At 41.0% G+C, this 57,671-nt stretch carries 55 protein-coding genes and 1 other annotated feature (2 of these 56 only partly in view); of the genes, 13 read left to right on the top strand and 42 right to left on the bottom strand.

The window, feature by feature from the left end:
- Positions 1 to 203 carry the start of a hypothetical protein gene (locus ACIQ0H_RS01020; protein ID WP_403409638.1) on the bottom strand. It extends 403 nt beyond the left edge of the window, so 203 of the gene's 606 nt are visible here — the first part of the coding sequence; it begins with the start codon at positions 201 to 203; its stop codon lies off the left edge, out of view.
- A gap of 778 nt (positions 204 to 981) precedes the next feature.
- Here ACIQ0H_RS01020 and ACIQ0H_RS01015 point away from each other — a divergent pair.
- Entirely contained in the window at positions 982 to 1,608 is a 627-nt protein-coding gene (locus ACIQ0H_RS01015; protein WP_403409635.1) for a hypothetical protein, read from the top strand.
- A 636-nt stretch (positions 1,609 to 2,244) separates the two neighbouring features.
- Here ACIQ0H_RS01015 and ACIQ0H_RS01010 read toward each other — a convergent pair.
- The 6 genes from ACIQ0H_RS01010 to nikR form a co-directional block, all read right to left on the bottom strand.
- The gene (locus ACIQ0H_RS01010; RefSeq protein WP_403409632.1) at positions 2,245 to 2,856 is read right to left on the bottom strand and encodes an ABC transporter ATP-binding protein; all 612 of its coding nucleotides are present in this window, start codon (positions 2,854 to 2,856) and stop codon (positions 2,245 to 2,247) included.
- Positions 2,846 to 3,769, bottom strand: coding sequence for an ABC transporter ATP-binding protein (locus ACIQ0H_RS01005; RefSeq protein WP_403409629.1), 924 nt, complete (start codon positions 3,767 to 3,769; stop codon positions 2,846 to 2,848). The genes ACIQ0H_RS01010 and ACIQ0H_RS01005 overlap by 11 nt, the downstream gene beginning before the upstream one ends.
- A gap of 63 nt (positions 3,770 to 3,832) precedes the next feature.
- On the bottom strand, positions 3,833 to 4,705 hold the full coding sequence (locus ACIQ0H_RS01000) for an ABC transporter permease (RefSeq protein WP_403409626.1): 873 nt from the start codon (positions 4,703 to 4,705) through the stop codon (positions 3,833 to 3,835).
- On the bottom strand, positions 4,702 to 5,691 hold the full coding sequence (locus tag ACIQ0H_RS00995; RefSeq protein ID WP_403412288.1) for an ABC transporter permease: 990 nt from the start codon (positions 5,689 to 5,691) through the stop codon (positions 4,702 to 4,704). Before ACIQ0H_RS00995 ends, ACIQ0H_RS01000 begins: the two co-directional genes overlap by 4 nt.
- A 13-nt stretch (positions 5,692 to 5,704) precedes the next feature.
- On the bottom strand, positions 5,705 to 7,318 hold the full coding sequence (locus ACIQ0H_RS00990) for an ABC transporter substrate-binding protein (RefSeq protein ID WP_403409623.1): 1,614 nt from the start codon (positions 7,316 to 7,318) through the stop codon (positions 5,705 to 5,707).
- A 61-nt stretch (positions 7,319 to 7,379) separates the two neighbouring features.
- Positions 7,380 to 7,799 carry a nickel-responsive transcriptional regulator NikR gene (nikR, locus tag ACIQ0H_RS00985; RefSeq protein WP_403409620.1) on the bottom strand — a complete coding sequence of 140 codons (420 nt, stop codon included), beginning with the start codon at positions 7,797 to 7,799 and terminating at the stop codon, positions 7,380 to 7,382.
- A gap of 371 nt (positions 7,800 to 8,170) precedes the next feature.
- Here nikR and ACIQ0H_RS00980 point away from each other — a divergent pair, with 371 nt between their 5' ends.
- Both ACIQ0H_RS00980 and ACIQ0H_RS00975 read left to right on the top strand, forming a co-directional pair.
- Complete coding sequence (locus tag ACIQ0H_RS00980) at positions 8,171 to 8,305, top strand: hypothetical protein (protein ID WP_403409617.1); 135 nt, start codon at positions 8,171 to 8,173, stop codon at positions 8,303 to 8,305.
- 558 nt (positions 8,306 to 8,863) lie between these two features.
- Positions 8,864 to 9,241, top strand: a complete 378-nt coding sequence (locus ACIQ0H_RS00975) for a protease inhibitor I9 family protein (protein WP_403409614.1) — start codon at positions 8,864 to 8,866, stop codon at positions 9,239 to 9,241.
- Positions 9,242 to 9,447: 206 nt separating this feature from the next.
- Here ACIQ0H_RS00975 and ACIQ0H_RS00970 read toward each other — a convergent pair whose 3' ends face one another.
- The 13 genes from ACIQ0H_RS00970 to ACIQ0H_RS00910 form a co-directional block, all read right to left on the bottom strand.
- Entirely contained in the window at positions 9,448 to 11,025 is a 1,578-nt protein-coding gene (locus ACIQ0H_RS00970; RefSeq protein WP_403409612.1) for an FAD-dependent oxidoreductase, read from the bottom strand.
- 170 nt (positions 11,026 to 11,195) lie between these two features.
- Positions 11,196 to 14,996, bottom strand: coding sequence for a glycosyl hydrolase family 95 catalytic domain-containing protein (locus ACIQ0H_RS00965; protein WP_403409609.1), 3,801 nt, complete (start codon positions 14,994 to 14,996; stop codon positions 11,196 to 11,198).
- 765 nt (positions 14,997 to 15,761) lie between these two features.
- On the bottom strand, positions 15,762 to 19,544 hold the full coding sequence (locus tag ACIQ0H_RS00960) for a glycoside hydrolase family 84 protein (RefSeq protein WP_403409605.1): 3,783 nt from the start codon (positions 19,542 to 19,544) through the stop codon (positions 15,762 to 15,764).
- A 151-nt stretch (positions 19,545 to 19,695) separates the two neighbouring features.
- A complete protein-coding gene (locus tag ACIQ0H_RS00955; RefSeq protein WP_403409603.1) occupies positions 19,696 to 20,280 on the bottom strand; it encodes a TasA family protein in 585 nt (194 codons plus the stop codon).
- Positions 20,281 to 20,454: 174 nt separating this feature from the next.
- Positions 20,455 to 21,042, bottom strand: coding sequence for a signal peptidase I SipW (sipW, locus tag ACIQ0H_RS00950; RefSeq protein ID WP_403409600.1), 588 nt, complete (start codon positions 21,040 to 21,042; stop codon positions 20,455 to 20,457).
- Positions 21,039 to 21,920, bottom strand: coding sequence for an amyloid fiber anchoring/assembly protein TapA (gene tapA, locus ACIQ0H_RS00945; RefSeq protein WP_403409598.1), 882 nt, complete (start codon positions 21,918 to 21,920; stop codon positions 21,039 to 21,041). The genes sipW and tapA overlap by 4 nt, the downstream gene beginning before the upstream one ends.
- An 842-nt stretch (positions 21,921 to 22,762) precedes the next feature.
- Complete coding sequence (locus ACIQ0H_RS00940; RefSeq protein ID WP_403409595.1) at positions 22,763 to 23,449, bottom strand: peptidoglycan recognition protein family protein; 687 nt, start codon at positions 23,447 to 23,449, stop codon at positions 22,763 to 22,765.
- 320 nt (positions 23,450 to 23,769) lie between these two features.
- Complete coding sequence (locus ACIQ0H_RS00935; protein ID WP_403409593.1) at positions 23,770 to 25,902, bottom strand: family 10 glycosylhydrolase; 2,133 nt, start codon at positions 25,900 to 25,902, stop codon at positions 23,770 to 23,772.
- 665 nt (positions 25,903 to 26,567) lie between these two features.
- Positions 26,568 to 27,275, bottom strand: a complete 708-nt coding sequence (locus ACIQ0H_RS00930; RefSeq protein WP_403409590.1) for a LutC/YkgG family protein — start codon at positions 27,273 to 27,275, stop codon at positions 26,568 to 26,570.
- The gene (locus ACIQ0H_RS00925; RefSeq protein ID WP_403409587.1) at positions 27,272 to 28,699 is read right to left on the bottom strand and encodes a LutB/LldF family L-lactate oxidation iron-sulfur protein; all 1,428 of its coding nucleotides are present in this window, start codon (positions 28,697 to 28,699) and stop codon (positions 27,272 to 27,274) included. The genes ACIQ0H_RS00930 and ACIQ0H_RS00925 overlap by 4 nt, the downstream gene beginning before the upstream one ends.
- A gap of 18 nt (positions 28,700 to 28,717) precedes the next feature.
- On the bottom strand, positions 28,718 to 29,434 hold the full coding sequence (locus ACIQ0H_RS00920) for a (Fe-S)-binding protein (protein ID WP_403409584.1): 717 nt from the start codon (positions 29,432 to 29,434) through the stop codon (positions 28,718 to 28,720).
- A gap of 13 nt (positions 29,435 to 29,447) precedes the next feature.
- Positions 29,448 to 30,164: a FadR/GntR family transcriptional regulator gene (locus ACIQ0H_RS00915; protein WP_403412286.1), complete on the bottom strand. Its 717-nt coding sequence runs from the start codon at positions 30,162 to 30,164 to the stop codon at positions 29,448 to 29,450.
- A gap of 396 nt (positions 30,165 to 30,560) precedes the next feature.
- Positions 30,561 to 31,145: a phosphatidylglycerophosphatase A family protein gene (locus ACIQ0H_RS00910; protein ID WP_403409581.1), complete on the bottom strand. Its 585-nt coding sequence runs from the start codon at positions 31,143 to 31,145 to the stop codon at positions 30,561 to 30,563.
- A gap of 110 nt (positions 31,146 to 31,255) precedes the next feature.
- On the opposite strand from ACIQ0H_RS00910, the gene ACIQ0H_RS00905 reads away from it, so the two are divergent.
- From ACIQ0H_RS00905 to ACIQ0H_RS00895, 3 genes are all read left to right on the top strand, one after another.
- Positions 31,256 to 31,978: an esterase family protein gene (locus tag ACIQ0H_RS00905; protein WP_403409578.1), complete on the top strand. Its 723-nt coding sequence runs from the start codon at positions 31,256 to 31,258 to the stop codon at positions 31,976 to 31,978.
- 91 nt (positions 31,979 to 32,069) lie between these two features.
- On the top strand, positions 32,070 to 32,585 hold the full coding sequence (locus ACIQ0H_RS00900) for a YjcG family protein (RefSeq protein ID WP_403409576.1): 516 nt from the start codon (positions 32,070 to 32,072) through the stop codon (positions 32,583 to 32,585).
- Between the two features lie 3 nt (positions 32,586 to 32,588).
- Positions 32,589 to 33,023 (top strand): GNAT family N-acetyltransferase, encoded by a 435-nt coding sequence (locus tag ACIQ0H_RS00895; protein WP_403409573.1) that lies wholly within the window; start codon positions 32,589 to 32,591, stop codon positions 33,021 to 33,023.
- A 77-nt stretch (positions 33,024 to 33,100) separates the two neighbouring features.
- On the opposite strand, the gene ACIQ0H_RS00890 is transcribed toward ACIQ0H_RS00895, so the two are convergent.
- From ACIQ0H_RS00890 to ACIQ0H_RS00860, 7 genes are all read right to left on the bottom strand, one after another.
- Positions 33,101 to 33,409: a hypothetical protein gene (locus ACIQ0H_RS00890; RefSeq protein ID WP_403409570.1), complete on the bottom strand. Its 309-nt coding sequence runs from the start codon at positions 33,407 to 33,409 to the stop codon at positions 33,101 to 33,103.
- A gap of 88 nt (positions 33,410 to 33,497) precedes the next feature.
- Positions 33,498 to 33,752 carry a stage VI sporulation protein F gene (locus tag ACIQ0H_RS00885; RefSeq protein ID WP_403409567.1) on the bottom strand — a complete coding sequence of 85 codons (255 nt, stop codon included), beginning with the start codon at positions 33,750 to 33,752 and terminating at the stop codon, positions 33,498 to 33,500.
- A 16-nt stretch (positions 33,753 to 33,768) separates the two neighbouring features.
- Positions 33,769 to 33,918: a YjcZ family sporulation protein gene (locus tag ACIQ0H_RS00880; protein ID WP_403409564.1), complete on the bottom strand. Its 150-nt coding sequence runs from the start codon at positions 33,916 to 33,918 to the stop codon at positions 33,769 to 33,771.
- Between the two features lie 83 nt (positions 33,919 to 34,001).
- The gene (spoVAE, locus tag ACIQ0H_RS00875) at positions 34,002 to 34,364 is read right to left on the bottom strand and encodes a stage V sporulation protein AE (RefSeq protein WP_403409561.1); all 363 of its coding nucleotides are present in this window, start codon (positions 34,362 to 34,364) and stop codon (positions 34,002 to 34,004) included.
- A 9-nt stretch (positions 34,365 to 34,373) separates the two neighbouring features.
- The gene (locus tag ACIQ0H_RS00870) at positions 34,374 to 35,375 is read right to left on the bottom strand and encodes a stage V sporulation protein AD (protein WP_403409558.1); all 1,002 of its coding nucleotides are present in this window, start codon (positions 35,373 to 35,375) and stop codon (positions 34,374 to 34,376) included.
- Positions 35,369 to 35,824, bottom strand: coding sequence for a stage V sporulation protein AC (spoVAC, locus tag ACIQ0H_RS00865; RefSeq protein ID WP_403409555.1), 456 nt, complete (start codon positions 35,822 to 35,824; stop codon positions 35,369 to 35,371). The genes ACIQ0H_RS00870 and spoVAC overlap by 7 nt, the downstream gene beginning before the upstream one ends.
- Complete coding sequence (locus ACIQ0H_RS00860; RefSeq protein WP_403409552.1) at positions 35,825 to 36,241, bottom strand: hypothetical protein; 417 nt, start codon at positions 36,239 to 36,241, stop codon at positions 35,825 to 35,827.
- Positions 36,242 to 36,347: 106 nt separating this feature from the next.
- Between ACIQ0H_RS00860 and ACIQ0H_RS00855 the strand changes: the two genes are divergently transcribed.
- The gene (locus ACIQ0H_RS00855) at positions 36,348 to 36,911 is read left to right on the top strand and encodes a CotY/CotZ family spore coat protein (RefSeq protein ID WP_403409549.1); all 564 of its coding nucleotides are present in this window, start codon (positions 36,348 to 36,350) and stop codon (positions 36,909 to 36,911) included.
- A gap of 149 nt (positions 36,912 to 37,060) precedes the next feature.
- Here the strand turns inward: ACIQ0H_RS00855 and ACIQ0H_RS00850 are convergent, their stop codons facing one another.
- Positions 37,061 to 37,540, bottom strand: coding sequence for a hypothetical protein (locus ACIQ0H_RS00850; protein ID WP_403409546.1), 480 nt, complete (start codon positions 37,538 to 37,540; stop codon positions 37,061 to 37,063).
- Between the two features lie 51 nt (positions 37,541 to 37,591).
- The gene (gene mgtE, locus ACIQ0H_RS00845; RefSeq protein ID WP_403409543.1) at positions 37,592 to 38,965 is read right to left on the bottom strand and encodes a magnesium transporter; all 1,374 of its coding nucleotides are present in this window, start codon (positions 38,963 to 38,965) and stop codon (positions 37,592 to 37,594) included.
- 88 nt (positions 38,966 to 39,053) lie between these two features.
- On the opposite strand from mgtE, the gene prpE reads away from it, so the two are divergent.
- Complete coding sequence (gene prpE / locus ACIQ0H_RS00840; RefSeq protein WP_403409541.1) at positions 39,054 to 39,794, top strand: bis(5'-nucleosyl)-tetraphosphatase PrpE; 741 nt, start codon at positions 39,054 to 39,056, stop codon at positions 39,792 to 39,794.
- Here the strand turns inward: prpE and ACIQ0H_RS00835 are convergent.
- The 4 genes from ACIQ0H_RS00835 to ACIQ0H_RS00820 are packed head-to-tail and all read right to left on the bottom strand — an operon-like array spanning position 39,778 to position 42,572.
- Positions 39,778 to 40,689 (bottom strand): RluA family pseudouridine synthase, encoded by a 912-nt coding sequence (locus ACIQ0H_RS00835; protein ID WP_403409538.1) that lies wholly within the window; start codon positions 40,687 to 40,689, stop codon positions 39,778 to 39,780. The two genes, prpE and ACIQ0H_RS00835, sit on opposite strands and share 17 nt — an antisense overlap.
- Position 40,690: 1 nt before the next feature.
- A complete protein-coding gene (locus ACIQ0H_RS00830; protein WP_403409535.1) occupies positions 40,691 to 41,608 on the bottom strand; it encodes an NAD kinase in 918 nt (305 codons plus the stop codon).
- Positions 41,496 to 42,164, bottom strand: a complete 669-nt coding sequence (yjbM, locus tag ACIQ0H_RS00825) for a GTP diphosphokinase (protein ID WP_403409532.1) — start codon at positions 42,162 to 42,164, stop codon at positions 41,496 to 41,498. The genes ACIQ0H_RS00830 and yjbM overlap by 113 nt, the downstream gene beginning before the upstream one ends.
- Before the next feature lie 18 nt (positions 42,165 to 42,182).
- Entirely contained in the window at positions 42,183 to 42,572 is a 390-nt protein-coding gene (locus tag ACIQ0H_RS00820) for a UPF0738 family protein (protein ID WP_403409529.1), read from the bottom strand.
- A gap of 155 nt (positions 42,573 to 42,727) precedes the next feature.
- Between ACIQ0H_RS00820 and ACIQ0H_RS00815 the strand changes: the two genes are divergently transcribed.
- From ACIQ0H_RS00815 to ACIQ0H_RS00805, 3 genes are all read left to right on the top strand, one after another.
- Positions 42,728 to 43,417 (top strand): lytic transglycosylase domain-containing protein, encoded by a 690-nt coding sequence (locus tag ACIQ0H_RS00815; RefSeq protein ID WP_403409526.1) that lies wholly within the window; start codon positions 42,728 to 42,730, stop codon positions 43,415 to 43,417.
- A gap of 111 nt (positions 43,418 to 43,528) precedes the next feature.
- Complete coding sequence (locus ACIQ0H_RS00810) at positions 43,529 to 43,921, top strand: globin domain-containing protein (protein WP_403409523.1); 393 nt, start codon at positions 43,529 to 43,531, stop codon at positions 43,919 to 43,921.
- Complete coding sequence (locus tag ACIQ0H_RS00805) at positions 43,918 to 44,724, top strand: DsbA family protein (RefSeq protein ID WP_403409520.1); 807 nt, start codon at positions 43,918 to 43,920, stop codon at positions 44,722 to 44,724. Before ACIQ0H_RS00810 ends, ACIQ0H_RS00805 begins: the two co-directional genes overlap by 4 nt.
- Before the next feature lie 641 nt (positions 44,725 to 45,365).
- Here ACIQ0H_RS00805 and pepF read toward each other — a convergent pair.
- The 9 genes from pepF to ACIQ0H_RS00760 all read right to left on the bottom strand — a co-directional run bounded on the left by pepF (position 45,366) and on the right by ACIQ0H_RS00760 (position 56,476).
- Positions 45,366 to 47,186 carry an oligoendopeptidase F gene (gene pepF, locus ACIQ0H_RS00800; RefSeq protein ID WP_403409517.1) on the bottom strand — a complete coding sequence of 607 codons (1,821 nt, stop codon included), beginning with the start codon at positions 47,184 to 47,186 and terminating at the stop codon, positions 45,366 to 45,368.
- A 51-nt stretch (positions 47,187 to 47,237) separates the two neighbouring features.
- Positions 47,238 to 48,356, bottom strand: a complete 1,119-nt coding sequence (locus tag ACIQ0H_RS00795) for a competence protein CoiA (RefSeq protein ID WP_483882526.1) — start codon at positions 48,354 to 48,356, stop codon at positions 47,238 to 47,240.
- A 155-nt stretch (positions 48,357 to 48,511) separates the two neighbouring features.
- On the bottom strand, positions 48,512 to 49,174 hold the full coding sequence (gene mecA, locus ACIQ0H_RS00790; protein ID WP_403409514.1) for an adaptor protein MecA: 663 nt from the start codon (positions 49,172 to 49,174) through the stop codon (positions 48,512 to 48,514).
- A 255-nt stretch (positions 49,175 to 49,429) separates the two neighbouring features.
- Entirely contained in the window at positions 49,430 to 49,825 is a 396-nt protein-coding gene (spxA, locus tag ACIQ0H_RS00785) for a transcriptional regulator SpxA (protein ID WP_203246566.1), read from the bottom strand.
- 831 nt (positions 49,826 to 50,656) lie between these two features.
- A complete protein-coding gene (locus ACIQ0H_RS00780; RefSeq protein WP_403409511.1) occupies positions 50,657 to 51,580 on the bottom strand; it encodes an ABC transporter ATP-binding protein in 924 nt (307 codons plus the stop codon).
- A complete protein-coding gene (locus tag ACIQ0H_RS00775) occupies positions 51,580 to 52,644 on the bottom strand; it encodes an ABC transporter ATP-binding protein (protein ID WP_403409508.1) in 1,065 nt (354 codons plus the stop codon). The genes ACIQ0H_RS00780 and ACIQ0H_RS00775 overlap by 1 nt, the downstream gene beginning before the upstream one ends.
- A gap of 14 nt (positions 52,645 to 52,658) precedes the next feature.
- Positions 52,659 to 53,678 carry an oligopeptide ABC transporter permease gene (gene opp3C, locus ACIQ0H_RS00770; protein WP_403409505.1) on the bottom strand — a complete coding sequence of 340 codons (1,020 nt, stop codon included), beginning with the start codon at positions 53,676 to 53,678 and terminating at the stop codon, positions 52,659 to 52,661.
- Positions 53,678 to 54,607, bottom strand: a complete 930-nt coding sequence (opp3b, locus tag ACIQ0H_RS00765; RefSeq protein ID WP_403409502.1) for an oligopeptide ABC transporter permease — start codon at positions 54,605 to 54,607, stop codon at positions 53,678 to 53,680. Before opp3b ends, opp3C begins: the two co-directional genes overlap by 1 nt.
- Positions 54,608 to 54,769: 162 nt before the next feature.
- Positions 54,770 to 56,476 (bottom strand): peptide ABC transporter substrate-binding protein, encoded by a 1,707-nt coding sequence (locus ACIQ0H_RS00760; RefSeq protein ID WP_403409499.1) that lies wholly within the window; start codon positions 56,474 to 56,476, stop codon positions 54,770 to 54,772.
- 240 nt (positions 56,477 to 56,716) lie between these two features.
- Here ACIQ0H_RS00760 and ACIQ0H_RS00755 point away from each other — a divergent pair, with 240 nt between their 5' ends.
- Together ACIQ0H_RS00755 and trpS are read left to right on the top strand one after the other, a co-directional pair.
- Positions 56,717 to 57,061, top strand: coding sequence for a DUF3899 domain-containing protein (locus tag ACIQ0H_RS00755; protein ID WP_403409496.1), 345 nt, complete (start codon positions 56,717 to 56,719; stop codon positions 57,059 to 57,061).
- A gap of 193 nt (positions 57,062 to 57,254) precedes the next feature.
- Positions 57,255 to 57,467: a binding site (T-box leader), on the top strand.
- A 136-nt stretch (positions 57,468 to 57,603) separates the two neighbouring features.
- Positions 57,604 to 57,671: the beginning of a tryptophan--tRNA ligase gene (gene trpS, locus ACIQ0H_RS00750; RefSeq protein ID WP_403409493.1), read on the top strand. 919 nt of this gene lie beyond the right edge of the window; only the first 68 of its 987 coding nucleotides appear in the window; the start codon lies at positions 57,604 to 57,606; its stop codon lies beyond the right edge, outside the window.

Below are 57,671 nucleotides of genomic sequence, written 5' to 3'. Positions count from 1 at the left end.
GCTCCTACGAACTCTCCGTCATCGTTGATGAAAGGTTTTCCTGCTAAAACATCCCCAACAACGGCAGTTCCCGATGCTTTAGCTATTAAGAAAAAACGTCCACCACTTGCAGTATCATAGTACCAATCATAAATTTTTCCTACTTTGATGGCACCCGCTGCTAATTGAGTACCGTCAAACTTAAGCCCTGGCTTTACACCCAAACCATCTACATTTATGGTGATGTTGCCTGTACTGTTTGCGATTGCTTTAAATTTTTTGTTGTTTGAATTGAGCGTAGGAGTAGTTTCCTCCGGTATTAACCGTTATAGCATTGGCAGATCCCCCAGCTAGATGTATCGCATCTTCCGCCAAATGCGTCGTAAAATCCTGTTTTGTTGCAAATGGAGTTAAGTTGATGCACGCTATTTATTGATCAGTTTAACCCTTTTATGTTGATAATGAAGCATAGGCTATTTGCTGTTTATAAAAAGAGAAGTACAGACCACCTGTTCACTCTCTTGTCCGCAATTTGTCCGCATAATTAATTTCCTGTACCGAACTTATTTTACTGAATTGAATTTCCCGATCACTAAAACCTTATTAAATCAAACTTATTTAACCTCAACTTATTCAACTTAACCAGTTTATTTAGGGGATACAAAATCGACAAGGTAGGGGTCGGCGGTTCGAGTCCGTCTGGGAACATACGAAAGGCAAAGCGTTGATATATCAGCGCTTTGCCTTTTTTTGTTTTCGTTGACTTGTGCCGATGACTTGGTACAGGTAACCGCTCCTAAACGAAACAGATAACCGCACGTTATTTCACTACGATAATACTTCGTATTGAGAGGGCATGTTTTTTTATAAGCGAAATTCATTCAGCAAAACGAAAAGGTAAACGGGTTATAACCAAATATGGGCAGGGGATTTCCCGTTCTTTTGTATGTGTTATTACATTTTATTGATATACTTCATATAAATTAGAAGAGAGGGAATTAAATGAAATCAAAACTATTAATCGGTTCGATTGTTCTTGCGGTTGGCGTTGCAATTGCGGGGGTGCGTGAAGTCACGGGAATTGCGAAGGCCAGCGGCAGCAAAGTAAAGAACGAAACGGTTGTCGAAGTTACGAAGGTATTGTCCTCACCCGAAACCATAAAGTACGACAAGGAATTCAGTGAATGGGCTTCGGCAATGGTCACAATGCTTTCCGAACCGTTGGACGACCCTCGATTGAAGGAAGCGAATCATGACGAGGGTTTCGAATATTATTTGAAGGCGCAACAAGTCATTTGGACATTCCCGACACATTTGATTGTTGAGGATAAGGAAATCGAAAAAGAACATTCGAATTTGTTCCTTCTTTCAAGTTACATCGGACACAACCAATTTGTCCGCACGGCACATTTAGACCCGAACGGGCAAGCGAAGGAAGATACGACATTTTCCGACCAATGGAAACCAACCGACGATGATACGCGACAAGCGTTTGAATATATGAAGCAGATTGTGAACGACATTGACATTGAAGTCAATCATGGCGGCGAAGGTGAAACGTTTGGCGTGACCCATCTATTGAACGGCGACAAGGTTTCCGAAGTGGAACGGTTTATCAACGGGTGGTAACGAAGAAGGCGGCGGAAAGTAATCGTCGTCTTTTCTTATTGTTGACTTACCCGTTTACTTACTTCATGGTATATTAATGAAAATAAGGACATGAAAGGATTGAATGATATGAAAGCATTACTTAATAAAGTTCCCATGATGTTTATAATCACATCGGTAATACTTGGAGGTGCGGCGAAATCTAATTTCTCCATGTTCGAATATTACGGTGACCCGTATATGTCATACGGCGACCCACTTTGGACATATATAGTGTCGTTCTTATATGAAACGTTAAAAACCACGATATACTATTCACTTTACTTTGTTATTGTATATTATCTTTTAAAACTGATTTTCTGTTCCTTGTATGGATTTATACGAAATTTGCTTTCCAAATTCACCCCAACCGCTTAACGAACCAAACAAGGCTCTTCTGAATCGGAAGACGTCTTTTTTATTGCATTTCAACCTAATATTCGAAATTTGTCCGTAGTTTTTATTCTTAATCGGCAGGAGAATGTTTATATTCGATAACAAGCATAAAAAAGCCTAATTTCACCTCATGATTCAAGGTGAAACTAGGCTTTTGCAACTACACACAGTAGAACGTTGTATTATTTATCCCTGCCATTCATTAATATTAACCTCGAGGCTTCAGTACGCTTGTAAAGTGTCTAGCTCAACAACTCGATGGCAAAGTCTTTGCATCAGCTTCTCTTCATGGCTGACAATGATAATTCCCATTTCTCTTTTTTGGGCGATTTCAAGAACCGCGTGCCAAATCTGAGCTTGTGTGATCGCGTCGAGCATGGTTGTCATTTCATCCGCTATTAGAAAACGCGTGTTAGAACCCAATGCCCTGGCTACACAAAAGCGTTGTAATTCTCCTCCGGATAGCTCATTAGGCCAACGAGACAGCCATTCCTGCTCAATTCCTAATAACTCTAGCAGTTCAGGATCCGGCTTACCTCCTTCGTTCAACGCCTTTTCCATCTTCCAACGTGGATTTACTGCTTTTTCAGGATGCTGAAAGACCAATTGTACAGGATGAAAACCTCTTGCGGACACCGGCGAACCATCGACGGTGATACTTCCTTCCATAGGCTTTTCAAATCCCGCTAATATACGACATAAAGTTGTTTTACCACGTCCACTAGGTGCGGTGAGCCCAACAATTTCCCCTGGATTTACAGTGAAATTAACACCTTGAAACAACCAAGGTCCATTGCCATACCGGAATCCGATATTTTTTGCTTCAAGTTGCATGGATACACCTTACCTTTCCATTCCGAAGGTCACGCATCTCCGGTTGCGCTTGTTCACATTCAGAGGTTGCCATTGGGCAACGTGGAGCAAATAAGCAACCCGGTGGCAAAGCACTTGAATGGGGTTGTGAACCCGGGATTGGTATAAAATCATTTTGCGGCAACGCTCTCCATAACGCTTTAGTATAGGGATGTCGCAATGCTTCACCATTACCAGTGAAGTTCTCTACAGGGGCTACCTCTACGGTCGTACCTGCATAAAACACAGCAATTTTATCGGCAATCGTTAAAGCGGATTCAATATCATGTGTGATAAGCATAACCGCACATCCATTTTCTGCGAATTCCCTGAAGTTTTCTAACGCTTCTTTGATAACAACTGGGTCGAGTCCTGGCGTAGGTTCATCCGCAATAATTACCTTTGCGCCACTGACAATCGCAGTGGATAAAAGGGTTCTCCGTGCCATACCTCCAGAAAGTTGAAATGGATACATATTCTCAACAATCGGTTTTAAGTGAAGCCGTTCAAAAACCTTGCGCTGTGCTGCAATTGCATCTCCAACTTTTGCAGAAGTACGAACCTGATTCCCTACACGCATAAGTGGATCTAAATAGTTTACTGATTGCGGAATAAGTGCAATTTCCGTACCACGTAACGAAGCTTGCCGTGCAGCTGTAAGTACTTCTCCACCATATCTAATCGTTCCACTGATGTTTGCATTGTCTGGCAGTATCCCTAAAATAGCATGGGCTAACAAACTCTTCCCTGAACCACTCGCTCCCACAACCGCCAGTATTTCACCTTCTTCAAGCGTGACATTCAAACTTGAAATGACATTCACATTTTCCTGCTTTAAACCACCTGTATATTGGTTAAAAGATATCGATAAATTTTCTACTTCAAGGATTGACATTCGTTACCTCCTTACTAGCGGAATAGGACGACTTGCAATTCATCATCCTACCCTCTTTATATCTCACTTCTCGTTAGCTTTAATTGGATCTATCAGTACACGAAGATTTTCCCCAATCGTCTCAAATGTCCGGACGATTATTAGTAAGCAAAGCCCTGGGAAAAAGGCGAGCCACCACATTCCTGAAGACAAATACTTCATGGATTCTGATAGAATAATACCAATCGCTGGCTCATGAGGCGATAGCCCTAATCCTAAAAATGTGACTGCGGCTTCATGTATGATCACATGAGGGAACATCAACATGAATCCAATCAAGAGTTGCGGTATCATATGAGGAAAAATATGATGAAAAGCAATCCACCAACGAGATTTTCCCATCTGCTGAGAAATTTGAACGTATTCGGCTGAACGAATTTGCATGACTTCTGCTCTTATAACCCGCGCAAGGGTTGGCCAGTGGGTTAGCATAAGACCTATAACTATACCTTTGAATCCTCCACCCAACGTAAAGGCAATCAAAATAAGTGTTACAAGGTGTGGCACACTTAGAAACAGGTCGATGAGCCATGTAATCAGACGATCTGCCATTTTCCCCATGGTAGCTGCTGCCATACCAAGGATAAGAGCAATTGACGTACTGCCTATTGCTCCAATCAACCCTACGCCCATACTTAAGGAAAGCCCCATCATCGTTCGGGTAAACATATCTCTCCCCAACCAATCTGTACCAAATAAATGCTCTAGAGAGGGTGCTAAATTTCGTTCAGTAAGATTTGTAGCAATTCTTTCTTGATCGAGCAATGTACCACCTATTACAACACTTAATAAAATAACCGTTGCAATCACGATTGTAAAAAGCGTCTTCTGTCTTCTATTCAAATAAAACCGTTTCACCTTTTTTTCTTTAGTTTCTACTTTGAGGCTTGGAATCATAATTTTCGACTCTCCCTCGTTCTCGGATCTACTACATAGTAAATTAGATCAGCAATTAAATTTCCCGCAAAAACAAAAATCGTACTAAAAAGGACTAATCCTAATAATAAAGGAACGTCTCCCCTTAAACCTGCCTCTACTGTCGCTTGTCCAAGACCCGGATACGAAAATACCTGCTCGGCAAGAACCGCTCCACTAAACAATCCACTGAAAGCAGCAAATTGTAAAGTGATTGCAGGCATAGCGATATTACGCAAGCCATGTCTCCAAAACAAGAGAAAACCACGTTCACCTCTCGCTCTCGCAAACAACACATAATCACTCGCAAGGACATCGATTAGCTTCTGTCGCGTATGTAAGGCGACATTTGCAACGCCAAGAATACTTAGTGTCATTGCAGGGAGTATAAGATGCTGTAATCGATCCGCTAATGTGACATCTTCCGTAAGCACCCCTGCCGGAACCCCCAACCCAATTGGGAACCAACCTAGCCACACAGCGAAAACTATCAGCACGAGGAGCCCCATCCAAAAGGTCGGCGTCGATGCCAATGTATAACAATACCATTTTATGATTCGATCAATCCAAGTGCCCTTTTTCATGGCCGACACAACGCCCATGATAAAACCGATAACTCCCGACAATACCCATGCGACCAGCATCAAGACCAGTGAGTTTAGGAAACGTTCCCCGATGATTTCAGACACCGGACGGCGAAAAATCATCGAAGTTCCTAAATCACCTGCAAGTAAAGCAGAAAGCCAACTAAAAAACTGCACCATCACAGGTTGATCGAGTCCCCAATACTCAATGATTTTCTCTCGCTGTTCAGGGCCGACTTTTAACATATCAGCGCCCACATAAGCTTGAATCGGATCAATCGGGGAGTTCTTTATTAATAAGAATGATATTAAACAAATCGCAAACAATAATGTAAGCATTCTTAAACCCTTCATCAAGAGAAAGGTTCCTATCTTTACACTCATACTATTTCGCACGTCAATTACTCCATTTCCAATCGGCAATGTTATCTGTAGCTGGCCAACCATGTCCATGTACATGGATTCTTTGCTCTCCGATATCAAGACCATCTTTCACCAAATACAAATGATCGATGTTAACCAGCCACGCCCATGCAGAATCCCCTTTGCCACTTAAACCAGTCGTGCCATCCCATTGTGCTTTTTTCCAAAACTCGATTGCTTCTGCTTCACTTTTCGCATGAAGGGCCTTCTTAAAGTATTCATCTACTGTGTCATTTTTATAGAAACCTGTATTAAAGTACTCAACCCCAGCGTTATCACTACCATAGATGTTGTACAGTTCATGTGGATCGTGACTTCCCCAGCCCATAAGTACAGCCTCGGAATACATTTTCTTGCCAATGACATCCCAGCTTCCACCCTCTATTTTAATGTTAATGCCGAGTGGTTTCATCATATCTGCAACTGTAATAGCAAGAGACTGTCTGATCGTGTCATTCGCTAAGTAGTACAGACTGAATTCAGCTTTCAAAGAGCCTTTCTCAAGAATTCCATCACCATCTGTATCTTTCCAACCCGCTTCTTCCAATACTTTACGCGCTCCGTCCAAATCACCATCTTCAATGACCGTCTCTGGATTCCACCAAGGAAGCCCATCAACAGATGTATAGGCCGGTGTGCCGTATCCTTCTAACACACCGTCAATTAACGCTTGTCGGTCAACCGCAATATCAATGGCATGTCGGATGGCTGGATCGGCTGTTACGTCATTACCGATCGGTAAACCATCTTCAGTAAAATCACCTGACTTCACGTATGGAAATGCGATTCCACGATTGTCCACCGTTTTAACGGCTTCAAGTTTCATACCTGGTACTTTCTTATTACTAAATGCAGCTGGTATATAAGCAAGATCGACTGTGCCCGCTTGAGCAGCCGCAAATGCAGCATCCTCATTCAAGAATACAAAGGTTACTTTTTTGAAATACGGCTTCTTACCATAATACTCAGGATTTTCCTTTACAATCACCTGTTGTCCCCTGTCCCATTGCATCAACTGATAAGGACCTGAACCGATAGGGTTTTCAGCATAATCTTCGCTATATGCATGTTGTGGGACAATTCCCGTTGCCACTAGATTATTTACAAACGTGGATTGTACTTCTTTTAATGTGAATTTCACAGTCGTGTCGTTTACCGCTTCAACTTTCTCCAATACGTTTAAATCGACAACCGAACCACTGTTAGCTGCTGTTTCAAATGTAAATACCACATCTTTTGCTGTTAATGGTTGACCATCCGAAAACTTTACATCATCACGCAAATGAACAGTCCAAACCTTGCCCTCTTCATTTACTTCATAACTTGTTGCAAGATCGTTTACAATATTAAGTTTGTCATCTCTTTTCAACAATGTACTTTGGAATAACGGTGAGCCATAACGTCCCCAACCAGTTGTTGGATCGAATCCTGTTGCCGGCTCAGAATCAAATGCCAACACAATCTCGTCCTTCGGCTTCTCCTCATTTTTTTTGTTTTTATCACCAGATTTAGATGATGAACAGCCTGCTAACATAAGGGAAATAGATACCGCAGCTATAACGATGAGTCCTAACAATTTCTTTGTCATGTATTACACTCCTTCTAAAATAATAGCCTCCCCTTCAGAAAGGGGGATTTTACAATCAAAATTAGATTTTTTCTACCGGTGCCGCTGTGAAATTTCCATACGTTACACCTTTCAAACTTGTCAACTTATGACTGAGTTCCCGAACATCTTTTACTTTTCCTTTTACGACAATAAGTTCCAGACAACTGTCATGTGTCACATGGAAATGTGTTGTGGCAAGGATTACATCGTGCACACTATGCTGAATCTTAGTCATTTCTTCAAGTAAATTACGTTGATGATGGTCATAAAATAATAGGATACTACCTGCAATCATTTGCTCTTGATCTTCCCATGATTGTTGAACAATTGCCTCCCGAACAAGATCCCGAACGGCCTCCGAGCGATTTTCATACCCTCTTTGTTGAACTAAATCATCAAATTTCCTAAGTAAACTCCCTTCCATTGAGATTCCAAATCTCTTTAACGTTGAATCCCGCATACTTCAACCACCTTAATTTTACTAATATTTTTAATTCAGTGACACGTTTACAAGAAATCGTAACACGGCTATGCGTGACGGATGACAAATCAGAAGGTTACAGCCCTCCTGAAAAACCAATTTCATATCTTTTCGAGAAATCGATTCCAATTCACTTTATACCAAATCAGTATCGACATACCCGCCAATCATTGTCGATGTGCAGCACACAAAATTCAGTGTCGCACTAAACAATTACCGGCCAAATAGTTTCTCTTCTTCGTGCTACTAATTCGTCAAATCGTAGCACCGACAAACCTAATAATCTACTCGTTAAACACTTTTTTATATCCTGATGAATGATAATCAATGGTGAATAAGCAGAAGACTTCTTGGTTCGTACAGCGGAAAGCCATGCAGGGATTGACTTGAAATTTGTTTGCGGGGAAAACGGTAAGTTCCCAGAGCGTGGAAAACAAAAAACGAACGGATTTTTCATCAAAACGGATCCAATCAAAACCAGTTAACTTAAAAATCAAGTTTCCAGTTTTTTTGAATCAGCTCCAATAAAACCATTCAAATATAAATTATAAGGTTATTTGCCCAAAGTATCAATAAAAAAATGATATGAAAGTCATTAATCTTCATGAAGGTTAGACTATTACCCTCAACATTCGAAAAAGGTCGGTGCCTCTCTTAAGTCCAACTGTCGGTTGTAGGTTCAGAAATAAGTAATCCACTTCTTATCATTCGAACAAAGACAAGTTACTATACAGATAATTAAATTCATAGCAGGAAAATTATTCTTAATTATTTATTAATTACGTAATACAAGACTAATCGAATAACTAATCAAACAAGGCGTCTTACTTCGGGAATGCGTCTTTTCAGGGGAGCTATAATATAAAAGGTCGCCACTTTGACATTCACCGTACACTAAACAAAAGGTGCTATCGCTATCCTTTTATTACGTAACCTTCTTCACAATAAAAAATTCACAATATTCATATACATTCATTTCGAATTACCATATGATTAAGATAGAAATGGATTCAAAGACAAAGTTTGAATTGGAGGTGATAACAGTGAGTACACCCATATATGTTGATCCGCTAATCGATTTAACCAGCCAAAAGACAGTGTCCATCATTATCCAATTTAAAACTAAATTAGCAAGGTTAGCCGTTCTAGATGCACAAGCAAATGGACAGACATTATCGTTAGAACAGGCTCAAAAAGCTGTAGATGACGCCCATATACGTTTTTATAATGAAATGGAAACATTGTTAGATGCAGTCCCTTACACGATAACCCGATCATTTAAAATCGCCTACAATGGCGTGGCCATGGAGCTTCCCGCTAACGAAATTAACCGGTTGTTAAAGTCAACAGAAATTTCTTCAATACACGCTGACAAAGAAATTCGACTTAATCCCCCTACAATGCCGTTCGGACAGATGTAAGGAACAAACGTGCAAGCGCCTAGATGCTAAATCTCGACGTGATAACTTATCAACCGTTCGGTATTGTATAATTTCCTAGGCAATAAAATAGGCGCATGAACAAATTCATGCGCCCCTCACTAAACTATCCCCAACAACTCCTTTAGTCATTACTTGTTCGGTTTAAGACCTACCGATTTGTAAGAATTCGTTCAATCCCTTACCTGTCAATAACCGGAATCTTCCGACGTCAAGTTATCCATCATTTTATAATCATATTTTTGTAATGGTTTTTCTGCAGGACCTTCAATCACTTCCCCTGTATATGCAAATCTAGAGCCGTGACACGGGCAATCCCAGGTTCGATCTCCGCTGTTCCACTCCACTTCGCATCCAATATGCGTACAGGTTGTATCAACGATATGCAGTTCACCCTTATCATCTTTGTAAGCACCTTTTCGATGCCCATCCAGCGTAATAACGGCACCTTCCCCGTTCGATAAATCTTCGGGTGTTGTTTTTGGTGAATCAAGCTTTCCTTTAATTAATTGACCCACGACGTTTGCGTTCTCCACTAGGAAGTTTTTCAAACTTGGGTGTGCATAAAAACGGGAGGGAGTAAATAACTTTTGAAAGGCATTCTGATTACCTACAATCATATCTCGAAACAGCAGCGCAGCTGCGGTTCCATTTGTCATTCCCCATTTTCGATAACCTGTTGCAATGAGAATATTCGGTTGTCCGGACGTTAATTCACCGATGTAGGGCAGTTTATCCAACGTGGTAAGGTCCTGTGCTGACCAACGATAGATAATATCATCCAGTCCAAAAACCTCTTCCCCGAAAGCCTCCAATGCTTTGTAATGCTCCATCGTATCGATCCCTTGACCCGTCTTATGATTTTCACCCACGATTAGTACAACTTCCTCCCCGTTTATCGTTACAGATCGAAGGGAACGCGTTGGTTCATCGGCACTAATATAGATGCCGCCCGGATACTTTTTCTTTGTTTTGACAGCTAACGCGTACGAACGGTCCGCATACATTCTTGTAGAATATAGCCCCAATCCTTCATAGAACGGGAAGTGAGAGCAAGCTAATACGTGTTTGCCGGTAACACGAGCCCCGTCCCGGGTCAGAACAACCGGTTGTTCTCCTGTCTCGATATTCACTGCCGTTGTATTCTCAAAGATCAATCCTCCTTTTTCCACAATTAGCTGGATTAAGTGAGTAAGATATTTCGTAGGGTGAAATTGCGCTTGATTTTTCATGACAAGTGCATTTTGGATAGCTATATCAAACGGAATACGATCAACTAACTCCCCTTCAATCCCAATCTTTTTATAGGCTTCTGCTTCCTTGTCAATCTTGCGTGCAAATTTCTCGGTAGTGGCGTATATGTACGCGTCTTGCATGCTAAACTCACAATCGATATTATGTTGCTCGACCGTTTCTTTGATAAACTTCAGTGCTTCCATATTTGCTTCATAATACAAACGTGCATTACTTCTTCCAATGTTATGAATAAATTCATCGTAGATTAAATCATGTTGTGCGGTGATTTTTGCGGTTGTGTGCCCTGTTGTTCCATTTAACACTTTCCCCGCTTCAATGATGGCCACTTTCAAGCCTTCATTGATTAACAGATAAGCAGATGTAATTCCCGAAATACCAGCCCCCACAATCACAACGTCTACCTCTACATCCTCTTTTAAACTTGGAAATTCCGGAAAGTCAATATTCGTTCGCCAATAGGACTCTGGATCCCGCGGCAACTTGCCATTCTCGTGATTTTGATGAGTCAATATAATTCCTCCATGTGCTTCTATGATATCCACAGGATTCCCATTCACCACCGGACAATATACATTTGATTGTCGAAATACAGGAACTCATCCTCACATCGCAATTTAAAAATCCCCCATGACAAAATAAAATTTGCCACAGGGGATCTTACGCACCTTATTTAACTATTTCATTCCCAGCTTTTAATCAATGCATCAGCACTCGCTAGTAATGCTTTATAAGCTTTGTCAGAAATCAGTTTACTCTCTTTCTGATGATCGATTAACACTTTAAAGCTCTTCATGTGTTTGACTAATTTGTCAGCAGCTTCTTGTTTTTCGTACTGAGCGACTGCAGTCAAATGCGTTTTCAAAGCACGTGCTGTTTGCGCGTTCTTGAATTCGCCGTCTTTTTCGAAGCTCTCCACAAGTGCTTGTATCGAAGCAACATTTACGTCTAGTGCATTTTCTACTAATCCAGCAATCGCTGCTTCTAATGCCGCAATCGCCGTTGCCAGCTGTTCTTCTGTTTTAATAGATTCCAACGCTAATTCTGCTGCAGTAATAGCTTCCTGCAATGCTTGGTAAGAATCTGCTGTGTACGCTCCGTCTTCATTATTGATTGCTTTTGCTTGTGCGATTAATTGTTCCAATTCAGTTACATCAACGCCTGGTTCAGTCTCGTTATATGGAAGATACTCAAATGCATCTACCATAATAATAGAATGGCTTGCACTAGGGTTTTTCGTACCTTTTGAAACAATCTTAATCGTATGCGTACCTTTCGATAAACCTGTGTTCTCATATAGAACTTGTTGTTTCATCGTTGAAGGGGCATACCCATCAATATCTGCCTCAACCAATTCACCATCGATATAGACATCTAGTTTACCGTGATTTTTTTGCTTCGCACTGATGAACTTGATAGCTGTACCTTTAAATGTGAATTCTGCTGTAGCACCTTGTTGCTCACTGAATGTTTCCGTAGTTTTATAGTTACCAGAATCACTATATGGTGCCCAAGTGCCTGTGTAAACAACTTGTGCGTCACGATCGTCGACCTTAATCGGCTCTAACGGAATTTCAACGCTTGAAGTAATTTTATATTGCTGTCCAGCTACCGTTTCAAATGTGATGACATCTCCATCTACTTTATAAGAAACAGGTTTCTTGCTATCTACATGAATTACTTTAATAGCATCTTGTTGTGTAAAATCTTCATATTTCACTTTCGCGGTATTCCCTTGTTTAGAGGTGATAATCGCTTCCCGTAGCATTGTAGCCTCCCAAGTCATTTCTACATCGAAACCTCCCCTAGCTACAAGTCCTTTCACATTTCCGTTAGCCCAAGCGTCCGATAAAGCAGGTAGTAAATCAATGCTTCCTGTGTGACTTTGCAAGAGCATTTCTGCAATTCCTGACGTTGCACCAAAGTTACCATCAATTTGGAATGGTGGATGCGTATCAAATAAGTTATCTAGTGTACTACCTTTTAATTGCTCGCCTAATAATTTATGTGCGCGATTGCCATCCAGCATACGTGCCCATAGGTTAATTTTGTTTGCCTTACTCCAGCCTGTCCCACCGTCTCCACGACTATTTAGCGTAACCCTAGCCGCATTAAACAACTCCGGTGTATCCACATTATTGATAAGTGTACCCGGGTATAAGCCGATTAAGTGAGAAATATGTCTATGCTGGTCATTCGGATTATCGATATCATCTTTCCATTCTTGCACTTGCCCCCAGCTTCCAACCTTTGGCATCATAAGCCTGTCTCTTGCCGCGCTAACCTCATTACGGAATTCTTCATCTACATCCAGCACTTCACTTGCTTTAATATATTGTGTGAATAATTCCCACACTAATTCTTGATCATAAGAAGCTCCGATTGCCACGTCCCCTTGCTCAGGTGAATACGATGGAGAAGAAACAAGCTCTCCTTTATATTCCACAAGGTACTTCATCCAGAACTGTGTCGTTTCTTTAATAATATCGTATACTTTGTCTTCTAATAACTCTTTATCGCCACTAAATGCATAATGATCCCACACTTGTTGAACCATGAATGCATTCGCTGCAGGTGACCAGCCCCAATAGAAATTCGAGCCTGGTGCTGTATAACCAAATGGATTGTTTACGGTGTGAATAGCCCAGCCATCCCCTTCGATTCCGTGATGTCTTTTAGCTGTTTCACGTCCTGGTTCTCTTAGTGAATCAATGTAATCAATATAAGGAGTATCTGTTTCAGCTAAGTTCACAACCTCAGAAGGCCAATAGTTCATCTGTACGTTAATATTTGTATGGTAATCACTATTCCATGGTGGGTTATTTACCTGATTCCACACACCTTGTAGATTGGCAGGAAGCGATCCTTCACGGGAAGAAGCTACCAGTAAATAGCGGCCATATTGGAAGAACAGTGATTCTAGACTTCTTTTTTCCATATCTGTTGCCGTTGTCTTATATTTGCTCAACAATTCATTGGTAGGGATTTGAGGCGTTTCACTGTCTAGATCCAGTGATACACGATCAAATAACTCCTTGTAATCTTCCAAATGAGAAGCACGTAGCTCTTCAAATGTCTTGTTAGCTGCTGCTGTCATGTTTTCTTCAACAATACTTTTCGGTGTTCTATCGCTCTTATAGGTTGGGTAGTTATTTTCGTAATCGGTAGCTGCTGTTAATAAGATTGTGACAGCATGAGCTCCTTTCACCGAAAGTTTGCCCGAGCTAGCAGTTACTTCGCCGCCCTCATTTTGTACTTTCAACTGAGCTTCGTATCCCATTTTGTTACTAGGGACTTGCCCACTTAACACTAATGTATTATTCCCTTCAGCAGTGACAGCATTCCCTGGCTGTGCACCCGTCACGCGGACATCAAAGTTTAACGGCTGATTGCCATCCTTTGTTGTCAAACGCATAACCATCACTTTATCTGGGTAACTGATAAAATACTCACGGTTATATTGAACATCATCTGACATGTAAGTTACTCTTGCCATCGCATCCTCTAAATCCAACTCACGGCGATAATTTGAAAAAGTTTTTTCTTCGATCTTTGCACCGATCATTTCAGCCTCAGCTAATTGAATCTTCTTACCATCACGGCTTTCGAGGTCGAATTTATAAAAATTATACGCTGTATCGTTTGTGAATTTATAAGATTTCGTTAATTTACGAGATGCAAATGCTTCATTTGATCTTGTATCTAACACAGTCCATTCCTTACCATCATTGGATCCTTTTAATGTCCAATTTTTAGGATCGCGATCTGGCGCATCGTTACCCGATGTGAAGGTATATTCGCTAATCACTTGCGCCTCACTATATTCCCATTGAACCCAAAAAGGTGCAGCATAGTCCCCTGAGTACCATTTCGTATCTTTCGACCCATCTGTAAGTTTTTCAATTCCTTCACCGTAAGCCGCATTTCCAACATTTGACGTTACTTTGACAGTTGACAGTTCATCAAAGTCTAGAAAAACATCACCAAATGCCTGGAAAGCACCGAAAGAACTATCCCCAGCTCCCATATTTCCCGTAATGCGGCCCAATAATTGTTTTGCCTCATTCGTTTTATCTGCTAGCAATAATGCTCTGATTTGGTCAACATATTGCTGTGCACCCTCTTGAATCCCGGAATCATAATTCTTATCTGCTCCTGGTCCACCACTCCATAATGTCTTTTCGTTAAATTGAATATGTTCTTGCCCTACACCACCAAACACCATACCACCCATATGGCCGTTCCCTATAGGCAATGCTTGTCTTTCCCAATTCGTTGCAGGCTCACGATACCACAGTGACAGATCATGGTCAGGCGCAGGGGCAAGACCATCTTTGTTAGATTTATCCGCTGCCTGAACTTGCATACCTTTCCCTCCAAATAAAGGCGATGCGAAACTTAAAAACATTGAGAAAACCAGCATAATGGATAATAAGACCGAAGTTCCTGTCGTTAATTCCTTCTTCCAACTTTTCGTACTCATGTTGCCAGACCCCTTTCAAATCATGATTTTCTTTGCATTAGTTTCGTAAAAAAATCCCCACTTACGACAAGTTATATTTTTCACAAGGGGTTCCTAGATGTCCATATTGTCGTTTTTCCCTTCTTATTCATTTGTTTCACCTCCCTTAAATGTTTGTTTGTCGTAGCACTTTCTAACAGTTATTAAAGGATATAGCATCTTGCTGATTGATTATCATTTTAATGGAGGAAGCGCTTTCATTCATACGCTCTCAAAAGGTATTTAGTAGTGTCGAAACAGGCTGTTAAATCACATCTCTGCGCGGAAAATCTAGTAGTAAATGTAATATAACATAAATCAACCAGATTTATCTGTTATTTTGTTGATTTATTTCTGAATAATACAAATTGATAGTTAAGTATCAACTCTTCACTTTAAAGCAGGAGAATTATACTAGTAAATTTATGTACTATTACACTATCATTAAGAGATAATCAGATACTAAAAGAGATTAGAAGCACAATAGGGTACCATATCGTAAAACAACTCGGTATTAAAGGAATTCCTATCCCCTTACCTGAAGCAAATCATACAATCTAATCTGTTGTTTTGTTGATTTATTTCTGAATTGACGAATCCTAGTGTCTTCCTTGTTATCCCGAAGCCACATTTCAGGACTTTCTTTTGTCTATCGTACAGAGTCCGGCAGACATATATAAACACCCCCTTGCAAAATGCCTGATTACGGCGCAAGAGGGTGTTTGAAGTAGATTACCTATTAAATTGTTACGACCACTTTTGGATCACTGCAGCTGCGCTTTCCACTAAAGCGTTATAAGCTTTGTCAGAAATCAGTTTACTCGCCTTCTGATTATCTAATAACACTTTAAAGCTCTTCATGTGTTTAACAACTTTGTCAGCTGTTTCTTGCTTTTCGTACTGCGCTACCGCAGTCAAATGCGTCTTTAAAGAACGGGCAGTTTGTGCATTCTCAAACTCTCCGTCTTTCTCAAAGCTTTCAACAAGTATCTTCATATCCCCTGCATTATTTACTGGAGGTGTCCCCTCACCATCACCGTCTCCATCTTTCTTAACAGCAATGATTTCGTAGATTTGAGGTTTCACTGCGCCCCCCCACTCGATTTTAACTTCTAGTACATGTTCGTACGCTGACGTGTCAATCGCGTTAAATGATTGGGATAACTTCCCGACATTGTGCCAACCCTTTTGATCTCTCACAGAAACCTCTGCGTTTGAGATTACTGCAGGACTTTGCAACACAAGTACTTCGCTTAGTTTCGTAGTAGTTGATAGCTTATAGTTCATGTAACCTGGACTTGGATCCCCTTTTGGCATGTAAAATGTCGATAATTTATGGTCAATTGCTTGAATCGCCTCATTGCCAAGATCTCCGATTGGATTTGCCTTTAGAGCTGGGTTCTCTGTGCCTGGTTTTTCTAAGCCTTCGTTCACGATGATTTCGTTAAGCGCCATCCACACATTGTTCGTTTTAGTGGAAATCAGTCGCACATATCTTGCTTGCTGATTATCTACTTGGACGCGCTTATAACGATATGGAACTTCATGGTCTGGGAAGTTTAGTGCTCTATCGCCTGGATTCGCAAACGTGTGAATCGTCTCCCACACTTTTCCGTCTTTTGATAGTTGTAAATCCCCTTCTCTGAAATAATCTCCTTCTCCATCGCCAATGACTACAGCTACATTTTCAACATTGATAAGACCACCCATGTCAACTTGTACATACTTTCCAGCATCTTGCATGCCGCCAAACCATACTTTGTTTGTTAGTTTTCCATCATATACTTCTTCCAGTTTCCCTTGATAGACACTTCCGTAGTTGTGACTAACCACTGGATCAAGAAACTTGCTTGTCTGGATGGATAGTTCAGTCAAATCAAATGTCACTGATTGCTTTGTTTTATTGATCAACCTAACATAAGCGGCATTTGGAAAAGCACCTCCAATTGCGACTTCTTGCCATTCCACTCCATTTTCCGAAGACTCCAACGTAAGACCTGTAGCAGTACTATCCAATTCAATTCCAACGATTTGTTCAATAGAGGACAGTTGAATCCCAATATACTGTGAAGGTTGTAATGTTACGTTAGTCAGGTTTGTAATAGATGCTGTAACTTCTTGAGTCGTTACAGGCGTTTCCTTCAACTTCGCTACATTTGTATAGATCCCTGTTTTCCCGCTATTCGCGTTAATCGTAAACTCTCTAATTGCTGTCCATAGGTCTGGTTTTCCACCAGGAACCCCAGCATGTGTCAAACGATATCGAACATAGCGTGCTTCAATAGCCAACTCTTTCACATCAATCAGGTAACCAGATCGCTCATCACCAATCGCCGTCCAGTTTTCCATATCAGCGGAATACTCCAACACACCTTTTTGGAAAATATCATGGTCAGTATTATTTCGACCTTGTAGGATACGAATATCATTAACCTTGATCGATTTCCCTAGGTCAATGCCATACCAATCTCCGTTTTTTTGATTTGTCTGTATATAGACAAGCGTACTGTCATCTCCATCGATGATGTTGCCCCAATCTGCCTGTAAACCATATGATGTGATTGGACTTGGTACAATCGCTTCCGGGTCTATGGATGTATAGATTTGTGCATCCAATTTAGTAATTAATTCATTTGCAAAAGGTACTAATCTCTTTGCTCCAGCTTCCACTGTGACATCAGGGTATGCTAGCTTTTTAATGGTATGTGTTTTTGATTCCGCCATTTCACTTGTCGCAATGGCCAGATTCTCCCACGCTGCATCTACATTCCCACTTTGCAATGATTTTGCTGATAGAACGGCACGTTTACCTGCCTCAGCAACGTTCTTCAAACTTCTTAACCACGGTTCAATTTCCTTCACTAGTTCTTCATTTTGACTCTCTTCTCTAATAACGTTTATAGCATTTAATACATCATCAAATTCAGCGATTAATGTATTGCCGACTTCTTCAACTGACTCTCCCGCCGTAAATCGGTCCAAAAATAGTTTCAGCTCTTCTTTAATATTTTCAGACTCACCTACAACAAGTCCATGTCCACTTGGCGATGGATCGCTTAGGTGGTATGCAACCGTATTTAGTTCTGCAGCCACTTCAGGTTCGACATACTTAAATGAATCCAACCAGCTCTGATTATCATTAAAGTCATCGACATTCCATGTGAAATCGGCGACTGCGAATAATGCGATTTTAGATAACTGCGCTTGTACCATTGGATTGGAAACAATCCCTGAAATATTCTTTGTTCCAGGTTGTAATACTTCACCTTTTCCTAGCAATAATCGTGAGTCCTTGTAATCATTCACAGGCCAATTTAACCATACATAAGGATCCCTGCCATGAGCATCTTTTGGCCATTGCATATCTTGCGGATTAACAGTTCCAACAACGCTTCGACCAGTCCACATGATTTCTACATTTTCAGGTACATTAGCAAGCGCTTCCAAATATGGTCTACCCGTTGCTCCAGTCCATCCTTGATTGTAAAACGGAGGCGTGTAAACGAGTGACTTCACATCTCCCTTAGCTGCAATCCAATTTGCAATATCTGTTATTAACCGAACGTGCTTGTCTTTATCTGTTAATGATTGTGCCGTGCTGATATCATCCATGAATAATCCAAACTGACGAACACCAATACCGTACAGTTGATCTAGTTTAGCCAACAACGTATTTAACTCCGCATCATAGTTGTTCCAGTTGATCATATTAAATCCTGGATGAATGGCCCATACAAATTGTGTTTTTGACTCATGACCAACATCGACGAGTTCCTTAAGCTTCGCCAGCTCATCTTCTGGATATAATGTTCTCCACGCCGAGTTATGATACTTGTCATCCTTAGGTCCAAATATATAAGAATTCATCTTGAATTCTCCACCGAACTGCATGAGGCTTTTGCGATTTTCATGTGACCATGGGAATCCGTAGAATCCTTCAATGAATCCGCGCCACTTTGTATCCGCATAATCCTCATACATTACGGATTTTAACTCTTTACCAGCAGATTGGTCGAAAATCATCTTCAAGCTTGCCAATGCATAATAAGCCGAATCTGTGTCTCCACCAAGAATAGCAATCGTTCCTTTTTGCTCTAGTTCACTATCCATTCGCAGAACATATGGATCGATTTCATTGAAATTAGCCTCATCATACTCGATATGTTCTTTGAAATAGCTATCCACATACTCATTTGAATTCCTTGTACCTATGATGATATTTGTCTTATCCGCTACAACAGTCTCGGACTGCGTGATTTGGATTGATTTTGATTCAAGGATTTTAGTAAGAAAATTCATCGTCGATTCGTCAATCGTTCCTTCACGAACGACATTCACTTCATCGGTTAGTGAAAAGTCAGTCCCCAAATAATTTTCATTTTGCGGTAAAGGATAGATTTCATAATGCTTATTCTTCTCGGAATCTACTGATTGTGCACTGACCTTCTCAACAGTAAAGTTTGTCAAACCTAAAAAATTACTCACTGCTAACATGACCGCTAATGCCAAAATACTGATTTTTTTAACCATCATACTACCCCTTCACCCATTCGTATTTTTTAGTACCCCATATTCAGAATGAGCCGAGTAATTTTTCACAAAATTACTCGGCTCATTTATTCGTATGAAATTCATTCCTATAAGTTAATTAAGATAACTAACTTATGGGCGATGAAGAACCTTATCGCTCTTCACCCTCGCCTTGTGTTGCTGTAAATGTCCATTCTAGTTGTAGTGAATCCCCTTGGAATTGGTTTTGGTCCTTTTTGTTATCAACGAATTCGAAGATCACCATTAGGTCATCACTATCCCCCGCCTCGAGGCCGCTACCAAAAATAGGAATGTCACTATTCTCAGCTACCAAATCAGGTGTCATTGCTTGTAGCTCTGCTAATGTCGTTTCATAAACGACTTCATTGAGCTTATCCGCATTATAGATCATCTCTACTTTGATATGCTCAGCAAAGTCTTCCGTATTATCGCCATCTGCGTCAGTCACCTTAACAGCTGTCGTTAAAAGTACCTTATCAATGTCTAATGTTCCATTGTTTTCAAGTTCGAAAGTGCGAGTGATTGTGTCACCAGGTTTAAGATTATCTACATTAATAATTTCTGAAGGATTAAGTGCCAAATCAAGCGTACCTGCTGCGAAAGTATTGTTGCTTACCTCCGAGTCACTAAAATAAGCATATGTTCCCCCGCCAATTAAAGCTACTCCGAGTACTGCAGACATAAAGCCAAGTCCAACTTGTTTTTTAATATTCATTAGAAATTCCCCCTGTGTTATATGGTCTTCCCATATAGATTTGTGTATTTTTCCCCTTAGAACGGTACTTCCCTACAAACCCTGGTAAAGCTTCCCCTGACTCAATGGTTGTCACCTATCCACATTCCCCCTTCCAAAATATCACTCCTACACTTCTAACAACTCAGAATCCTATCATGAAGAAGTAGTCTTCCCTTCTTCATCCCCCTTACGAGTGATTTCAAAACCAGATAGCGCCTTCTTTACCGTAAATAGGGAGTAAAGGAGAAGTAAAAAACCTGCGCCGATGATGACCAGTGCTCCATTTTTGGACTGCATAAAGCTTAAAGCATAACCAACATAAGGAACTGTGAAGCCTGTATATTCAGCAGTAACATTTTTTGGTAGAACCGGACTCAAATCCGGCCCGTCATTGTTATCACCTTTTGTTTGATAAGATAGACTGTCCCCACTCTGAATCACTTCAGTAACTCTGTGTGTGATTAACCTTTTTTCTTCATCACGAAACGTAATGACGTCACCTTTGTTAAATCTACTCATATCGCCGCCTAACTTAACCGCAATGATTGAGCCTGTTTGAATATCAGGTTCCATCGATCCAGATAAAACGACTTTTAGCTGATAACCTAATAAACTCGGTTCACCGTTGGATGCTTTTGATGCAAAAACAAGAACCAATGCGCCTATCAATAAAGTAAATAGTATAAATGATGCAATATTATTCAGTCGTTTCATTGTTTTTCCTTCACGCTTTTCTTTCAATTTGTACGTCCCCCTTCAGTTGGTTGTTCTTCCATGTCCTTTTCGTCTGGACTTTGTGATTGGTCTATAGTGGGTTTAGTATCTTGCTCTCCAGTCGTAGGAGTGTCCCCCATCTCTTCCTCTTTGTTTTTTTCTGGGACTTTTTCAAAATCCTTGTTATCTTCGTCTTTATCCTGCTCTGGAATACAGTCGGATTGAACCGGACGCTTGTCTTTATTTTGCCCTTGAATGCCGTACTCTCCATCCTTATTTTGTTCCTTAAGACAAATTAACTTCCCGGGTTCCTCACCTTTGTCTGTTTCCGGCTCCGTTGGTGAAACACTTTCATTACTTACTTCTTCCTCTTCTTCTACACAAGTGACTGTTATTACCCCACTTGTTACACTTGGTTGCACAATTTCGTCGTTATCATATGTTGGTCTTTGGTGGGCTACAAAAACATAATCTCCTGGAGTATCGGCAGTATATAAAAGTGTAGCCGTTTCCCCTGCCCCAATAATCTCGATTTCCATTTCTTCATCGGAAACACGATTACCTTCAAGTAAGACATCTTCTTCTAAAAATACTTGATGCACTTCATATTTAGAGGGACCGTACATGGCGAATAGTGAATCGTTTTTAATTTCTACTGCCAGTTCCACTGGTTCACATTGATTGATCAGTTGATTTTCAGTACTGTTAAATACTAAGGAGCTCCCGTCCCACCACTCACCTGCCTGGATTACTTGCTCGTCCACACGTGCATTTGTAAATTGAGCTTCAGTATATGAGGTTAAATAAATAACTGCAAAGTAACTAAAATAACAGATGGCCAAAATCTTAACCATCAACACATGTTTCCTAATATTTTTCATCTTTTCTAATTTACTTTTTTGCATGCAGCACACTCCCGACATATAAATTTTAGAAAACCATTCGGACGTTATCTTGCTAGTTTAGGAAACTAGTGAAATAAGCGATATAGCAACAAATATATAGGAGTATCTATACTAAACAACAGATGTAATATAACATAAAAAACCAGTAAATAGTCTTCTGTTTACACAATATTAATCTAAATTGTTCAAATTGATAGAAAAGTTGCATTCCAATAAACTTCTATAGGTGAATAGATCCAGTTTCCGAACGCCAAATTTTCCACTCATCATTCAGTAATATAGCACTAAAGGAGACCCCCATCTTTGGATGAGTCTCCTCTAGTGTTTGGCCGTATAAGTTACGTGTATAGTTGCTATGACTTCTATACGATTACCGAGATATTTGGGTGTGTAGGGATGCAACAATGTCGCATCCCTACACACTTTTTTCGGTAATCATATGGTGGTCCTCATCCGTCACTCTCCTAAAGCACAGGTACTCGAAGTGCTGAAACTTTTTAGGATGAAAGAAAAGTAGGCTTCTTACCGGAAGAAAAGCCGCCAAAGATACAATTTTGGCGGCTGAAGCTTTATCTATGCTTTTTTTCTATTTATATTAAAGAAATATCACTTTCTATAAGACATCACAGGAGTAGGAATTGTAGTGCATTCCTCTTTTGATTAGATGCATACTCTTTTCTAAAAGTAAGAAAGGAAAGCATTGTACAGTAGACTAGAGTGCCCGAAATTGTATCTTCGGGCACTTACAAACTCTATAGAAAGTCATCTATTCTTTTCTTTCAAAGCAGTTGCATTTTTCATTCAAACATGCAAGTAAATGGTTAATCAACAGACCTGCTTATTTATTTTTTACCGTCTAAATATCGATTCAACCGTTCGAGCATGGACCAGACTTCTTGCCTGGTAATTTGTCGACGAGGATAAGTTCCATCTGAAATACCGCTTGCCTTCACAAAATCTTGTGCCGATTGGAATGACTTATCAGCACGCGCATTTTTTTCTTTGTCCTCCACGTTGTGCTCCTCCTTTGGGGGTGTATTTAATTCGTTCAGCCGTTTCTCAATTTGCTCTCTAACTGACTGCATGCGACCTTCATCAATGATCCGGTGGGGACAATTTTTCCCGCTCCAATCACGATGCCACTTTACTCGATCAATTGCCCAGCCTTGTTGTTTGAGTAAGTGAGCAATATAGTCAACAGCATTTGCTTCTGCCGCCTTATACTTCGCTCCGCCAGACTTTGAGTAGCAAATTTCAATGCCGATTGATTTGCGATTTCCATCGCCATTACCGTCCCCCGCATGCCAGCCATTACGGTTGAAAGGAATAGCTTGTACAGCGTACTGATCGTCGATGGCCACATGGTACGATGTAGCATCTTTGTTGCTTGTCATATAAGCTATCTCATTGAGAGCCGTTGCATCATTGAATGTATTGTGGAGAGTAACGTATTCTGGTGTCATCGGGTAGGTTGCTTTGAGGGGATAGAGGGATGTCGAAATATACTTGTTGATGATACTATATGTCATACGTTTCACCTACTTTCCAACTAAAGCCTTATTATCTCATTAGACAATAAGGCCTTGTTTTTTAGTATATGGCGTAACATAGACAACCCCTATGACAATGCCACAAAATAATGGGATATAATTGTACAGTAGTCATTCCATCCAAAGCGATCCAAACATACTATTCACGAAACATATTTTAAAAAGCCGGGCCAAAATATCGTAGTACACGATATTTTGACCCGGCTATCTTAAATTATCTATATAAATTGAACTAAAGAATCCTACCAACAACGCTCGGCGCTTGGGGATTAGGTGAAAATCATAAGTTCAACATATATTTAGTTCTTTGTTGGATTATTAATTCGCAGATTTTCATCATTAGCTCTGGCTAAAAATATGGCAAAATCTGCTCGAATAATGCTTAACTTCGTACCGAATGTACCATCCACCATGCCTTGGGCAATTCCTTTGGATATCAGCGCTTTTTCTGCACTAGCAGTTGTATTCCCATCGCTCAAGTCGAACGCCCTGCTAATCATCAGCGCCATTTCGCCTCGTGTTATTTTTTCATTGGGCTTAAATGTTCCATTTTTATAGCCCGATAAGATTTTGTTATCTACTGCAGATTGTATATAACCCGATGCAAACATATTCGCACTGACATCTTTAAATGAAGTGGTTCGTTTTGTTCCATCCAGGTGTAGAGCACGTCCAATCATAGCAGCAGCTTCGCCACGTGTAACGTGTTGATTGGGATTAAAATATCCTTTTAGATCGCCGGACGTAATCCCCTCTTGGGCCAAGTACGTAATTTCCTTAAACGCACGGTGTTGGGCGCTAATATCTTTGAATAAGATTGGCGCTTCTGGTTTAATTTCGATTTCAGGTTCTTTTTCGTCTTCTTCTACATTACCGTTTTCTGTGACAACATAGGCATCTTTACTTTCCACACCTGTCGCCGATACTGCTGTAATTCCGTACGTATAGGATTTACTTGAATTCGCTGTTTTATCTACAAATACCGTACTTCCTTTTGTATTATAGACAACATCTACTATGTTGCGCGGGTCTTGATATGAACCTACCTTATTTCCTTCAAAACGGTAAATAATATATTTTCTTGGTTGTTGACTAGATTCATCTTTGATGTCTAACCTTGTCCCCGCTGCCTCTTTGGTCGCTTGCACCGCTGTTGGTATTGAAGGTTGCACTGCGTTTTTCCAAGCAGTTGCTGGTGTTACAGCTGTATAATTATAAAGTTGTTGCTTTAGAATCGTTGCATAACCAAGCGTATTCTTTTGTATGCTTCTTAGGGAGAAGTGCATTTGACCTTGCACATTTCCATCAGCCCTATTGGTGATGACTTGATTGGGTAGCTCCATTTTATTATTCCATGCTTTATCCGAGTCGCTACCAACTTTATAATCAGCCATGCCAATATAAAGATTAATAGGATGAACGTTAGCGTACGTCGCTACCTCCCGGCTCCACCAATCTACTAACGTCGTATACTTGGCAACCGACAACGTTTTAGACCAGTAAATTTGAGGCGTAATATAATCGATGCTACCGTCCTTCATCCATTGTCTTGTATCAGCATATAAATCATCATAATTATTGACGCCTGCTTTTGTATCACTACCCGTTGGATCTAACGATTTATTGCGCCAAACACCGAAGGGCGAAATTCCAAATTGCACATGAGATTTAGTCTCTTTAATGGTTGAATAGATATTTTTCACCAGTTGATTGACATTATTGCGACGCCAATCGTCAATTTTTTTATAAGACGTTCCGTATTGTTTGAATGCCGCCTGATCTGGGAAAGCTTCATTTTTTATTTTATAAGGATAAAAATAATCATCCATATGAACGGCATCAATATCATAATTCGCGACTAATTCTTTGACCGTAGCTAGTAAATAGTCTTGTACTTCTGGTAAACCTGGATTTAAATAATATTGTTTCCCGTATTTAACAACCCACTCAGGGTTCGTACGTGCTACATTATCAGGAGCCAAACTGCTTAATGCTTGTCCAGGCATAGTCACGCGGTAAGGGTTGACCCATGCATGTAGCTCCATCCCACGGTTATGCGCCTCTTCCGTCATAATGAGTAGTGGATCATAGCCAGGGTCTGTTCCTTGTTTTTTCCCCGTAATATAAGATGACCACGGAGCCAATTTTGAAGGATAGAAAGCATCGTTCGTTGGTTTTACTTGATAAATAACTGCATTGAATTGATCAGCTTTCAATTGATCCAATGTTTGACGTACCCAAGTAGTATATTGAGCTTTCGTCATCCCAGCTTTCATATCAATATTGGTGACGGTTGCAATCCAAGCTGCGCGCATTTCATGCTTCGGCACGGCATCACTTGCTGCTTTAGTTGGTACTGGAAAGATGGACGTCAATAAAACTAGTGTCAACACTGCTGACATAATCCATCTACCTAACTCTTTTTTCTTCATTTCTTAAACATCCTCCCGCAACTCTCATTCAATCAATTTATCTAAAAGCATACCAAATTTTATTGAAAAACAAAAACGAATCCCTGACTTTTTTCAAAGTGTTTGAGATTCGTAGATTAAATATGTAAATATACAAAATTCCATTGCATCATTTCCGGCCCGCTTTCGGCGAACTATTCATGACAGATCTACCGAGGGGGCCCTGTTGCGATTAGTTGCCTGTCGCGTACCTACAATGTTCAAAAGAAAAAAGCGGTGACTTTGTAAGTAAAGAATAGATGACTTTCTATTGTGATGATAAGTGCCCGAAGATACAATTTCGGGCACTCTAGTACTTTGTACAATGCGTTTCTTTCGTACTTTGAGCAAAGATTGTGCATCTAACCAATTGACGCCTTATAGAAAGTGACACTTCTTTCATATAAGAAAGAAAAAACCTTTAAGTAAGCATCAGCCGCCAAAATTGTATCTTTGGCGGCTCCTCACCAGGTAAGAAACCAGCTATTCCTTCGTCCCCAAAAGCCTCAGCACTTCTTGTACCTGTGCTTTTGGAGAGCGGCGGATGAAGGACCACCATACACATCAAGACATCTCGGTAATTGTATAGAAGTCATTCAATCCATAGCACCTCAAAAGCAACTATACACCTAGCGCAAAATGTATGATTAATCATCTACAACAATATAAGTAGCTCGAATCGGTCCATGTACACCTACAATTAAATTCATTTCAATATCTGCGCTGTTACTCGGTCCGGAAATAAAACTGATACAAGAAGGCACTTCCCGCCCCTGTTCATGCGCTTCGTGAATTTGTTTAGTTGCCTGTGTCATACGAGGAACCAGCGTACTTTTAGGTATAATCGCAATATAAGATGTCGGCAATAAACTAATTGTCCTGCCATTATTTTTATCGTTAAATAACGTTACCGTAGCAGATTCTGCCAGTGTAATTTCACTAAACGTGATACCAATATCTGCTTGTTCCGCAAACACCTGGTTATCTTTTTCTTTCGCTGAATCCCAAAGGCGCACATCGACACCTTGCTGTTCTAGCTCCTCAAAAATTGTGGGTAACCCATAGTCCTCATTTCGACGATCATTTGACGCCAAAATTTTTTGCCCGTCATATGTCGCAATTACTTCTTTTAGCAACTTAGACAATCCAGTTTTGTTCGTTCGCTTGAAATCGGTATGAATTTTTTCACACTGCTTTTCTAACACGTCGACTAATTGATCTTGTGTATAACCTGCATAGACTCCCCACTGGGGATTAAAACCCCATTTCGGACGCTCCACACCTTCCGTAAGGCGCGGCCTTCCAAGACGGTTAGCCAATTTATCTAAAAAAGGATCTCGATTTTGAATGGTCATTTGGATTGATCTCCTTTCCTATTTTCTTTAAACCAGGAACGAAATGACTGCTGACTTGGGGCAGGAAAATCGCGCATCGCTGTCCAATCTTTTAAAGGACCAGGCCCTTTTGATAATTTTTCATCCTTCGTCCACGGTTTTAAGGCTGTACGCGCTAATTTGGTACTAAATATATAGGCTGCGGGACTCGTTGACCATTTGACAAATCCCGTCATCGCTAACTTTTCAGCCATTGGTGCCATCTGCTCTTGTTCGACAATGATTTGCCGATGACGAATTAATTGTTCATGCAATGGGATTTTAACAGGACAGACATCTGTACAAGCCGCACATAATGTCGACGCATAGGGCAATTCCTTATGTTTTTCATAACCGTCCAATAAAGGCGTCAATACTGCCCCGATTGGTCCCGGGTAAATCGAACCGTACGCATGCCCTCCTATATGTCGATAAACCGGACAAACGTTAATGCACGCTGCACAACGAATACAATGTAATGCCGACTGGAATTCAGAGCCTAAAATTTTTGATCGACCGTTATCCACAATGACTAAATGAAATTCTTCTGGTCCATCAATTTCTCCTGCCAACCTCGTTCCTGTAATGGCCGTGACATAGCTCGTTAGTTTTTGTCCAACCGCAGCTCTGGTCAATAAACTAACTAGCACGTCTAGCTCTTCCCATGTCGGAACAATGCGTTCCATTCCCATCACCGTAATTTGTGTATCAGGTAACGACGTCGACAAACGCGCATTTCCTTCATTCGTAACGAACGTAACAGCCCCTGATTCAGCTACCGCAAAGTTACAACCCGTAATTCCAATATCAGCCGACAAAAAGTCTTTACGCAATTGCTCTCGGGCAAATAACGCTAATTCCTCCGGTGTATTGGATTTGTCATATCCTCTTTTTTCTGCAAACGTTGAACGTATTTGATCACGATTTAAGTGCAAAGCGGGTGTCACGATATGGGAAGGTGCATCCCCATCTAACTGCAAAATCCATTCACCTAAATCCGTTTCAACGACTTCTGTACCGATGTCTTGTAACGCTTTGTTGAGACCAATTTCCTCCGTCACCATCGACTTTGACTTCACTACTTTTTTGCCATTTTTTCTTTTGACAACTGCTGTAATGTAATCATTCGCTTCTTGTGCCGTTTCAGCAAAAAACACTTGCCCTCCACGCTTCGACACTTGGTCACTCAATTGTTGCAAATAAAAATCCAAGTGTTGTAAGGTGTGTGTGCGTATTTCTTCCCCTAACGAACGCCAGTCTTCCCAATTGCCTAGCTCCTCGGCAGCATTCTCCCTACCATTTCTAAAACGCGTTTGGGCGGATGCAACAGAAGTCAACATGAAGTCATTTTCGATTCCTTTTTGAACGCGATTATCAAACGACCCCTTACCAATACGGATACTCATCTACATTCACGGCTCCTTTTAGCAGTGGTTTAATATTTCAGTAAGATGAACGACTTTGACATTGCGTCCTTCTCTCGATAATCGTCCACCAATATTCATCAAGCAAGCCATATCCCCACCGACTAAATACTCCGCCTCTGTTTCTAGGACATGATCCGCTTTTTCTTGTACCATTTGCCCCGAAATCACGGCGTTTTTCACAGCAAACGTTCCACCAAAGCCACAGCAGTCTTCTCCGTGTGGCAATTTCACAAGTTCCACACCCCTTACCTGTTCTAACAATTGTAAAGGGGCTTCCTTCACGCCTAATAGGCGCGTCATATGGCAAGAAGGATGATAGGTCACTTTCCCTTTAAACGTCGATCCCACATCTACCACACCTAACACATCCACCAGAAATTGAGTAATCTCAAAACACTTGGCGCCAAACTCTTTTGCCTGCTGTTCCCACACCGGGTCTCCATGAAAAACGTCTTGATAGCTCCGTAACATCGCTACACAAGAACCCGATGGACCCACGACATACTCAGATTCTCGAAAAACCGTCATCATATGCTTCATCGTTTCTTTTGTAGTCGTTAAATACCCACTATTGTAAGCAGGTTGGCCGCAACAAGTTTGTGCTTCTGGAAAATCTACCTCACAGCCAAGGCGTTCCAAAATCTCCACTGTGTCTTTCCCGACATTGGCTGAAAAAATATCACACATGCACGTTATGAATAAAGAGACTTTCATCCCCACACCTCCACTATTTTCTAAATACCATATACTTCTCTAGCGATTTTTCTACATTGTTTAAGTGTTCCAACATATACTGGCGCGCCAGCTCAGGTTGTCTTTCTTTAATCGCATCATAAATTCGTTCATGTTCTTCGATTAATGAAACAGACTTCTTCTCTGAGTAAATTAATACCTCGCGTGTTTCTCGTAATACGTTCGTCATGATCTCCGACACTGAGCGCATTAAGTGAATCAGGATTTGATTATGGCTTGCATTGGCAATCGCCATATGGAAACGTAAATCTGCCCCTTCGCCAATTTCGCCGTTCGCCCCCGCGTTCTTCATATCTTCAATGGCATCCCTGAGGGAATCCAAATCCTCAACTTCGTGATACGTTGCTGCTGAAGCTGCCGTTCCAGCCTCTAGTATTTTTCGTACCTCATACAATTCTTGAATATCTTCCTGTTTCATTAACAAGCCCGCCGTTACGGGTAGGGTAAAGTTTGCCGCATCGAACTTCGTTACAAATGTCCCTTCCCCCTGACGCATCACAACTAATCCCATCGCCCGCATACCACTAAGTGCTTCCCTAACAGCAGAGCGGCTGACATCAAACATTTCTGCAAGCTGCTCTACAGAATCCAATCGATCACCCGGCTTCAATTCACCTGTTTTTATCATATTAATAAGTGAATCTGCCACTTCTTCATAAATCTTCTTTGTTTGAATACGTCTACTTGCGATTGCTCTCTCCTCCAACCTACATTCTTAATCATCTGGTCATCTGATGACTAAAACGAAACTAATTGTTCCCATAGCATTATGTTAAGCCTCAGCGTGAAAAACGTGTACGTTCATCTCACACCAAGCGCCTAAAGATTTCAACATTCCTAATAGTCTTATAATATACATTTGAATCCGCGCTCGTCAAGTACTCCTGGGATTATCATTCAAACCTTACAAGCTACAATTGAAAGCCCTTCGGTACAAAATCACCTAGAGTTGGGGGCTTCTGCTGTACCAAGTTAAATCAAAACTCCCCAACAGGATGTATAGAAATCGCGTTGGGGAGTTTTAGTTTCTGTATATGGATTTAACCTGAAGCAAGTTTCAAGGGACGCCCTGTACCTCATGCAGCCATTATATTTGCGCACCATTTATTTTCGTTTCAGGCATGGTATCGTCAGGCGCTATGTCTTCAAATGTTTCGCCCGCTTCTGCCAAATCACGTGTTCTGTGCGCAATTCGGGAAGCTGCACAGGCCGCAATACTTGCAACAAGATCATCGAGGAACGTATGGATACCTCTTCCGACTTTCGTATCCAATTCGTTAATGATACCTGTTTTATTTTTATCCAAATGGCCGAATGTTGTCACAGCAATGGAACCATATGTAAATACAGCGCCGAGTGCAATCGTTTCATCCACACCAAATAATCCTTCATCAGACTCCACAATTTGTTGCAGTGGAGCTGACAGTTTCCCTTGCTCTGCAAGTTCGTCTAACTCAATGCCAACAAGAATCGCGTGCTGAAGTTCTCGTTTTCGTAGTACCCCTTCAACCGATTCAAGACAATGCGCCATTTCAAGCCCTTTATTGTACGGCTGCTGCAATTCGAAGACAATCTCCGCGATCGCATCAAGCGTCACCCCACGTCGCGCCAATGCTGCCTTTGTTGCTTCTGTGACCACTTTTGAATGAACGCTCTTTTTGTCGTTAAACATTTCTGCTCAGCCCCTTTTACATTTTCTATAAACACCGTGCAACCATTATACCTATACTTAACGATATGTTACACTTTCAGTACACATACTCTTTTAGGAGGTCTCTCATAATGAAATACGGAAAAATTGAAGATATTACAATCTACAGCAAAGAACTTGACGAGGAAATGCAACTACTCATTTATTTGCCACATAACTATTCTCCTTTATATAAGTACTCGGTGCTCATCGCATCCGACGGTAAAGATTATTTTCAATACGGGAGAATTGGACGCGTTGTCGATGAATTAATCGACGCGGAAGAAATTGAAAACGTCATTGTTGTCGGCGTCCCGTATAAAAGTGTGTTGGAACGCAGACGAATGTATCACCCACAAGGCGATCGTCGCGATGCCTATGTTCGTTTCCTTGCCCATGAACTGGTTCCCTACATCGACGATAATTACCCTACGTACCAGATTGGCGCAGGACGTGGGCTAATCGGAGATTCACTGGCAGCTACAGTTTCCCTTATCACTGCATTAAAATATCCGAATATCTTCGGACAGGTCATTTTGCATTCCCCGTTTGTCGATGAATCGGTGCTTGAGGCGGTAGAAGCTGCGAAGGATCCATCCCGCTTCTCAATCTATCATGTCATTGGGGAGGGTGAAACGGCTGTGAAAACAACCGTTGACGGTGCTTTAGATTTCCTTGAGCCGAATCGGAAATTAAAAGATTTAATCGAAAGAAAAGGGTTCCCATACTTCTATGAGGAATTTAAAGGGGACCACACATGGAAACACTGGCAACCCGATGTCCGACGTGCGATTCATAAGACTTATATCCTTTAATTCAGACAAAAGGGACATTTCCTCGCCTATTCTGGTATAATCAATACTAATAAAAGCCTTTACCAAATCATTCTCACTAGGAGGTAATATTATGAAATACGGCGTTGTTGCATTCCCATCTAAGAAACTTCAGGACCTAGCGAATGCTTATCGGAAAAGATATGACCCGCATTATGCACTGATTACACCGCATATGACTGTTAAAGGTGTGTTTGAAGCGGATGAGCAGGAAATTAAAGATGTTGCAAAAGCAATTAAAGCAATCACAAACAAACATAATCCTTTTGAATTGAACGTTTCAAAAGTAAACTCATTTGCACCCATTACAAATACAATTTACTTCAAGGCAGAATTAAATGATGCTTTAGCCGAATTACACAAAGACTTGAATTCGAATCTTCCTGGAAATGCACCCGAGTTTACATTCGTTCCGCACGTGACGATTGCACAAAAACTTACTTCTGGTGAACATGATGATATTATCGGTCAACTGAAAATGATCGGCGTGGACCATTCGGAAACGATTGATCGTCTTCACCTTCTCTATCAACTAGAGGACGGTTCTTGGACGGTTTATGAAACATTCCGCCTCGATGAGGATAACTGAGCATTGATCACAGTAAGAATTGTAACTTCTGACCTTGAGAGGGAAGATGCATTTTCCGTCAGAAGAAAAGTTTTTGTAGAAGAACAAGGCGTTCCGCTTAATCTTGAACTCGATGATTTCGATAAAACTGCTGTCCATTTCGTCGTCTATTCTGTCAATACGCCAATTGGGGCAGGTCGAATTCGAGAAACAGCGACCGGAATCGGTAAAGTCGAGCGGGTTTGTATATTAGAAGAATGTCGTGGGCAACATTTAGGGAACCTCATTATGGGGGCCCTTGAGGAACATGCAAAAGATACGGGCATGAACAAAATCATTCTGAATGCCCAAACCTACGCCATTCCTTTCTATGAAAAGTTAGGGTATATCACTACATCACCCGAGTTTATGGACGCAGACATTCCACATCGTGCTATGGAAAAAAGAATAATTCCTTAAAAAAAGGTTCGCCATGCTTTTTACAAGCAGTGCGAACCTTTTCTATTTGACTCAATTCTATCTATGTGGAATTAAAGTTAGACATATACATTGACTGTAAGGCCCTTCCCAACTGCTTGTGCGATTGTTGGCGATAGATTCGCAGGGTTTGGGTAGATAAACCCTTTGGATGCTAAAGAAGGTGTGGAAACAATAGATATCTCCATTACTTCTTCGTCCTTTATCTCTCGTTCATGATGAAATGAACTGTAATGACCATCGGAAAAATTGAAATCAAACTTAATCTTGCCTACACGATCAACGTGAGCGAAATTATATGACTCTCTATTCATCCGATTTGCATATTGTTGAGACTGAATTGGTTGAATCGGTAACAGATAACCCATTGTATACACCCCTTTCACTTTGTTTCTATCTACTATTACTAGTATACCACAATCACCTTTGCTCCAAACTAAATTTTCTGATAGTTTTTTATTGTCTACCCATCATATTTTGAATGTCTTGAATGTTAACCGCTTTACCGTTACTAACAATTGATCGAACAAGCTCATCCTCCGTATGTTGCGGAACTTCTTTTTTCGCTAGCTTACCAACCTTGCGGATGATCTTCCTTACTTGTCGCTCATCGCTGAAATCCGCGAATTGGATGGCATTTGCCAATGCGAACACTTCCTCCATCGGGACGCCCGTCTTTGATTCGATTTTCCGGAAAAATGAATCATTCATCAATTATCCCCCCTTCTTATAAGAAACTTTTGCCCACGATAATGAGCAAGATGAAGAGTACGACAATTAGAACGAATGTCGAACCGCCGTAGTTGTTACAGCCTCTTCCACCTTCGTATCCACCACATCCATAACCGCCAAAACAAGGATTGTAGCCTCCATACATGAAAAACCCCTCCTTCCCTTCCACATATCCTATGCGGAAAAGAAAAAGGGGATTGGGGAATGCGCCCTGGTCATCTAATAAGACTAAATCTTGCCCTTCGATTTAAAAATCAACGCGGCAATGAAACCAAACAATATTGCTGAACTAATCCCTGAACTCGTCACTTCAAACATCCCTGTCAAAACACCGATGAAACCGTGTTTTTCAGCTTCTGCCATTGCGCCATGTGTCAATGAATTACCAAAAGAAGTAATCGGAATCGTTGCCCCAGCACCCGCAAAATCGATAAAGGGTTCATAAAGACCGAAACCATCCAACACAGATCCCACGACAACTAACAGACATAATGTGTGTGCAGGTGTCATTTTTGCCACATCAAATAACAACTGTCCAATGACGCAGATCAATCCACCAACAATAAATGCCGTTATAAATATTGAAGTCATTGTGCCCACTCATTTCATCGTTAATTCGACTGCATGCGCGATGCATGGAATCGTATCGCCTTGCTGGAACGACATTGGTGACAGCAGTGCCCCTGTTGCAATGAGCAACACCCGCTTATAGTCACCCGCCTTCATTTTTTCGATAATCTCAGTAAAGTAAATAGACGCAGAACAGCCTGCACCACTTGCTCCAGATAAAAATGATGGGTCATCACCATAAAATTCTGCACCTGCATCACGGAACTTTTCCGTCACCTGAATCCCCTGGTTACCAGCCAATATTTTATATAATTCAAATCCTGTCTTTCCAAGATCCCCAGTCATGATGCAATCATAATCACTAGCCTTCGCTCCGTGACCAGATAGATGACGTGTTAACGTATCTGCAGCTGCAGGTGCCATTGCGGCCCCCATATTAAGCGGATCTGTCATTCCGAGATCCGTTGCAATTCCGATTGTGGCGCATTTAATAGAAGGAAACCCTTTTCTATAAGGAGTGACAACTGCAATCCCCGCCGCAGTGACGGTCCATTGAGCCGTTTCGCCCTTTTGAGCGCCATACTCGACAGGATAACGAAATTGCCGTTCGATTGCATTGTGTTGACTTGCCGCACCAGCAATTGTACATTTCGACAAAGACGCTTCTGTCAACAATGCCGCCATAAGAAGTGAAGACACGGATGTCGCACAAGCCGAAAACATACCAATGTACGGAATCCCCAATGTCGTGGCACTAAAATTTGAAGGTGTCATTTGATTAACAAGATCACCAATCAACATAAATTCAGTATCGCTTGGATTGGAATCTACTTTACTTAATGCAATCATGCTGGCGTCTTCTATCATTTTTGCATGTGCATGTTCATTCGTCTTTAAACCACAACGCTCATCGTCGTATACTTTATCAAACTTGTTAGCAAATGGGCTTTTCTTTTCTAACGGACCCGCCGTGACACCCGTCGCCGCTATGGATGGTGTCGTTTTAAAGGTGAGCAACCCGCGCGCTACCATGATACGATACCAAACTTAACAAGAATCGTTTTAATAAGCGCAACTACAAATGCCGAAAAGACACCAAAAAGAATAACCGATCCAGCTAGTTTAAACATATTGCCACCGACGCCAAGGACATACCCTTCGGACTTATGCTCAATCGCAGCAGAAATTACCGCGTTCCCAAAGCCTGTGATTGGCACCGCACTACCCGCCCCTCCAAATTGACCAATTTTCTTATATTGACCAAAACCAGTTAATAACATTGCAAAAAATACCATCGTTGCAACAGTCGGATTACTAGCTGTCCGCTCTGTGAAATCAAAAAAAGTCATATAAAACAAGGATACAAATTGACCTATCAAACAGATGGTTCCCCCAGTCAGAAATGCAAAAATCACATTTCGAAGCAAAGGTGTTTTTGGAGATGTTTGTTGTTCCAATTTCGCATATTTTTTTTCATCCATTTAGGTCTCTTCCTTTAAAAGTGATTTTAATTTTTCGATTTTCTTACTGATATCTTTTTCATTATCCGAATCGACAAGTTTGTTTATTTCCATCCTTATTTTACTATCGGCAGATACGGTGACATCCATCTCAGGGTATAGTTCCTCCATTCTTTTCGTGAGGTCCTTTTCAATTTTCTCCTTTTTGAACCTTGAAAATGTTTTCAGTGAGACTACGGCTACCAAATCATTTTCGTGAAAAACAGTGGCAGCAGATGTAAGACGTTTATCATTCATGAATACTTCTTCGGCTTTCTTCGCATCTTCGCCGGAATCGTTATGTATCCGGATTCCATTTTCTGAACAACCTGCTAACATCACAAGCGTAATCAGCACAAGCCCCAGTTTTCGGATATGCGTCCCCTCCTGTTTTTCCACAGTATGCCTTTTCAATCTAAACTTTATTCATAACCGGTCTGTCTGCCCTAACACCATGAACTCTGGCGCATAAAGTATAAAGAATTAAGAAAAGGAGGTGGAATTAATGGGATGTGGAAGAAATGAAGATGTTAGAGAAGTTCGCCACGAAAACTGTATTTGTGAAGTGGTCCGTGCGATTCGACGGATACAGGACCTTCGGGAAGATCTAAATTGTGACGATTGCAGAACTGACTGTTTCTTGACCCCACTTGGAACCTTAAGCCCTACACGCCGTCGGGCAAACACTCGGGTCTTTTCTCTCCTTACGGACGATGGTGATTTATTCAAAGCGATGTTTAGACGCAGAAGAAGAGATCGGGATCTTATCCGGGATGATCAAAGAGATAGGGAACATGAATGTGAACATCATAGCTGCTTCTCGATTTTCTTTAGAGTATCAAACGTTTTCGACAACTGCTGTGCAACGTTGGAAGTCCTTGAACCACTTGATGAAAGAGGAAACAGAGTAAAGCTCTTCAAGAACGGTAAACTCGATTTTGATGAAGTGTGTAGAGTAGAAAGATTTGAAGGAACAGGTTCTTGTATTACGGTTGACTTGAAATGCTTCTGTGGAGTTCAATGTGTTAAAGATGTGTTCATTCACTGTGACGAGTCATCCTCGTTTTGACGAGGAATAATTTTTAACCTACGATGCCCAGACTGCTCTACCGGCTTATGCCGGCTGGGTAGTCTTTTAGTTTATCCGATTTTGTAAGGACTATAATTCTATAAACATAAAAAAAAGACAGGATGGACTTCACATCCTGCCTGTCATCTTTAGTCTTCCGCAAATGGATCACCACGCCAAAAAACTTCCCCAATACTAGCCATCTCTACCGCAACCAATTCTCTACCATCTTCACCAGTGCGAATAAAAACCGTTTCCCCTTCAATTTTTTCAATCGTACCTGTTAATAAGCCATCATCTAAAACAAACTGCAATGGATGATAGACCTGTCGCGAAAACGGTGTCCCGAGATACATAATTCTTCTTACTAGGGATGGATCCACAACTTTTTCAGGTTTCAAGTCCTCCAGAGGTGGCTCCAGCTCGTTTACGATCTCCTGGTCTACTTCACTTGGCACTTCCTTCTCTTCTCCGCTCATTACAAAAACCGACGTGCTTTCCTCCTGCTTGGGAACAACTTTAATATAGACGGGCGGCCCCTGTACAAACATTAACGGTTCATTACGCAAAATAATCAGCACATCCTTTTTTTCTATAGTATATGCGCCCAATTCCCCGATGTTCATCATAATCAATATATCAAAACCGAACCCACGAAAAAAAAACGATTTTCACGGGATCTAAAGATCACCAATGAAAATCGTTGCAAGACCAAGATAAATAATAACACTAATAATATCATTTAACGTTGTGATGAATGGACCGGACGCCACAGCGGGGTCAATTTTCAATTTATGCATCAATAGCGGAATGAACGATCCTGAAATCGTTGCGACAAAAATAGAAACAAAAATGGCCGCACCGACTAACAGACCAATCAGGAATTCGTGTTTCCAGACATAAATAAGTCCGACTACAAATAGTGCACAGGTAAATCCAGTCATAAGCCCTGTTCCTGCTTCGCGAAGCAGTAACTTAAACTTACTTTCCTCTTCAATATCCCCCATTGCAATACCACGTACAGCAACGGCGAGTGCCTGCGTTCCACTATTTCCGGCAGTTCCCGCAATCAAAGGAATAAATGCCGCAAGAAGGGCCACTTTTGAAATGGTTTCCGTGAATAAATCTATCAAATTGGCAGTCAACATGCCGAGTATTAGTAGAATGAGTAACCACGGCAGTCTTTTCTTCATAGCTGAAAAGGAGTTTTTGTCGAATGTATCCATATTGGAAACCCCGGCAAATTTCGCATAGTCATCTGATGCCTCTTCTTCAAGAACATCGATTATATCATCGACTGTAATAATCCCTAAAATATGTTGTTGAAAATCGACAACTGGCACCGCCAGGAAATTATAGTCCTTGATCGTACGAGCAACTTCTTCCTGATCATCTGATACCAGAGCACTCACGACGCGCTCACTCATAATCGAACTGATCAATATATCTTCATGCGCAATGATCAAATCACGAAGAGATACGACACCCGTTAGTCGATTATTGTCATCAACGACAAATACATAATAGATTGTTTCCGCTTTTGGTGCTTCGTTGCGCAAAATGGTCATAGCCGAACGAACAGTCGAGTTTTGAGGAACTGTGACATATTCAGTCGTCATGATGGAACCAGCTGTATACTCTTCATAATGAAGAAGCGCTTTGATTTCAGTGGCTGCTGTTTTATCCATTAATGTTAAATAACTAACCGCTTGTGATTTATCGAGTTCCTTCAGGACATCTACCGCGTTATCCACAAACATAAACGAAATCATGTCCGCAGCATACGTCGTGTCCATCTCCTGAAGGAACTGTTTGTATTCATCCGCATCAATTTCACTTGTCTCAAAAATTTCCGCAAGCTCTTTTGGGGATAAATAATGGTACATAATCTTCCGAAGTTCGAGATCAACTTTCTCATAGAAAATCGCTCGGTCATACGGATGGAGGAGTAGGTATTCATCTCGGAAAGCTTTTATATCTTGGTCAACTAGCGTTCCCAACAATTTCTCTTCATCGAAGATTACTTCTTCTTTGAGCTCTTCATGTGTACTCATAGTTACACCTTCCTTTCCGGCTATACATTTCCCAAATAAATTAGGGTATTATAATATCATACATTCACTGAAAAGGGTGGGGGAAATTATGAAATTCGATATTATTGGAGATATCCATGGTTGTTTTGATGAATTCATCGCATTAATTCACAAGTTGGGCTATTCAATGGAAACAGGCATTCCCGTCCATTCAGATGGCAGACATCTGGCTTTTGTAGGGGATGCCACGGATAGAGGGCCCGATTCGCTCAAGATTTTACAACTTTTATTCAAGATGCAAGATGCAGACGCACTCTATTATTCCCCGGGAAATCATTGCAATAAGCTTTACAGATATGCGAAAGGGAGTAATGTTCAATTGACACATGGACTTGAAACAACAGTGGCCGAACTAGATGCATTATCCCCCAACCAGCGCAAACAATTCCTTACTAGATATCGTCAGTTTTATGAATCCTTGCCGCTATACCAGACCCTTGACACTGATAAGCTTATCATCGCACATGCAGGTATACCGGAACGTTTGATCGGTTCTCCCCCGATAGAAAAATTACGGGTCTTTGTTCTCTATGGAGATATTACGGGAGAAAAGCTAGCCGATGGCAAACCCGTTAGGCGCGATTGGGCCAAACATTATCAGGGACAAGCCCTCATTGTTTACGGTCACACACCCGTCAAGGAAGCCCGCTTCTTACATCATACCGTTAATATCGATACGGGCTGCGTATTCGGCGGAAAGCTTACGGCATTTCGCTATCCAGAAATGGAGATTGTCTCTGTGCCTTCCTTGCAGCCATTTCTTCCAGAAAAGTTCACTGTGTTTGACTGACATTTTGCATATCTGATGGCATATCACTTTCAAACTGCATGTCAGCCCCGGTCAGTGGATGCGTAAACTTTAGTACAGAACAATGCAATGCTTGTCGTTGAATCCACTGTTGTGTGCCTCCGTATAGGTCATCCCCAGCGAGTGGATAGCCCACCCATTGCAGATGCACACGAATTTGGTGCGTTCGACCGGTGTGAAGAACTAGTGCGATCGTTGTCAGATCATGCCCCTCTTTTCCAAAACGCCTAAGGACTTCTACATCCGTCCGGGCAAATTGGCCGTCTTCACGTACCATTCGTTCGATGATACTACCTTCTTTTCTGCCAATTGGTTGCTCGATTGTGAATCGATCTTCCTTTACCTTGCCTTCTACAATTGCAACATATTGACGATGAAAACCGGTAGTAATCATCTGCTCACTCAGTAGATGATGGATATGCCGGTTTTTCGCTATGCAGATTAAGCCAGATGTATCTTTGTCCAAACGCGTCACTACATGCACTGTTGTGGGGAGACAGTCACGGATAAACTTACCTGCAACCAGATTGGCAACCGTACCAGTTGGATGATCACGTGACGGGATTGTACTTTGCCCCGCTGGTTTATTGAGGATAATAATGGCTTCGTCCTCGTAAATAATGTCTAATTGCCCGTCTTCTGGATGCAGCCCTTCGCTCGGCTGTTCCGCCGGAAAAATGATGGCAACTTCATCGCCAACTTGTAATCGATGCCGTACATTCTGTTCAATCCCATTGACAGTAATATGTCCACCTTCATATTTTGTAGCCGTCAATGTTCTTTTTGAAATCCCTTTCGAATGGAGAAATTCCCGTAGCAGGATCCCTTCTTCCCCCACATGAAATACGAGTCGAAAACGCAAATCTTGATTTATCATATCAAATATCACTGTCGATAAAGGAATCATGCACGCGTTTCCAAAAAGGGAATGGACGGAACCGGGCAAAGCGTACTCTTTCCTTTGCGACAGAGTATTCAATTGATTTTACATCTTTATGGAGCAACTGCAAATGGTCAATGGTCAACATGAAATCTGGTCCTTTGACAGGTGTCAAAATACATTTATGATGATCTGGCAACACAAGGGGTGCACCAACCGTTCGGAAAACACGATTATTAATGGAGGCCATTTCCGCTAATTGCATGGCCGGCAGCGAAGGATGGATGATCGCGCCTCCCAACGCTTTATTATATGCCGTTGATCCAGATGGTGTTGACATGCACAAACCATCTCCCCTAAATCGTTCAAAATGCTCGCCATTTAGTTCAACATCGACAACGAGTGTCACCTCGGACGATTTAATTGTCGATTCATTCAACGCAAGGTAGGTAGCGCTTTCTTCAGAATTCCGATAATTGATGGTCACTTCAAGGAGTGGATATTCAATCACTTCAAATTCTTTACGGGCAATGGAAATAACGAGCTTCTCCATCTCTTCTGGCTTCCAATCAGCGTAAAACCCTAAATGCCCCGTATGTATACCTACGAAGGCAGTATCTTGCAAGCGGTGTTGGTGTTTATGAAACGCGTGTAGTAACGTTCCATCTCCACCTATTGACAGGACTATTTCCGGCTCGTCTTCATCGAAAGTCAGTCCGAAATCAATCAAATAGCATTTCGCCTCTTCCATTAATCGATTCGACAATTCATCGTTCCGAGATTGGATTGCAAATTTCATGTTTTCACCGCTTTCTTCGATCCTTTTGGTCATAACTTCTTGTGGCCGTTTCTTTGAATGCACTGAAATATTGTTGTGCATCCTGAATTTCATCACGAATTTGGGACATTTCTTCATCCAATTGAAATGCTGCTTCCGCTGCTCTTTCCAGACGCAACCTAATTTCGTTCGGCATTTCCCCTTCATATTTATAATTCAAGGAGTGCTCAATGGATGCCCAGAAATTCATCGCCAATGTTCGAATCTGAATTTCCGCCAAAATGGTTTTCTCACCGTGAATAGTCTGTACAGGATATTTGATAATCATATGGTATGACCGATAGCCACTCGGTTTTTTATGCGAAATATAATCGCGTTCCTCAACAATTTCTAGGTCTTTACGCTGGCGTAAAGTTTCGACAACTGTTCCAATATCATCGACAAATTGGCACATCATTCGAAGTCCCGCTATATCAGGCAGCTCCGTAGCCAGTTCTGCAGACGGTTCGAAAGGAATTCCTTTTTCAAGTGTTCGATCGTAAATACTCGCGAGTGGCTTCACCCTGCCCGTAACAAATTCGACCGGCGTATGTACGTCTTCCAAGTCATATTGAGCACGTAATCCTTTAAACTTAACTTTTAATTCGTCTACTGCTTGTTTATATGGTTCAAGAAATTGACCCCATTGTCTCATCTGGACACCTCCCAGCCGTTATTCTACATGTTGAAGTATATCGTGAAATGCTTGTTCAACTGCCGAGGTGAATACTTCCCCGTAATTATCATTTCCTTCAATATTATAAATAAGCATTGTTAGCTCATCTTTAAATCCAGGTAGCGCAATGATTTCATCCTTCCAAAGAAGAACTGGATCACTCTCCAACTTTAGTGCATCCACCATGAATGGCCACACCTTCTGCGTAAAATGAAGGTGACGATAACCTTCCTCCACTTCTAACAGATACACAAATGATAAGTCTTCAGAATCCGTAATCATCTTGCCGGATGGAACACCTTGTGGCCGATCAGCCGTTTCTGCCAATAAAAATCGGATTTCTTCCCCGTCCAGGATTCCGTCTATAACTCGATTTTGAATGCTCACAATTTCCTCTTCCCTTCAACATGTCATTATGTTCAGTTTACCATATGGAGCGCGGCCTTGCAGTTTGGAAAATGCGTTTTCTCTTAAGAATTGGTATACTATTTATTAGAGTGCTATATCAAAAACGAAAGCCTTATCGGCAGAAGGGAAAGATCATGATGGATGCACGTGCAATTCGCACATTATTGGAGATAAATGCAATGCAATCCCTAGGCACTGTTCAGTCGAGTGCGGGACTAGACTCTCCTACTTCGCTATTTCAATTGATGATGGAAGAGTTGGGAACCCAATTCTCCTCAACAAACTCCTTGTCTTCCAATGCTTCGTCATTACTCGACAATGTGAATCAAGCGGAAGGCCTACGCTATGAGGGGAATAATCCTGTTTTCCGCCCTTCTTCGCTAGCCACTGTACTTGCCACATCCCAAAAACTGTCCGCCGCTTCTTCCGGGATTTCTGCGACAGATAAGGGTCAATATAACGACATTATTAGACAGGCTGCAGATGCATTTAACTTACCCGAAAACGTAATTTCTGCCGTCATCAAACAGGAATCGAATTTCAACAATAGCGTTGTCAGTCAAGCAGGTGCTGAAGGCCTTATGCAGCTTATGCCAGGTACAGCAAAATTCCTGGGCGTAAAAGATAGTTTCGACCCTATCCAAAACATCATGGGCGGAGCTAAATATTTGAGACAAATGCTCAACCAGTTTGATGGGAATATCGAACTCGCTCTCGCAGCCTACAACGCAGGTCCCGGCAATGTGAGAAAGCATGGCGGCATTCCGCCTTTTAAAGAAACTCAGCAATACGTGCAAAAAGTACTTGAGTACGCTAAAGTGTAATTGATAATCCATAAAAGGAACAAGTTCCCTGGCAAGCGATTTATTTGAGAAAGTTTCTTCTGGTTGGTAGAATGACAGTACGGTACAGTCAGAGCAAAGGAGATTGACATAATGATGCGAAAACCTTTGATCCCTTATGAAGAGATCGGTGCTGAAAAGTTGTCGGAACTTATCAACCTATTTTATAAAAAAGTAGCCGTTCATCCTGATCTTTACCCGATTTTTCCGGGCGACTGGGCAGAAACGGCACGTAAACAAATACAATTTCAAACACAATATTTGGGAGGACCCAATTTATTTTCAGAAGAACACGGTCATCCAATGATGAAAGCGCGTCATATGCCATTTCCGATTACACCAGTTCGCGCGGAAGCATGGCTATCTTGCATGGCACAGGCAATGGATGAAGTCGGACTCGAAGGTAAATTACGTGATATGTACTACAATCGCCTCGCCTTAACTGCAAACCACATGGTGAACAGGAGCGGGGAGGATCATCTGTGAATCGACAAACGTTGCTGGAAAGTTCGATTAGTCCCTCTACATGTACAAGACCGATTGAATTATATGTTTTCATTGATCCATTATGTGCAGATTGCTGGTCGCTTCAGCCACTCCTACGTAAATTGCAACTGGAGTATGATCGTTATCTAACACTTCGTATTGCATTGCGTACATCGTTATCATCGATGAATCTACCATGCACACTGAACAGCGAAGATTCACTTGCTTGTAACAAAGTCCATCCGACTTTCCCAAGTATTGCAGTAAAGGCAGCAGAATTCCAAGGCAAGCGCGCTGGATTACGATTTCTATCAAAAATGTTCGAATACTCCTTTTTGAAATCCCGAAATGTCTCTTCTTTTTCAGTGCTTGTTGAAATTGCTGAAAAACTAGGACTTGATGTAGATGAGTTTATTCGCGACTTTTCTTCAAAAAATGTCTTGCGTTCATTACAAGTTGATTTGTATTTGGCAAAAGAAATGGAAGTCGATCAAGCTGCTACATTCGTTTTCTTCAATGGCAATATTGAAGATGAAGGACTTAAGGTCAGCGGATTGTATGACTACGAAGTATACGAACAAATTTTGGAGGAATTGGTCGGTATGGAAATTATACCTGACATTCCCCCATCACTAGAAGATTTGTTTCGACGTTTCGATATGCTAACAGCAAATGAAATCGCGGATATTTACGGCATCTCCGAAAAATCCGCAGAACGCGAACTAAAAAAGCGCCTTCTTCAACAACATGTTGAACGAGTTCCTTTCCAAGATCAGACCTTATGGCGCATTAAGCAATGCTAACAAATAAAAGCCACTCCATTCACCCGAAATATACGGGTGATCGAGTGGCTTTTGTTATTTCGAAGCATCAATTACGCCTCGGCGTAATTGCGTCCAGATTTTTTCGAGCTCGCTCGAAAAGCTTCTCTGAAAATCTGTGACATCCGCAGACCTACAAGGAAGGATGCAGTTCAATCCTTCCTCCATGTAGGCCCAAGCGACCCGAGGCGCTAGGCGCTGGAGCCTAGATGCAAAATCTCTACGTTACAACTTATCCACAGTTCGAGATTTTATAATTTCCTATGCAAAAACAAAAAGAGCATCCATCTCCTGGGGGGGAGTGAATGCTCTTTTACAAAGGGAATGGGAGAAATGTTCACGTTCAAACAAAAGGGGTGTATGTTTGGTATGTGATTTATTTCACATCCTTACTTTATCACAAAATAATAGTAACAGCAACATTTCACAATAAATTTCACATGAATGTCACATTTAAAAAGATGCCAACACCACTCATCTCTAGTTATACAACAGAAAATCATTACTATATAACAGTATTTAACCATTAAAATAGTAGTCTGTTAAAACTATTCTAATATAAACAATTTCCATGTAAAAAACCCACTCATCTTACAAACATGATGAATGGGTTTCCCATATCGTTAGTTCTTTAAAAGAAGTGACTCAAGCTCATTCAATTTCTCTTCAAAGACGCGACATGCCTCTTCGATCGGCGCTGCGCTTGTCATATCAACACCTGCTTTTTTAAGCACTTCAATCGGATAATCCGAAGATCCTGCTTTCAGGAAGTTATTAATATAACGTTCAACTGCCGGTTCGCCTTCTGTTAGAATTTGATTGCTTAGTGCTACTGCCGCACTATAGCCTGTTGCATACTGATAGACGTAGTAATTATAGTAGAAGTGTGGAATCCGTGCCCATTCAAGACCAATCTCTTCATCGACAACAAGATCTTCACCAAAATACTTTTTATTAAGCGCGTAATATTCTTCTGTTAGTTTTTCCGCAGTCAATGGAACGCCTTGTTGGTCAAGCGTATGAATGAGATGCTCAAATTCAGCAAACATAGTTTGACGGAAGACGGTTCCACGGAATCCATCTAGCCAATAATTCAGCAGATAAATACGTTTTTGTTCATCATCAATTGTTTTCAATAGATGATCATTCAAAAGAGCCTCATTTACGGTCGAAGCGACTTCTGCCACGAAAATGGAATATCCACTATAGATGAATGGTTGGCTTTTACGTGAGTAATAACTATGCACACTATGGCCAAATTCATGCGCCAATGTGAACAAGTTATTGACGTTGTCTTGCCAATTCATTAAAATATATGGGTTTGTACCGTAGGAGCCAGAAGAATAAGCACCTGAACGTTTACCTTTGTTTTCACGAACATCGACCCAACGATTATCCAGTCCTTCTTGAACAATTGACACATAGTCTTCTCCAAGCGGATGGAAACTAGCTAGCATGGTTTGTGCTGCTTCTTCATAGGGAATCTTCATATCTACATCTTTTACGAGAGGGGCATACATATCCCACATATGAAGTTCTTCAAGTCCGAACACTTTTTTACGAAGGGCCACATAACGCTGTAGCAAATGAACATTTTTATTAATTGTAGAAACTAGATTTTCATATACTTGTTCCGGAATGTGGTTATTTGACATTGCCGCATTACGCGCAGAAGGATAGTTGCGGATACTTGCGTTCACATTATCTCGCTTCACATTACCCGAAAGCGTCGATGCGAAAGTGTTTTGGAATTCTTCATATTTCGAGTACATTGCTTTGAACGCATCTTCTCGAACTCGTCCATCATCACTTTCCAAGAAACGACTGTAGCGACCATGTGACAATTCAACTTCTTCCCCGTTCTCATCTTTTACCATCGGGAATGTTAAATCCGCATTATTCAACATGCTAAACGTTTCTGAAGATTGACCTGTTACCTCGGACAGTTGCGCAAGAAGTGCCTCTTGTTCAGCTGGTAGGACGTGTGGTCTTTGTGTATTGATTTCTTCAAATTCTTGCTTATACAAACCCAATCCTTCATGTGTAGCCACTAAGTTGTCCAATTCAGCTTCATCGATTGCCAATAGTTCTGGCAAGAAAAATGATAATGCCGTGGAGATTTTTACGTAAAGTGATTTGACACGGCTATCCATTGCTTGATAAAAGCCATTTGCCGTGTCTTGGTCAGTTTTTAAATGCGCGTATGTGTAAAGACGGCGTATTCTTTCCGACAGTGCATCTCGGTAAGAAAGTGCGTCGTAGAGTGCATCCGCCCCATTATTTAGTGTCCCTTGGTAAGCTGCTGCTTGGTTCGAAAATTCCTCAACATCCACAAACTCTTTTTCCCAGGCCTCGTCTGTAGCAAAGATATCTTCTAGGCGCCAAGTTTCCTCCACCTTTACTTCATCACGCGTTAATACTTTGTTAGTTGTCTCAGTCGTCATCCCTAATCCCCCTTCTCCCGTTACTTCGGGAAACGAATCTGTTCTATTTTCTCAATTTTCATACCACTTTGCAAGTAATCTTGCTGAAAACAAATTAAAAACAATCGACTCATCCAGATCAAGGTCAGAATTGTTCTGAAAGGATTCAATTCCTGCCGCCACTAGAAAATCACGGTATGCTTGGCAAGCCTTTTCCTGCCCTATAGTCGGGTATTCTAACTTGGAAACATAGTGATGAATCTCATTTTCCGATAAATCCTTAAAACGAATATTTTTTAACCTCATATAGTAGACGAGCCTCAGTTGCCATTCACAATCATGTTCACGAAACGCCTCGCTGAATCGAACAGGCACACCAATCCATTGTGGAAGATTCGTAGGATGCACGCGTACTTCATAACACATTTTCAAGAAAGGATCATTTATCCCCCTTCTATTCAATGAAATACGTGAATGCAGAAAATCATTGCGCATCGCTACATAAATAGATGCATATCGGGCTACTTCTTCTTTAGTAGGTGATTTGGGTCTTGCGAAAGGGAATACTTGCTTCTCCAATGATAATGTACGCTGGATACCGATATAGCGTTTACCCGCAACATGGACAAGGTTAGAAAAGTAATGGAAGCGTTCTTTCTGGGGGTTGTACGTAAGCAATACATAACCTTCAGGGGGTCTATGTGTAAAAAAACTTTCGTGGAACTTAGAAAAATAAAATAGGCCGACACCTTGGGGATAATCTGTGAATTTTGCTGGGGTATGCAAAATCCATATCGGCTTCACTCCTACGCTGCGATAACCAGCAGATCTTGATTGAATCGTAGAAATAGGGATGGTACTACATTGAAACTCGATAGCTATCGAACTAGCCATTGTTGTCACAAGGAGATCAGGGCGCTGAGACAACACATGTAAAAAAGGTTCAAGTTCGACGCACATCTTCTGTTTCTGCAAAAAAAGATACAATTGTTGTTTTCCTTCAAGATGTTCTTTCGATTCACCCTCGGAAAACAACGTTGGACAGGCCGCATCTCTTTCATGCGCAAAATGCGGAATCACAATATCGCCAACTTTCAAATGGACCCGAGAATTACATTGCAGACAAAAAAACAACTGTGATTTCCGCCATGTTTTTAACTGGTCCCGTGTAAATTTCGGTGTAAGAACCATTAGTTTTCCATCTTTCTCCTTCGCTACAAGTATACCAATCCTCTCCTTTCTATCTCATTGAATTATATAAATATTACGTCAATAATACAAGAACAAAAGCACCGGAGCTTAGACAACAAAAAAGCAGCTATCCACATGCAGATAGCTGCTTTCGTTTATTTTGGCCCAAAATAGTGTTGAATTTTCGTGAATACATCACTATCCATGATTTCTTTGCCGTATTCCTTTAGTCGATGAATGGTTAAGTTTGAAGACGCTGCAAATTCAGAAACGACACTAAATAGGTCTGTCTTCCGCGCTTCGTCCATCGTTTCATCCTCGTACTCTACATGCAAATAATAGTTACTTTCATACAAATAGAGTGACGTTTTTATAGGATAACCCGACATTCGACTTGCCAAAAGAATCAAGTCATCGAATTCATTAAAGAGGTACACATTATCAAGCCAATCTAGTGTCTCACCATTCATATCTGGCATCATATCCTCATCATTCCCATATATTCCCTCGTCGTTCGGAAACAACTTCCTTGGATCTTCTATCCCAAAAGGTGAATCTATCGGTTCGCCGTCTTCAGACACTTGTGCACGGGTAACTGTTACTTCAATTCCGCCACTCATTGCGTGCACCTGAATCCATAATGGTCCTTCGATTTCAAACTCTGATTCGTCGTTGACTTCGTCCATCATCTCCCAGAAGAGTTCCTCGCTTTTGTCGCGATTATACCAAACTTCTTCACGAGTAAATCCTCGCTCTTCTATATCAATATATGAAAGAAAAAATTTAACTGTATTTTCGTTAATACGCTCTATTTCCATCCCTTATCCTCTCCTTTCCTCTAAAACAGGATTTGACCGGTTCCCGTCATTCAATGTGTGTAAAAAATCCTACAATGCTTATACTTAATATATGACCATCCCGCGAGTTATGAAAGGGTTCTGCCTTGGGATGAATAATTTTGATAGTATCAGCATTGTAGGAAACATCTCCCGGGAAAGCAGAGAAATAAAAAAACTGATAGGTTTCCGGCATTTTTCAATGTCAATTCCCATCAGCTTTACACTATTGTCGGATTAGTTCACCATGCGCCGCGCTTCAAGCAGCTGATAGGCTCTAACTTTTCTCGGTAGGAATCGACGAATCTCATCTTCATTATACCCTACCTGTAACCGCTTTTCATCTAGAATGATTGGTCTTCTTAAAAGACCTGGGTGTTCCTGAATTAATTCGTATAAACGTTGTAATGGAAGACTTTCCACATCAACATTTAGTTTTTGAAATATTTTTGAACGAGTAGAAATAATTTCATCTGTTCCATCTTCTGTCATGCGAAGAATTTCTTTTATTTCATCAATATTTAAAGGTTCGGAAAAAATATTACGCTCTGTATAGGGAATATCATGTTCCTCTAACCATGCTTTAGCTTTTCTACATGATGTACAGCTTGGGGATGTAAATAATGTAACCATCATATGCTGACACTTCCTTTCAGTCGGATCGAATATTAGAAATTATATTTGTAAAATTAAATTAGAATAATTTTAATGTAGTTGCTTCCAAACCCTATTATACACATATTCATTCATGATGAATACACTTTTCGAAAAAAAATCACCAAACTGTATAGGTTTGTCACAATTCCATAATACTAATGGCTCTTTTGCGACTTCGTAACAGATGCATTTCTACTCTCTACTGTTATACCCCGCAGACCGATAATTTAAACATCTGATTTGTCAAATAAAACATTTTCTCATTTAGGATACAACTAATTGAAAATAATATTTGAACCTTCACTATATAATACGTTTGTCAACGGGGAAAGGTTTCATAAAAAATCGAAAAATACAGAAGTATATTTACATCCCACTAAAAAAATCGTATCACCATTTCTTACAAATCTGAGTCAATTTTATAATAGAACCATTAGCACAAAAATCCGAACGAGGTCGATTTCCGCTTCAGCCGGACGCTTTCCGCGGGCACGGCTGAAGCCTCCTCATCGCTGCGCTTCTGCGGGTTCTTCAGCTCGCGCTGTTCCCCGCAGGAGTCGCCGTCTTACGCTCCAATCAACACGAGCAGAACATCATATTAACGAACATTAAAATAGATAGTTATATAATTATTCTCTTGTTTAATCGTAATTATGAAACTGATTCACCTAACGAAGTAAGGTTTTTGAAAACAAAAAAACCGGTTCTCTTATCGAAAACCGGTCATGTTTCACTTATTACTATAGAGGGAATAGATGAAGTATCTATCCCAAAGCTCAGAAGCGCAAGGTATTTCCTCACTAACCATCACTTTTTAAAAGCATCAAATTCACGTTGTGAACAGAGAACTAAATGCCCTGGTGCTACTTCACGCATAATCACTTCTTCGTCTGGACCATATTCATGCATTTTCGGATCGTAACTCTGGCGTACACGATTACGCTCATAATCAGGATCCGGTAAAGGTATCGCGGATAGCAACGATTGCGTATACGGGTGCAAAGGTGCAGTATATAACGTTTCCGCCGGTCCAATTTCAACTAATTTACCAAAATGCATAACACCAATTCGATCAGAGATGTATTTAACCATCGATAAATCATGTGCGATGAATAAATACGTCAATCCTTTTTCTTCTTGGAGCTCTTTTAGCAAGTTGACAACCTGCGCTTGAATCGAAACATCTAATGCAGAAATCGGCTCATCCGCAATGATAAATTCTGGTTCAACAGCCAAAGCACGGGCAATTCCGAGGCGCTGACGCTGACCGCCAGAAAATTCATGCGGATAACGATTGGCGTGCTCACGGTTCAATCCTACCGTTTCTAGTAGCTCATGGACGCGCGCTGTACGCTCTTTTGGATTTTTCACCAGCCCGTGAATATCAAGCCCTTCTGCAACAATATCCAGCACTTTCATGCGGGGATTTAATGATGCATAGGGATCTTGGAATATCATTTGCATTTTACGATTAAATGCCTTTAGGTCTTTTTTTGACTTCTTCTCATGAACATTAATACCGTCATAAATGACTTCTCCATCCGTTGCATCATATAAACGAATGATTGTGCGCCCCGTTGTTGATTTACCACAACCAGATTCACCAACAAGACCAAGCGTTTCACCTTTATAAATATCGAATGTAATGCCGTCAACTGCACGCACTTCATTCTTCTTACCTACATTGAAATGTTGCTTTAAATTTTTAATTTCAAGTAATTTCTCAGCCATTACCGAACACCTCCCACATTGCCTTCGTAATAGCGACTGCCAGGGAACTTTTTCATCCGTTCAATAACCGCTGCTGGCGGATCCACTTGCGGTGCATCAGGGTGAAGTAACCAGGTAGCAGCATAATGCGTATCGCTGACTTTAAATAACGGCGGAACTTGTTCCATATCGATTTTCATCGCATATTCACTCCGCAGCGCAAAAGCATCCCCTTTTGGTGGATCCAATAGGTCAGGCGGCGTCCCAGGAATCGCATAGAGCTTCTCTTCTGTCATATCAAGTGATGGCATAGAGCTCAAAAGGCCCCATGTGTAAGGGTGTTGTGGGTTATAGAAGATTTCGTCCACTGTACCAACTTCTACAATACGCCCCCCGTACATTACCGCCACACGATCCGCTACGTTGGCAACCACACCAAGGTCATGCGTGATGAAAATAATCGATGTATCAATCTTCTTCTGCAAATCCTTCATCAATTCAAGGATTTGTGCTTGAATCGTTACGTCTAGTGCTGTCGTCGGCTCATCCGCAATGAGAAGCTTCGGATTACACGCAAGCGCCACAGCAATTACGATACGTTGGCGCTGTCCACCTGAAAGTTGGTGCGGATATTGCTTCATACGCATTTCCGGTTGTGGCATCCCAACAAGTGCAAGCAATTCAACCGATTTTTTCCATGCTTCCGATTTATCAAGCTTTTGGTGTTTAAATAGTGGTTCCATAATCTGTCTACCGATTGTCATTGTCGGATTCAGAGAAGTCATTGGATCCTGAAAAATCATCGAAATATCTTTCCCACGAACATTCCGCATTTCTTTTTCTGAAATCTTTAGCAGATCTTTCCCCGCAAATAAAATCTCACCATTTTTGTACTCTGTACTTGATGCTGGTAAAAGACGCATAATCGATTTAGTTGTCACCGATTTACCAGAACCCGACTCACCCACAATGGCGAGTGTCTCCCCTTTAAACACTTCAAAATTGACGCCTTGGATTGCTTTCACTTCACCTGCAAATGTATGGAAGGAAAGCTCTAGGTTTTTCACTTCAATAATTTTCTCCATTTTGCTTTCCTCCTTTAATCTTTCATCTTCGGATCAAGCGCATCACGCAATCCGTCTCCAATTAAGTTAAATGCAATCATCAGTAAGCTCAACACTAGTGATGGGAAGAGTAACATATACGGCTGATACGCAATAAACTTATAAGCATCATTAATCAATGTTCCTAGTGATGCATCTGGAGATTGAAGCCCCATTCCGATGAAGCTTAAAAATGCCTCGAAGAAAATGGCAGATGGAATGGTAAACATCATGTTGATAATAATAATTGCCATTAAGTTAGGTAGTAAGTGCTTGCTGATGATACGAGCATCACTTGCTCCTAAGGTTTTGGCAGCCAGGACAAATTCCTGATTTTTAAATTTCAACACTTGTCCACGAACAATTCGCGACATGCCTATCCAGCCAGTTATCGTGATGGCAATGATAATTGACAGAATTCCTGGTTCAAGGACCAAAATCATAAGAATAACAATTACTAACGTCGGTATCCCAATAAGTACTTCAACAATTCGTTGCATGATGTCATCGGTTCTGCCTCCATAATAACCAGAGATCCCCCCATAAATAACACCGATCACTACGTCAATTACAGCGGCAAGAAAGGCAATCAGCAATGAAATTTGGGTTCCCTTCCACGTCCGTGAAAACAAATCCCGCCCAAGGCTATCCGTTCCAAACCAGTAATACTCGTCAATTTTCTTCAATTCATATAGGTTCACCGTTTTCGAACCAAGTTTACCTACCCCATCGAAAACCCCTAACTTCTCAAGTCCAGGCACCTTTGGAGGTAAGTTAGCATGCGTCATTTTTACCTCATCTGGGTTATGTTCCACCATAAATGGACCCGCAAAAGCCATAAAAACGATAAAAATAAGGATAAACATACTCACAATAGCCGCTTTATTTTTACGAATACGCAACCATGCATCCTGCCAAAAACTCAAACTTGGCTTGGTGATTTTTTCAGCATTTGAACTATCAACCGTAATCCGTTCAAAAGAATCCTGCGGTAATTTATTTAGATTGTTTGTCATTACTTCGAACCTCCTGACAGACGGATACGCGGGTCAATAATTCCATAAAGGATGTCTACAATCAAAATAATCGAAATTAAGAAGATAGAGAAAAAGATTGTCGTCCCCATAATAAGCGAAACATCATTTGTACTAATAGATGTGACGAATTGCGCTCCGATACCTGGAATCGCAAAAATTTGTTCGACAACAAGTGATCCTGTTAATAAACCCGCTGCAACTGGACCAAGTATTGTAATAAGCGGGATTAGCGCATTTCGGAAAGCATGTTTGAAAGCGATTTCAAACATGTTTGCCCCTTTAGCCTTTGCTAACAAAATATAGTCTGAGCTTAACACTTCGATCATTTCAGTTCTTATAAACCTTGCTGAAATTGCAAGTGGTCCCATCGCCAGTGCGATAGATGGTAAAATACTAGACTTCCATCCTTCCCATAGTCCAACAGGCAATATTTCAAGCCAAACCGCAAAGACATATTGTAAGAGTACAGCAAAAACAAATGAGGGAACTGATATACCAACAATCGCGACAATGGTACTACCATAATCCCAAACCGTATTTTGTTTCAACGCCGCAATCATACCAAGAATAATCCCTATCACCGTTCCCAACACCAAAGCTTGCATTCCTAAAATCATGGAGTACTCTAACTTTTTAATGATTAAATCTTTAACATTTGCATTTTTATATTGGAATGAGATACCGAAGTCGCCTTTAGCTAGATTTCCCATATACCGAACATATTGCACTGGAATTGGATCATTCAAGCCATACTTTTCATAGACAACTTCCCTTTGCTCAACGGATAATTTTGATGCGGAAGCTAACGGGGACCCTGGAAGCAGTTTACTAAGCGCAAATGTAAATGATGCAATGAGAAATAAAGATAGGAACATATAAACAACACGTTTGATAATATACTTTGCCATGTTTGCACCTCCTGAATATCTTCGATAAATCCTATAAAACCTTCAATTTCGACAAAACAATACAAAGAATTTTGAGATATTTCACCTTCATTGAAAAAGAGAGTACATGGCCGATAGCGACCATATACTCTCTTTTCTATGAGATTTCAAACTTTCAAATTCTTACTTAGCTTCTTCAGCAATATACGTCCACTTGTAGCTGTAGTCTCCACCGAATGGGTGTGTAGCAAGACCTTGTACATTAGGATTCATAAGAACCATTCTTCCACGTTGGTACTGTGGAATAACAGCTGCCTCTTCTTCAAGTAGAATTTTTTCAGCTTTTGCAAACGCTTCAAAACGTGCTACTGGATCCGCTGCAAGTGTAGTTTTTGTAGATTCTACAAGTGCATCATACTCAGGATTTGAGTAGCCCATTAAGTTTTGTGGGCTAGATGATACAAACAATTCGATGAATGAAATTGGATCCTGGAAGTCAGGGCCCCATCCAGCATTTTGAATGTCGTAATCACTTGCATTGTCAAGATCAAGACGAACAGAGAAAGGAACTTCTTTCAACTTAATCGTTAAACCTGGAAGATTTTTCTCAAATTGTGATTTGAACCATTCTTGTTGTTTCTTTGCATTCTCAGTGTCGCCACCAAGAATTTCAATTTCTAATTTGTCGACGCCAAGAGCTTTTAGACCTTTTGCCCAGAATTCCTGTGCTTCTTCAACGTTATAAGAGTTGAAGTCTCCACTGTAATCACGGAAATCTTTACCGTTTGGATCATAAGTGAATTGGTCAGCAACTAGGTAGTCAGCTGCGATTGAACCGTTAGCAAGTACAGCTGACGCAAGTTCTTCTTTGTCAAATGCACGTGCCAATGCTTTACGAATGTCTGCGTTTGCAAGTGGTGTAGGTTTACCATTACGTTCTTGGTTTAGCTTGAAATAGAATACAGATGTTTCAAGCTCATTGATGATGTTTGGATCATCAGCATATTGCATTGCATACTCAGCTGAAAGTAGTACACGGTCTTTTTTACCTTGCTCGTACAATTGAACAGCTGTTGAAGTTTCTTTTACAACGTCAACGTTAATTTCTTCAAGTTGTACTGTTGCAGCATCCCAGTACTTTTCGTTTTTAACATATTTCCAGTTACCCGTTCCATCCCAAGCTGATAGTTCGAATGGACCGTTATAAAGCATATTGTCAGAAGTCGTTGCATATGCATCGCCTTGAGCAGTTACGAATTCTTCGTTAAGTGGATAGAATGTTCCGAATGACATAAGTGATAAGAAATAAGGAACTGGACGTTCTAGTTGAACAACAAATGTTTTGTCGTCTGGCGCAGATACACCTAGATCTGTTACTGCAGCAGTTTTTTCACCGATTTCAGTTGCATTTTTGATCATACCTGCCATTAAATAAGGACCGTATGGTGAACCAGTGTTTGGATCAACTGCACGTTGCCAAGCATACACGAAATCGTGTGCTGTAACAGGTGTACCGTTTGACCATTGTGCATCACGTAGTTTGAACGTATACGTCAAACCATCTTCGCTGATTTCAGGATCGCCATCAGCCATACCTGGAACTGGAAGACTGTCTGCATCTAGACGATAAAGACCTTCCATGATGTTGTTTAGTACGTTGAAACCAACAGCATCCTCTGAAAGTGATGAGTCAATAGATGGAATTTCAGCAGCTTCAATCAAATTTAGAACCTGTGGTAGTTCTTCTGCAGGTTTATCAGTTGCCGGCTTGTCTGCATCCTTCTCTGGATCTGCAGCGCCTTCGTTTTCGTTTTTGTCGCTACATGCCGCAAGGAATGCGCTTAGTACAAGCAAAATGCTTACGAGCCACATAAATTTGTGCTTTTTCAAATCGATGACCTCCTCAAAATTGTCTGAAAACTAGTTACAATATTATTATACAATGATTATTCTAGTTGTACATACCTTTTCGAAAATTTCTAGTGTTCTATCACAGAGATGAGATTAAGAAACTGATTATATCAGCGTTCGTGACACCAAATTTCAATATTTCTGATTTTTACTTAGAAGTCTAAATTATTGATTTCCAGATAATAAACCTTTATTATTATTCAGAATTGAGGTGGAGATTTGAATAAATTCATACGAAATTTCATCATTGCACAAATAAGCATTGTCTTGATCATGCTTCTATACTTCAAAGAGCTGACATTACTCTCCTATATAAATTCATCTTTTCTTATTGGAGGAACGATTACGTTTATTGGTCTAGTTGTTTTTGTATTTTCTACCGGCTTCTTTGATGTATTCACTGTAACGACGCGAAAAGTGCTGACTCGGAAAAGTCGGATGGAGGATGTCATGTCCATGCGAAAGCCTTCTGAGATTTTCTCAGCACCCGTTTCACCTATATTAGGAACTGGCATCCTTGTTTTAATCGGCATGGGGATCGGGCTTGTTATCTTTTACGCATAACTTGAATCAGTAAAAGATCTCTGCTGTCTCAAGTTACGCCGAGTCGGATGTCATACATATTGAAGGGAGTTAATTGCATAAGCGCAATTAACTCCCTTCAATATGTAGACGCAATTACGCCAAGGCGTAATTGATTAAGACAAGCCTATTGCAATCTTTGCATCAACATATTATACTTTTGAAAACAGTTGAGCGAATGGCAATGAAGGAAATAGTATTCCAGTGGTCGTTTTCTAGAGAGCCTGTGGTTGGTGCAAACAGGTAAACGACCTTGGAGGAATGGGTTCCTGAGCCTGACAAGTGAACTTTATTGTAGCTTGTCACGTCCCCCGCGTTAAGGGAATTTGAGTGGCCTTCGGGCAATTCGGGTGGTACCACGGTTGATCAAACATCAGTCGTCCCTTTTACGGGGACGGCTGATGTTTTTTTTGCGTCTACAGGATGTAGATGTAAGGCTATTGCGACAGGACGTCGCGCACTTTAGCCGCATTCCATAGCTATGTAGATGTAAGGCTTTTAAAACTTAAGGAGGAGATTTTTACATGAAAACCATTTTTTCAGGCGTACAGCCGACAGGGATTATAACACTCGGAAATTATATTGGAGCGTT

This window comes from Sporosarcina sp. NPDC096371 (assembly GCF_044762865.1).
Taxonomy (GTDB): domain Bacteria; phylum Bacillota; class Bacilli; order Bacillales_A; family Planococcaceae; genus Sporosarcina.
Note: the sequence above shows the minus strand (reverse complement) of the source record. Positions and strands in the feature narration are given on the sequence as shown.

Excerpts from the sequence above, each read along its gene's own strand:
- ACIQ0H_RS01015 (WP_403409635.1), top strand. The coding sequence starts at position 982 with ATGAAATCAAAACTATTAATCGGTTCGATTGTTCTTGCGGTTGGCGTT.
- ACIQ0H_RS01010 (WP_403409632.1), bottom strand. The coding sequence starts at position 2,856 with ATGCAACTTGAAGCAAAAAATATCGGATTCCGGTATGGCAATGGACCT.
- ACIQ0H_RS01005 (WP_403409629.1), bottom strand. The coding sequence starts at position 3,769 with ATGTCAATCCTTGAAGTAGAAAATTTATCGATATCTTTTAACCAATAT.
- ACIQ0H_RS01000 (WP_403409626.1), bottom strand. The coding sequence starts at position 4,705 with ATGATTCCAAGCCTCAAAGTAGAAACTAAAGAAAAAAAGGTGAAACGG.
- ACIQ0H_RS00995 (WP_403412288.1), bottom strand. The coding sequence starts at position 5,691 with ATGAGTGTAAAGATAGGAACCTTTCTCTTGATGAAGGGTTTAAGAATG.
- ACIQ0H_RS00990 (WP_403409623.1), bottom strand. The coding sequence starts at position 7,318 with ATGACAAAGAAATTGTTAGGACTCATCGTTATAGCTGCGGTATCTATT.
- nikR (WP_403409620.1), bottom strand. The coding sequence starts at position 7,799 with ATGCGGGATTCAACGTTAAAGAGATTTGGAATCTCAATGGAAGGGAGT.
- ACIQ0H_RS00965 (WP_403409609.1), bottom strand. The coding sequence starts at position 14,996 with ATGAGTACGAAAAGTTGGAAGAAGGAATTAACGACAGGAACTTCGGTC.
- ACIQ0H_RS00960 (WP_403409605.1), bottom strand. The coding sequence starts at position 19,544 with ATGGTTAAAAAAATCAGTATTTTGGCATTAGCGGTCATGTTAGCAGTG.
- ACIQ0H_RS00955 (WP_403409603.1), bottom strand. The coding sequence starts at position 20,280 with ATGAATATTAAAAAACAAGTTGGACTTGGCTTTATGTCTGCAGTACTC.
- tapA (WP_403409598.1), bottom strand. The coding sequence starts at position 21,920 with ATGCAAAAAAGTAAATTAGAAAAGATGAAAAATATTAGGAAACATGTG.
- ACIQ0H_RS00940 (WP_403409595.1), bottom strand. The coding sequence starts at position 23,449 with ATGACATATAGTATCATCAACAAGTATATTTCGACATCCCTCTATCCC.
- ACIQ0H_RS00935 (WP_403409593.1), bottom strand. The coding sequence starts at position 25,902 with ATGAAGAAAAAAGAGTTAGGTAGATGGATTATGTCAGCAGTGTTGACA.
- ACIQ0H_RS00930 (WP_403409590.1), bottom strand. The coding sequence starts at position 27,275 with ATGACCATTCAAAATCGAGATCCTTTTTTAGATAAATTGGCTAACCGT.
- ACIQ0H_RS00925 (WP_403409587.1), bottom strand. The coding sequence starts at position 28,699 with ATGAGTATCCGTATTGGTAAGGGGTCGTTTGATAATCGCGTTCAAAAA.
- ACIQ0H_RS00920 (WP_403409584.1), bottom strand. The coding sequence starts at position 29,434 with ATGAAAGTCTCTTTATTCATAACGTGCATGTGTGATATTTTTTCAGCC.
- ACIQ0H_RS00910 (WP_403409581.1), bottom strand. The coding sequence starts at position 31,145 with ATGTTTAACGACAAAAAGAGCGTTCATTCAAAAGTGGTCACAGAAGCA.
- ACIQ0H_RS00905 (WP_403409578.1), top strand. The coding sequence starts at position 31,256 with ATGAAATACGGAAAAATTGAAGATATTACAATCTACAGCAAAGAACTT.
- ACIQ0H_RS00900 (WP_403409576.1), top strand. The coding sequence starts at position 32,070 with ATGAAATACGGCGTTGTTGCATTCCCATCTAAGAAACTTCAGGACCTA.
- ACIQ0H_RS00890 (WP_403409570.1), bottom strand. The coding sequence starts at position 33,409 with ATGGGTTATCTGTTACCGATTCAACCAATTCAGTCTCAACAATATGCA.
- ACIQ0H_RS00885 (WP_403409567.1), bottom strand. The coding sequence starts at position 33,752 with ATGAATGATTCATTTTTCCGGAAAATCGAATCAAAGACGGGCGTCCCG.
- ACIQ0H_RS00880 (WP_403409564.1), bottom strand. The coding sequence starts at position 33,918 with ATGTATGGAGGCTACAATCCTTGTTTTGGCGGTTATGGATGTGGTGGA.
- spoVAE (WP_403409561.1), bottom strand. The coding sequence starts at position 34,364 with ATGACTTCAATATTTATAACGGCATTTATTGTTGGTGGATTGATCTGC.
- ACIQ0H_RS00870 (WP_403409558.1), bottom strand. The coding sequence starts at position 35,375 with ATGGTAGCGCGCGGGTTGCTCACCTTTAAAACGACACCATCCATAGCG.
- spoVAC (WP_403409555.1), bottom strand. The coding sequence starts at position 35,824 with ATGGATGAAAAAAAATATGCGAAATTGGAACAACAAACATCTCCAAAA.
- ACIQ0H_RS00855 (WP_403409549.1), top strand. The coding sequence starts at position 36,348 with ATGGGATGTGGAAGAAATGAAGATGTTAGAGAAGTTCGCCACGAAAAC.
- ACIQ0H_RS00850 (WP_403409546.1), bottom strand. The coding sequence starts at position 37,540 with ATGATGAACATCGGGGAATTGGGCGCATATACTATAGAAAAAAAGGAT.
- mgtE (WP_403409543.1), bottom strand. The coding sequence starts at position 38,965 with ATGAGTACACATGAAGAGCTCAAAGAAGAAGTAATCTTCGATGAAGAG.
- prpE (WP_403409541.1), top strand. The coding sequence starts at position 39,054 with ATGAAATTCGATATTATTGGAGATATCCATGGTTGTTTTGATGAATTC.
- ACIQ0H_RS00835 (WP_403409538.1), bottom strand. The coding sequence starts at position 40,689 with ATGATAAATCAAGATTTGCGTTTTCGACTCGTATTTCATGTGGGGGAA.
- ACIQ0H_RS00830 (WP_403409535.1), bottom strand. The coding sequence starts at position 41,608 with ATGAAGAAATGTCCCAAATTCGTGATGAAATTCAGGATGCACAACAAT.
- yjbM (WP_403409532.1), bottom strand. The coding sequence starts at position 42,164 with ATGAGACAATGGGGTCAATTTCTTGAACCATATAAACAAGCAGTAGAC.
- ACIQ0H_RS00815 (WP_403409526.1), top strand. The coding sequence starts at position 42,728 with ATGATGGATGCACGTGCAATTCGCACATTATTGGAGATAAATGCAATG.
- ACIQ0H_RS00810 (WP_403409523.1), top strand. The coding sequence starts at position 43,529 with ATGATGCGAAAACCTTTGATCCCTTATGAAGAGATCGGTGCTGAAAAG.
- pepF (WP_403409517.1), bottom strand. The coding sequence starts at position 47,186 with ATGACGACTGAGACAACTAACAAAGTATTAACGCGTGATGAAGTAAAG.
- ACIQ0H_RS00795 (WP_483882526.1), bottom strand. The coding sequence starts at position 48,356 with ATGGTTCTTACACCGAAATTTACACGGGACCAGTTAAAAACATGGCGG.
- mecA (WP_403409514.1), bottom strand. The coding sequence starts at position 49,174 with ATGGAAATAGAGCGTATTAACGAAAATACAGTTAAATTTTTTCTTTCA.
- spxA (WP_203246566.1), bottom strand. The coding sequence starts at position 49,825 with ATGGTTACATTATTTACATCCCCAAGCTGTACATCATGTAGAAAAGCT.
- ACIQ0H_RS00780 (WP_403409511.1), bottom strand. The coding sequence starts at position 51,580 with ATGGCTGAGAAATTACTTGAAATTAAAAATTTAAAGCAACATTTCAAT.
- ACIQ0H_RS00775 (WP_403409508.1), bottom strand. The coding sequence starts at position 52,644 with ATGGAGAAAATTATTGAAGTGAAAAACCTAGAGCTTTCCTTCCATACA.
- opp3C (WP_403409505.1), bottom strand. The coding sequence starts at position 53,678 with ATGACAAACAATCTAAATAAATTACCGCAGGATTCTTTTGAACGGATT.
- opp3b (WP_403409502.1), bottom strand. The coding sequence starts at position 54,607 with ATGGCAAAGTATATTATCAAACGTGTTGTTTATATGTTCCTATCTTTA.